The following is a 44,107-nucleotide window of genomic DNA, read 5'->3' on the forward strand; positions in this document are numbered from 1 at the left end:
TTTACTTTAATTGGTATAACTTCCTTTTAAAATGGTCCCGAATGAAACTGAAGTACTGCAGTTTTAGGCTGGTGAAGTACTTTGATACAATGGAATGATTAACTCATTTATGTTGATTGTTTTCGTTGGCAACCGCTGCTTAAGGCGTACCGCCATACTCGATTGCGTTTGGCAACTGCGTCCTCGGTTTGATGCTCCTAGCTATGCCGGGCGATTAGAAAGCTTTGAATGGTGGCATTGGGATGATGAAACACTAGCAGAAATATTGCCACCATTCCAAAAAGATTGCGGTGAGTTTTTGGCTTACTTTGAGCAAGTCTAACCCCAATATATTTTAAGTCTGAAACTAAAAAAGCAGCCTAAGTGGCTGCTTTTTCGTTTAATAACTTTATAGCGGTTTAGCTGGCAAGCCGTTTAGTTCGCTAACTGATTAATTAGAAAGCTTAGCCTCGACTTGCCCAAGTGCGCGTTGGTACATAAACCAAGCACATGTACCGGCAAGCAAATTACCCACCATGGCACCCCAGAACAGGCCTTCAATACCAGCAAGCTGCGAACCAATCCACAAGCAAGGCAAGAAGAAGGCGAACAGGCGCAGTGCTGATATCGTTAAGGCAGTATAAGACTTACCAAGCGCATTCGAGATAGAAACCATCAGCATACAGATACCCAACGGCCCTAAACTGATAGGAACGATAAGTAAGTGGTAGTTCAAAATGGTCGAGACTTCGTCTTCGCTGGTCATGAGATTTGCCAACCCGCCAGAGAACATCCAAGTTACCAGTGCGATCACCAATTGGAATCCTAATACAAACATCACGGCAATCTTCACAAGACTACGTATGTTCCCTAGGTTCTTTTCTCCCAACATTCGGCCAATCATAGGTGGCATCGACATAGTCAGAGCAAGCACTGCAACAATCGAAAAGAACTCAAAACGTGAACCTAGCGCCCAAGCTGCAACGGCTGCTGTGCCGTAGCCTGCAAGCAGTTTGGTGGCGAGCATCGAAGAGACTGGTGGCAGTAGCTGACTGATCATCGCAGGCCCCATGATGTTTCCTATAGAACGAATACTCTTGCCGATATCAAGATCGTGCCAGTCGAATGTCATCCAATGCTTCTTAGTTACCTTAGGAGCAACGATAAAGATACCCGCACCGAACGCCAAGATGGTCGCAATCGCGGCTCCGTTGATGCCCATGTCGAGCGTGAATATGAAAATCGGGTCCAATATCAAGTTGATGATGCTGGTCGCGATCATCATCGAACCGGGCAGCATGGTATTACCATTGGCACGACACACACTGTAGAAAAAGTAGAGCAGTGCGCCTGTCCAAGAGCTTACCAGCCAATAGATCCAGTAATAATCAATGATCGGCAGTACCGTCGGTGGTGCATCGAGGAGTTGTAAAATAGGACCACGCAACAGATAGATGATGACCGAGAACAGCGCGACACTCACACTGCCCATCGCAACGACTAATCCGCCGAGCTGTTTGGCATAGCGTATCTCGTTAGCCCCAATAGCTCTCGCGATCACAGCCGTTGTCGCGATGCCTAGTCCGACTTGAATCCCGATAATGATCATCTGAATTGGTAGCGTGAAGCCTTGAACCGCGAGCGGCAGTACGCCTAACTGGCCAATAAAAGCACTGTCTACAAGTTGGAAGCTCATCAGGGAGAGCACCCCAAACAGCATTGGCCATGTCATTGTATAGAGTTGTCGGCCAAGAGAAGGCGAGGGAGTTGCGGTCGTAGAATTCATAACACTCTTATCAGTCTTGAAGGTAGGTTTGTCGTAGTGACAATCCATTCAATGAAGAATTGCGTAAAGGATAACGTAACGTTAGCTCGATACCAATAAATGTCATTAAATCTATCGATATTACCTTTGCACAGTTTCATCGGTATGTGAGCATTGTGCAATGCAACTTTATGCGTTCGCTTATTGAAATTTAAGGTGTCGTATCTTGTTTCTGAGTTTTATATTAGCGGATTGGGTCTAAAGGTTTTCCATTCGACTATTTCTAATGTTTCGCTTTATCCCGATAACTTGGTGGCGTGACTCCAACCCAACCTTTGAATGCACGATTGAAATTACTCAAGTCGCTGTAACCCACTTGCCAACTGATGTCTTGAACAGAAAGGTTGGTCTCTTCAAGTAGCTGTTTTGCTTTAGCTTCCCGAACTTGTTCTTTGGCTTGTTTAAAGAGAATGTTTTTGCTCTTCAGGTTTCTCTGCAGCGTTCGTTTTGTCATGCCGAGCATGGTCGCAAACCACTCAATATTGAACCAAGGTAGAGTCGCATAGGTGTCTATTAATATCTCGACAGCGTGATGCCAATCTTGGGTACTATTTCGTTCTGAAATGGCACGATAATCATCGGGCAGCGGAATCGAGAACGCACCGTATTGCTCTTCAAACTGAATATCAGAATCAAAGAAATGCTTGGGTAATTTACGTGCGCTGTTGTTCTTAGAGACCAACTTGGCGTGTGATGGTTGCCAGCGACTGTCAATGAACTTACGGCATAGGCTAATCACGGTCAGGGCACGAAACCATTCTGCTTGTTCAAAACCTGAGGTCGATGGGTGATAGCAACTTCGATGACACAGCCACCACAATCCATCGCTTTTTTCCGTCCATATGGTGACGTGATTACTTAAGGTCGATATTTCAGTAATCAAGCAGCGTACCGCTTGCTCGAGAGAAGTGCATTGTTCAATTTTTCGGTCTAGCTCAGGTGACAATTGCTCTAGAGAGGCCTTACGTCCAACCTCAATCCCTATCGAATAGCCAAACTTACGCTCAAGGCCATGAATGAAGCGAATCACGTCTTGTGTAGGAAGCCATTGATTGGATTGTGTCAGTTCAATGGGTAGACCGCACGCAACGGCGACGGTGCGCCAATCCAGTCTATGTTTGTCACAATACTGAATATATGGAGCAATGTTACTGGTCGAAGTGAGCAGTATGCTGGTGGTGTTCGATGATGCTTTCATTGTTTTGTGCCTACCATTAAATGTCATCAAGTGACCTAATTAAGTGTAGCGCATCTCCCTATACTTTTCCTAACCCAAACAGGAGAACAATTATGAAACTTAAACACAATGCCGTTCTAGTATCGTTAGCGACCGCATCATCATTTGCTCTTGCAGCAAACCCAGTTGAAGAAGCTCTGAAAGTTGAAGGTGCTCAAGTTACCTTGACCGTGAAAGAGGCGAGCACAGCATTTACCCCAAGTTTTACTGACTCAGCTCGTGAGTTATTCAATAACTTTCATTGGCAGATGGGCGGCGACCACAGCGTTTACTACAACATGCACATGAGTGAGTTTCTACCAACGGCACTGGCGGCTCCAAACGAAGAGTACAAGCCTTTAGTCAAAAATATCGACCCACGACTCGCTGCACTGAAAGTTGATACTGAAAGCAAAGGTCAGTTGACAATGGATGAGTACTTGGCGGATGAACAGTTCCGTACCCAAGGCTTTATGTTGATTCACAAAGGGGAGATCGTTTACGAAGCTTACCCAGGTATGAAGCCGACAGATACGCACGTTTGGGCATCTACAGCAAAAACGACGGTTGGCACAGTGATCGCAATGTTAGTGGAAGAGGGCAAAGTCGACCCTGAAAAAGAGATCGCTGAGTATGTTTCTGAATTGAAAGGAACGAACTGGGATGGCATCACAGTACACCAAGTTCTGAACATGTCGACCGCGCTAGACAATGAAGAGACATTAGAGTCTATCTTGAACCCAGACTCTGATGTGGTGCGTTTCTTTGCGGCATCGTTTAACTCACCTCGTGCAAAAACGGGTGAAATGGAAACTTGGATGGAAGTGGCTCAAGGTGCACAGAAACTGGAAGGTGAAAAAGCCGGTGACCATTTCCGTTACGCATCTATCAACACCATGGTGCTGACTAAGTTAGTTGAAAACGTTGAGAACAAAACTTGGACTCAAGTATTCGAAGATCGTGTTTGGTCAAAAGTGCACGCACGTCAACCAATGCAATTCAACTTGACGCCAGATGGCATGGCGATCGCGGTTGGCTTGGTTTCATCAACGGTAGAAGACATGGCTCGCTGGGGAACACTATTTACACCTAGCTGGAAAGCGGTGGCTGATGAGCCAGTGGTGTCACAAGCTGTGATTGATCGTATCCGCAACGGCGGTGATCCAAAAGCATTCGTAGGTACTAGCAAAGAGAGCAGTTCACTGCACGCATACAACGAAAAAGCAGACTACAACGCATACCAATTTGATTTCATTTTCAATGACGGTGCAATGTCGAAAAGTGGCAACCTAGGCCAATTTATTTACATCGATCCTGCACGTGACTTTGTGGGTGTGATGTTCTCAACCAACCCATACCACTCAGGTTTTGGTGAGAATAAAGGCCCTGCACTAATGCGTTCGGCAGCAAAACTACTTGCTGACAAGTAATCTATTTATTACCTAACAGGATGTTCCAGGCTTCAAGGAGGAAGCAAACGACTTTCGAGAGAGATAATGAAAAAGTTTGCTCTATTAATCCCGTTGAGTTTAGGTCTAGCCCTTCCTGCACATGCCGATTCAGATTCCGAACGTGTTATCGATCCTGCTGATGTCACTAAAGTTTATACTCAAGCTGCATTGATGCTGAATGGTAGTTCAGATATCCAATTTCAAGGGCAAGTTTCTGGCGGTTTAGAAAACGGTCAGCAGTTTGCCCTACTGGCCGAAGGGACGTTTGTCGATGAAAGCAACACAGCGCTTCGCGATCCAGACAAATTCGGTACAGAGTACAGCAACTCTAGAATTCAGTACTTCCACGTCTTTGAAACAGGGACGAAAGCTACGCCTAAAGTGGGTCTTTCATTAGATTATATTAATACGCGCAACAGTATTAAAAATGACTTATTGTCGGTTGGCGGTGTTGTTGCGATTAATCCAGCTTATACCGGTGGATTCCTGGTATTTCCAAGAGCAGGACTGATGACTGGTAGTATGGAGATCCCTGGCGTCACTTCATCTAAAGATGATTTAACGGGATACTCGCTTGGTTTGATTACCGCGAAGCATCTCGGTGACTCTGGCGCTTATGTGTCTTTGGTTCCTGAGTGGCAAGATCTTTCTGGTGATGATATCGACATGCAAAACTTCTCATTTAAAACATCGTTAAATGTGCCGATGAACACTGCAAGAACTTGGTGGTTGAATACGCGCTATGACATTACCAAAGCGGATGTTGATGTGAAAGGTGTGCCAATGCCGAATGGTTGGCAAACCGAGGCTTGGGTTGGTGTGAGATACTACTTCTAGCGCTCTAGCCAGCTAATTTGCAAAGAACCTAGAAAAGCCAGTCAACGTGACTGGCTTTTGTCGTTAAGGTACCGCGTGAAGCGTTACTTATTTACTTATTTATTAACAACGTTACCTAGCTTCAACCACGTATCGATAACCGTATCTGGGTTTAGTGAAACAGAGCTGATGCCTTGCTCCATTAACCACTCTGCTAGGTCGTCATGGTCAGATGGGCCTTGGCCACAAATACCCACGTATTTACCCGCTTTGGTTGCTGCATCGATCGCCATTTTCAGCATTGCTTTCACGGCTGGGTTACGCTCATCGAAGAGGTGTGCCACATCGCCTGAATCTCGGTCTAGGCCAAGCGTCAGCTGTGTCATGTCGTTTGAACCGATAGAGAAGCCATCGAAGTACTTCAAGAACTCATCAGCCAAAATTGCGTTCGATGGTAGCTCACACATCATGATGACTTTCAGACCTTGGTCGCCACGGCGTAGGTCGAACTTAGCCAGAATGTCGATAACCGATGCTGCTTCGCTTGGCGTGCGAACGAATGGAATCATGATTTCAACGTTCTTAAGACCCATCTCGTTACGAACACGTTTGATCGCTTGAGTTTCTAGCTCGAAACAGTCTTCGAATACTGGTGAGATGTAACGAGATGCACCACGGAAGCCCAGCATTGGGTTCTCTTCATGTGGTTCAAATGTTTTGCCGCCTACAAGGTTGCTGTACTCATTCGACTTAAAGTCAGACATACGTACGATCACACGCTTAGGCCAGAATGCAGAAGCGATGGTCGCGATGCCCTCTGTTAATTTGCTTACGTAGAAATCGATAGGATCTTTGTAGCCACGAATACGTTCGTTGATTTCCGCTTTTAGCTCATCCGTTTGTGCATCGAAGTTAAGCAGCGCTTTAGGGTGAATACCGATCATCTTGTTGATGATGAATTCTAGACGAGCAAGGCCAACACCTTCGTTCGGGATTTGTGCAAAGTCGAAGGCACGATCTGGGTTACCCACGTTCATCATTACTTTGGTTGGTAGCATTGGTAGCTCATCAACCTCAGAACGTTTGATTTCAAAATCGAGTTCGCCGTTGTAAACGTAGCCTGTTTCGCCTTCTGAACATGACACTGTCACGGTATCGCCATCGTTTAGGCTGCTTGTTGCTGTACCACAACCAACAATCGCTGGGATACCAAGCTCGCGAGCAATGATCGCAGCGTGACAAGTACGGCCACCACGGTTAGTCACAATCGCAGACGCTTTCTTCATCACAGGTTCCCAGTCTGGGTCTGTCATGTCAGTTACCAGCACGTCGCCTTCTTGAACCAGTGACATTTGGTCTAGAGAATCAACCAAGCGAACAGGGCCAGAGCCGATACGCTGACCGATAGCGCGGCCTTCAACCAAGACATCCGCCTTATTGTTTAGCTCGTAACGCTCGATAACGTTTTGATCGCTTTGAGAACATACGGTTTCTGGGCGAGCCTGAACGATGTAAAGCTTGCCGTCGATGCCATCTTTCGCCCACTCAATGTCCATTGGACGTTGGTAGTGCTTCTCGATGATCATCGCTTGTTTTGCTAGCTCTTTGATCTCTTCATCGTTGAGTGAGAACTCGTTACGCTCTTGAGTGTCGGTGTCGATGATATCGACTTGCTTGCCGATTTCTTGATTGGTCGAGTAGATCATCTTGATCAACTTAGAACCAAACGTCTTTTTAACGATTGGGTAGTGACCCGCTTCTAACATTGGCTTGTGAACGTAGAACTCGTCTGGGTTCACTGCGCCCTGTACAACCATTTCACCCAAGCCCCAAGAAGAGGTGATGAATACCACTTGGTCGAAGCCAGACTCAGTATCAAGCGTGAACATCACACCTGAAGAGGCTTTGTCTGAGCGAACCATGCGCTGGATACCCGCAGACAATGAAATGCCACGGTGGTCAAAGCCTTGGTGTACACGGTAAGAGATAGCGCGGTCGTTAAACAGTGACGCGTAAACGTGCTTGGTTGCTTCGAGTACCGCGTCGATGCCTTTCACGTTAAGGAAGGTTTCTTGCTGGCCTGCGAAAGAAGCATCTGGAAGATCTTCTGCGGTTGCCGATGAACGAACCGCTACAGACAATTCTTCGTTGTCTTCAATTAGCTCACGGTAGTTCTCACGGATGTCTTGCTCTAGTGATTCTGGGAAGGGTGCATCTAGAACCCATTGTCGAATCGTTGCACCTGTCTTACGCAGGGCGTCAACGTCTTCAACATCAAGTTCATCAAGTCGTTGGTGAATGCGCTCATCAAGACCTTTGTAATCAAGAAAGTCGTTAAACGCATAAGAGGTGGTAGCAAAACCATTAGGTACAGAAACACCAGCATTGGACAGGTTAGAAACCATCTCGCCCAGTGAGGCGTTCTTACCGCCGACTTTGTCGACATCTTCCATGGATAGGCCATTGAACCATAGGGTATTATTTTGCATTTATTTCTCCAGAAACATAGCAAGCATTGTAGGGATTTAAAGGCAAACGATTACGTATCAGTTTAAAAAATGTAAATTATTTTTTAAAGCTGTGGGGGACGTAATAGTCAGCAGGGTTTCGTTATATATATTATGGTTCCCATCCTACTCAAAATAATTTTAAACATTAAATAAAAAATGCAAATTGATATCCAAAGTCGTGATGTATTCTATGTTTCTGATGGAACGGCCATAACATGTGAGACTTTAGGGCATGTTGTTCTAGGTCAATTCCCTTTTAAAGCCAATGAAAAAACCTTTCCGTTTGTGGAAAGTGAGGACAAACTTTCTGATTTATTAAAAGAGATTGAAATTTCGTATCGTGATACCGGATTAGAACCGCTAGTGTTCTTTTCGATTGTGATACCTGATATCAAAACCAAATTGCTAGAAGCGCCCGCGCACTGTTATGACGTGTTAGAGAGCATCGTGCAGAAAGTACAGGATGACATTCAGATGGCGCCTGTTCCTAAGTTGCAGCGCTCACGCAGTGTAAACAAGGACTCGGTGAAGTATTTCGACCGTATTGCTGCGATTGAGTACACGCTCGCGCATGATGATGGCATCACGCTAAAAGGGCTGGAAGAAGCCGACATCATCTTGTTGGGTGTTTCTCGAAGTGGCAAAACACCAACAAGTTTGTATATGGCGATGCAGTTTGGCTTACGCGTAGCAAACTACCCATTTATCCACGATGACTTGGCACGCTTAAAGCTGTTGCCAGAGTTTGAGATTTACCGACATAAGCTGTTTGGTTTGACCATTGATGCAGAAAGGCTCACTGAAATTCGTGAGAACCGCTTAGCAGGCAGCGAATACGCCAGTGACTCACAATGTTTGTATGAATTGCAAACGGTAGAGGCGATGTTCCGTCGAGAAGCGATACCTTACATCAACACCTCTTCACTATCGGTTGAAGAAATTTCGACACGAATCTTGGAGCGAACAGGTTTGAGAAGGCGTCTGCTGTAAGACAAAGCCTTAGAGAAATAGAATGGCCAGATAAAAGAAAATCGAAGCTCGCAGTTTACACCTGAGAGCTTCGATTTTTTGTTTGTGCTCGTTGTAGTCGCTTGCGAGTCAGAGCTTGTTTTCTTAATCAGAGCTTGCTTTCTTAATCGAGATAGCTTTCTAGCGAAGTAAAGACAGCTTTAGCGTTTCGCTTTTCTTTTCTAACCAGCGTTCAAGTGCTGGTGGCCATGTGATGTTTGGTTCTACGCAAAAGCCACGAAGCATCGAGAAATACACCGCTTGATCGATTAGAGGCAGTGATGACTCACCATTCTCTAGATCCAGTAAGAGTTCGGCATCTTTCAGTAATGGGTTAATCAGTTGAACGAACTGAGGCGTCTTTTCTAACAGTTCTTCAAAGTTAAAACCTTCGGTCTCTTTACTGGCACGCCAAGCTTCTTTGGCTCCAGCAGAGCGATATTCAGCCAAGTCGAGGTTCCACCAACGTGGGCGTCCAATCTGTTGAGTAAGAGGGAATGCGCGAGTTTGGAACACAGTCACTTGCTCAGATGGCACACGCTGCTCATCGCTTGATTTCAAGTCCATGAAGTACGCGATGATATCTAGGCTCTCTGCCATGATAGAGCCATCGTCTTTTTGTAAGACGGGTACCATCTTTTTACCGATCAGATCGATAAGGGTTTGGGCATCATCATAATCGACAGAAACAAGCTCAATGTTCAAGCCTAGCGATTGAGCAATGTAGGAGACTCTTGCACAGAAAGGGCAGTGATCGTAAATGTAAAGCTTCATAGCTTCCCTCATTCGGGTCTTTCTTAGTATAAGATGATGCTAATGTACCAGAAACTTTCGCAGACAATAAGCCTTTGTTAACAAGAACTATTCACTGCGATTAAGTGCACGGGAATATCAAGAGAACGATGAGAATAAGCACCTAGTGTAGAAACTCGTTGCCTAATTCTATTGTCAGTTGAGTGCGGTTTTATTGTAACGAGTAAGCTAATGAGAAAGCTAGTGGGTAAATGACGGGCATAAAAAAGGCTCTGGCTGCTTACTCTAATGCAGAAGAGTGAAGTCAGCCAAAGCCTCAATTTTGTTACCTTTAGTAGAGTGACTACTAAAAGGGCAGAGTGGTTAAACTATGCTTTTTTAAGATCTTGCGCTGGGTAAGTAAGCGTCATTGCGCCTTCTACCGTTGTAACGTGAACGTAGCCGCCACCAGCACTTAGGCCAGTTACTACCATTTCACCTAGTTCAACACCTTTTGTTGCTACAACGCGATCATCAACTGAAAACACTTTACACACCTTCAATAAATTAAATAAATACGATAGATATCGAACGCGGATTTAAACAGATGGGACCTCAATCAACTAATCCGGTTATTTGTCGTAAAGATTAAATTCAGTTATGTATAAATAATTATGTATTAAAAATCAGTTTGTTAACTTACGCTGTGACGTTATTTATCCGCTGGATACACTACACCAACTTGTTGGCGCATCTCTGTAATTAACTTCGCAACCGTTAAAGCGCGCAGTTGGGCCTGCGCTTGTGTTGCGTTGTCGCCAGCAATGCAGCTAGCAAAGGCCTGCGCTTCGTAACTCATGGAGTTTTCGCTTTGCGCTTGAGTAAGGTTTTCTACCGTGCCATCGCGGTAGCGGATCTTAACGTCAGTACATTCAGCGATGTGATCGATGATGATCGCCCCTAATTCACCTTGGATCTCGCTTGGCGCATAAGAGTCGCTGACTTTGGAGTGCGCAAGGGTCACATCAAACTCAGGGTATTGGAAGATCGCACAGCCATGAGCATCGACACCTGAATCAAGTAGCTTTGCAGAAGCCTGTGCGTTTTCAGGTTTGCCAAATAGCGCGACTGTCGCGGCAACACAGTAAAAGCCAATATCGACCAATGAGCCGTTAGAAAAAGCTGGGTTGAAGGTATTTGGGTTCTCGCCGTTTAGGTATTTTTGGTAGCGCGATGAATACTGGCAGTAGTTGATGTGTGCTTTATGTACCTTGCCAATCTTTTCTAACCCAAGTTGAATTTGCTTAAAGTTCGGTAAGAATTGAGATTTATACGCCTCAAACAGCACCACACCGTTTTTCTCAGCGACTTCGAACATGCGTGTTGCTTCATCAATATTTGATGCAACCGGCTTTTCACAGATAACATGCTTGCCGTGTTCCATCATGAAGATAGATTGCTCGCAATGCAGTGAGTTAGGGGAAGCGATGTACACGGCTTCTACAGTGTTGTCATTGGCCAATGCGTCGAGTGAGTCATACGTGGTTTCAACGTCAAATTCTTGGGCGAACTGTGCCGCGCTGTCTAGATTTCGAGAGTAAACCGCAGCAAGTTGCATCGATTGAGATTCGTGCGCAGCTTGAACAAACTTTTGTGTAATCCAATTGGTTCCAATTACAGCAAACTTAATCATATAGGTATCCAGTCGTTAGTCGTCGTTAGTATATTGATTCTGCAGAGATAGTAGCACTCAACGGCTGGCAATGTGCCTGAGATTTACGGAACAATTTCCCTAAACATAGTGCCTAATATTAATGTTCAGCCTTCACAGAGCGTCTGAGTTGACCAGTGTAACGGTGCACAACTAAGCCATTTTTGCTAAGGTGTTATTGAATTCAAACAAGGTGATGATATGCAAATCCGGACGGCCAAGGTAACTGATATTAACGCGATCTTAGCGCTCTCTGAGCAGATAAACCGTCAACATCATCTTGGTGCGCCTATGGTATTTGCACCAGCGTCACAAGGCTTGGCCGACAGTGAAGAGTATTGGTTAGGTTTGATGCTTGACCCACTTGGCGCTTTCTTGGTTGCAGTAGACGACAAGCAAGTCGTTGGCTTTTTAGCGGGTAAGGTAACGCAGAACAAAGGCGTCAGTTTTATTCAGCCGCACAAGGTGGCAGGGTCAATACGATTGTGGTGAACGATCAGGTTCAGAGCAAAGGTGCTGGTCGAGCGTTAATGAAGTCTTTTAATCAATGGGCGCAGGCGAGAGGAGCGATAGAACTTAGGTTGGAGGTAATGGAGTTTAACCAACAAGCTCAGGGTTTCTATGAGTCGTTAGGAATGGAAACTCAGTCACGAACCATGTCCATGCGTTTTGAGGAGATCTAAAGGTGCGTCTGTTTCTGCCTTTATCACTGTGTTTACTGTTTGTGGCTTCGAACGCGAATGCTGAGCAAGTCGTGGTCGAGAAAATAGTCTCTGACGCGACCGCTATCGAAACCATCGTATTCGAGTCTGCACCGGCTCATTCTCAACGTGTCTCAACGTCTTCATCTAACTCAACCTCTTCCACGAGCTCAACCTCTTCCACGAGCTCAAACTCTTCCACGAGCTCAAACTCCGAGCATGTGATTATTGTGGATGATGTTCTTAACAGTAGCCCTGATGAAAAGGTAGCTCAGCTTTCTCAAGGGTCATCAAAACGTCCACCTCAAAGTTCCTCTCGACAGTTTTACAACGTACCGGATAGCGCATCTGAGATAGATTCGCTGTCGCAAGTGGTTACGTTAGTTAAAGTCGATAAATCGAAACGTAGGATGTATCTGCTAAAAGGTGAAGAGGTGATTCAGGAGTTTCGTATTGCGCTAGGCAAACAACCGAAAGGGCATAAACGCTTTGAAGGGGACAACCGAACGCCGGAAGGGGAATACCAGCTCGATTATGTGATGGAAGAGTCGGACTTTTATCGCTCAGTACATATTAACTATCCGCAACCTTCGGATATGCAATGGGCAGAGCAAAATGATGTAGATCCTGGAGGAAACATCAAAATCCATGGCATCAAAAACGGCGAGCGTCGTTCGCCGAGCTTTATTCAAAGTTTTGATTGGACGGATGGCTGTATCGCGTTAACCAATCAAGATATGGATGAGTTTCTCCAACTTGTAAAAATGGGTACCCCTATCCATATCGAATGGTAGTCATTGGTACCCAGTTTTCTTAATCACTTTCCGCAGTCAATTAGCGCAATCAATTCGCGAAACCAATTCGTAAAAGCAACGTCCAAAATTAAACGCTAAAGCCGTTACAGTAAGACTCGACCTGCACTGAATATTGCAATCACAATCAGCAATGCAATGGTGACTGGCTTAAACTTCGCTCCACCAAATCTTTCGAACAGTTTAGAACCCACATAACCGCCAAACATGCTGCTTGGTAGAAGCGCGAGAGTCAGCCAAACTACATCGCGGTCGACTAACCCAGCGATAGATGCCGAAACAAACGCAGTGGAATCAGCCAATACAAAGAAGGCTATCAGGCCTGCTCTGGCAATGTGCGGAGCAACTGGGCTTGCCAATGCATGAGTGCCAATTGGAGGCCCTGACATCGAAGCCGCGCCGTTCATTACACCTGCAAGGCTGCCTAGAATATAGGGAGCAAATCTAGGCTCGCTTTTGTATTGGGAGCCTTTATAGATCATAAGCGCAGACGCAAAAATGAAGGCACTGATGATCAAGATGATCGTGTCTTGGCTAACGGATTTGAGCAACAGCAAGCCGACGGGCGTGAAGGCCAAACAAGGGATAAATACCTTTGAAACCCATCGCCAATTTACGTGATGTTTAACCTTAGGCAGCAATTGGATATTACCTAACAGGTCGATCAGCATGAATACAGGAACCAGTTCAATAACAGGTACGAATAACGCACTCAATGGCAATGACACTAAGGTGAAACCAAAACCTGAGAAGCCACGAACAATAGCGGCGAAAATGAAGATTGCACCCAAAATTGGGAAGGTTGGACTAAAAATGAGATCCATAAATTAAGTAACCAATGAAGCTGTCTAAATAGAGCGAGCTAATGAAACCAAGTGAGTAGCGGAATGTACTCCTACTCACTTGTGTTTGCTACCTAATTTTAAGGTTTCCCGAGAGTTAATTTTAAAGTATCTCGGGGTTGTTTTTGCAGTATTCGCTTGGTCAATCTATAGAGGTGAATTGATTCGGAAAGTCAGTAAATACAGCATCTACTTTTGAGATGAATTTGAAGTGAGACGGATCGTTTACTGTGTAGCACCAAGTTTGAATGTTTGCTTCACTCAGTGTATCAAGATCGCTCTGATTCACATGCTCGTAGTTCATGTGACAGCTGAACGCTTTAACCTCGTCAATCAACATCAAGTCGGCTTGAGTCAGTTGCTCGGTGATCAGACCTACGCGGTATCTCGGCAGGTGACGAGCCATTTCAGGAACGACTTGATGGCTGAAACTTGAAAGCAGCACTCTGTCGGTGTCTAGATTTGAACGAATCAACTCGGTATGCAGCAAATCAACGACATGAGGCGCTTGATGTCGACTGTCGACTTTGATCTCTAAGTTCACGCTGAGATCATGCTGTTCAGCAAGCGCGAGCAACTCTTCCAACGTCAATATTCTTTCACCAGCGAACTGCTCAGACTTCCAACTGCCAAAATCGAGCTGACGCAGTTCTGCAAGGGTGTGTTCGTCGACACGACCCTTGCCATCGCTGCAGCGCTCAAGGGTGTGGTCGTGACAAACCACAAGTTGATCATCCTGAGTTGGCTGAATATCTACTTCAATCCATTTCAAGCCGAGTTTAGCGGCTTGTTCAATGCTTGCTTTGGTATTTTCTGGGTGAGTACCTGCTACACCCCGATGACCTACGATGATAGACGACATAATTAATCCTTCTTAAAGACGCACCGTAAAAACGCATTAAATATCAGTGTACTCGATTAAGCGAGAGCCGTCGTTATGCTTGTCGTCTCTTCGCGTGACTCTTGTGAAGTAAAGTTATTCGGCTGAATACGCTTCCCACGACTGTCAAAAATATGCAGGTTGGATTTATTAATGCTTACTCCGAGCGGCAGTACTTGGCATAGTGTCGTTTCTGGCGTGACGGCGATAAAGGGTTGGTCGTTCACCAGGCCATGAACCAATTGATTCGGCCCCAATGGCTCAACCACACTGATACGCAGTTCGAGAGGCAAGGTGTTCATTTTTAATTCGGAACAAACCTCAGAGTGTTCAGGGCGAATGCCAAGCGTGATAGTCGCGTTCTTAACGTGCGCGTACTCTGGCAGGTACATTTGTTGATCACCGATTTCAAGATAGCCATCATCGAGCGTGGCAGTTAGGAAGTTCATCGCGGGGCTGCCAATAAAGCTTGCCACAAAGGTACTGGCAGGCTGGTGGTAAACTTCTCTTGGTGTGCCGACTTGTTCTATCTGACCTTTGTTGAGAACCACGATTCTATCTGCCAGTGTCATGGCTTCGACTTGGTCATGAGTCACGTAAATACTGGTTACGCCTAGCTCGCGCTGCAGCTTTTTGATTTCTAATCTCATGTGAGCGCGCAATGAGGCATCTAGGTTAGACAAAGGCTCATCAAACAGGAACAGTTGAGGGTCGCGTACAATCGCTCGTCCCATAGCAACACGTTGACGTTGACCACCAGAAAGTTTGGCTGGCTTGCGGTCTAGGTATTCTTCGATCTTCAGCGTTTTGGCGACTTTCTCAATTTTATCTTCAATAAGGTGCTGACTGACACCTCGGTTTTTTAAGCCATAAGCGAGGTTCTTATACACCGTCATGTGAGGGTAGAGCGCGTAATTCTGGAAGACCATCGCGATATCACGCAGGGCAGGTTTCTCTGTATCAACCCGACGACCACCCAAGTGTATCTCACCGCCAGAGATGCTTTCTAAACCCGCAATGGAACGCAAAATAGAAGACTTGCCACAACCAGAAGGACCCACCAACACAAGGAACTCACCCTCATCGATATCAAGAGAGACTCCTTTGACGGCTTGATGGCCGTTTTCATACGTCTTGACCAAGTTTTTGATACCCAACATGGTGGGAGCTTTACGCGTACGATCGTGAGTGGCTTGGTTGTGCGCTAGCGTCTGCTTTAGGTTTGGCATCGAGGTGTCCTCTGTATTTTTGTGGATAGCTTGGTGAGAAGGCTGGTGAGATGTCTTGTACTCATTGAGAGATTGAATGCGGTTATTGTTCATTTGAGTTGTGTCGTTATTATTTTTCACTTTCTACTAGCCCTTTTACAAACCAACGCTGAAATACAACCACCACTAAAACGGGTGGCAACATGGCTAAAATCACCATGGCGAAAGCATAGTCATAGCGCGGTAAACTGGTTTCATTGATGTTGTTGAGTACTTGTTTTATGCCCATCACGATGGTGTTGTAGCCTTCATCGGTAGTCATCATGATCGGCCATAAGTATTGGTTCCAACCCACCACAAACATAATGATGAAAATCGCTGAGATCATGGTTTTAGAAAGAGGCAGCAAGATATCGACAAAGAATCGAAATGGCCCCGCGTTATCTAACTGTGCGGCTTCTAACAATTCATCGGGGATGGTTTTGAAGAATTGCCTAAAAAAGAACGTCGCGGTGGCTGATGCGATCAAAGGTAGAATCAATCCTGTGTAGCTATTAAGAAGCCCAAGCCCTGCGACAACTTCATAGGAAGGGATAATACGAACCTCTAATGGCAGTAGCAGCGTCACGAATATCAACCAGAACCAAGCTGTAGCATAAGGCAGTCGAAAGTAGACCAAAGCATACGCCGCCATCATCGAAATGATGATCTTACCGATCGCAAAACCTAGCCCCATGATCATTGAGTTGGCGATCATTTTACTGGCGGTGACTTCGCCACTGAAGCCCATACTCTTGTTCCAAGCTTCGCTATAAATAGCCGTAAAGTTATCGCCCGGTAGCCATTGCAGGCCTTCGCTGACAATGGTGTTCGGGTTATGCGTCGAGCTGGCAAAGATTAGCCAGATAGGGACCAACATAAACAGCATCCCAGCAATTAAAATTAGGTGGTCAGAGACCTTATTACTTTTCATAAATAACTCCTGTCGCGTTAAAATCCAGCTGTGATGGGCTAGTAATGGACACGCTTTTCTACAACGCGAAACTGGATGAATGTAAGAGTGAGGACCAGCAATAACAGCACAACAGATTGTGCGGAGCTGCCGCCTAAATCTGCGCCAACAAAACCATCTCGATACACTTTGTAGACTAACGAAGTTGTACCGCCACCCGGGCCGCCATTGGTCATGGTGTCGATTACGCCAAAGGTTTCAAAGAACGAGTAGGTGAGGTTGATGACCAGTAGGAAAAATCCGGTTGGCGCGAGTAGCGGAAAAGTAATGGTCCAGAAACGTTTCGAGTCGCTGACACAATCGAGCATCGCCGCTTCTTTTACTGCGTAAGAGATCGATTGAAGCCCAGCCAGAAAGTAGATGAAATTCACCGAAACCTGTTTCCAAACCGAAACCAAAATCAGAGCAAACGTGGCATCCAAAGGGTCGGTCTGGAAGCTAAAGTCCCAACCTATAACCGCAAATATCTCGGCAAACACGCCAATATGTGGGTTAAACAAGAAAGCACCGATTACGCCTGCAATCGCAGGGGCAACCGCGTAAACCCAAGTGAGAGTGACCTTGTAAGCGCCTTGTCCGTGAATGATGTTGTCGGCTTTAACCGCGAGCAGTAGCGCTAAGGCAAGCGATAAGAAAGAGACCACAATCGCGAACATTAAGGTGAAGCCAATCGAGTTCAGATATTCGCTCGATTCGAACAGCATTTGATAGTTTTCGAACCACACGAAGATGGAAGAGGTGCCCCAAGGGTCTTCTAGCATGAAGGACAGGTAAACTGCCTTTGCTGCTGGGTAGATAAAGAAAACTGCAATGATGAGTATCTGAGGCGCCAAAAATAGGTAAGGCAGCGGAGAGTGAAAGAATTGCTGACGTCGTTCCACAGGGTAATCCCCAAAAATTAGTGACTGTTATCACTGTTAGTTACGGTGAGCACTAGCGCTATAGCAAAGGAATGCATCCAGTTGAGTTGTAGTTTTTGGAGCAAGAAATGGCGTTAGTGAAGAATCTCCTCACTCCTTGCCATTACGTTTTTAATGACGCAGTGACAAGTGGTGAGGAGCAATGAACGGCTTTGGTTTGTTAAGCCTTTAGCTCAGTAATCTGCTTTGGTTAAAAAGCCAAATTAGTTCATCGTACGAGCGAAGCGTTTCAGCAGTTTGCTGCTCTCATCTTCGACTTTATCTAGGCTATTCTCGACGCTAGAGCGGTCAGCGAAGATATTGTCGAACTCACGATGCATCACTTCACGAATTTGAGGGTAGTAACCTAAGCGGTAGCCCTTAGTCCATTCGCCCGATTTTAGGCTTAGCTGCTTAACGCCCACTTCTGCATCTGGTTGTTCGTTGTAGTAGCCAGACTCTTTCGCTAGCTCATAGGCAGCCGTTGTTACAGGTACATAACCAGTGGTTTTGTGCCAGTAGACTTGAGTTTCAGGCTTAGTCAGGTAATCAAAGAACGCTGCGACACCTTTGTCTTGTTGTTGGTCATGGCCATTGAGTGCAAACAGAGCTGCGCCGCCAATGAAGGTTAAGCCTGCGTCTGGGTTAACCGATTTCCAGTATGGAAGGTATGTGGTGCCGAGTTCGAAAGGTACGCGGTTACGTAAGCCACCGAATGAGCCTGAAGAACCCATCCACATCGCCACTTCTTGGCGCTCGAAAGGGGTTTGGTTTGCATCCCAGTCGCTGCCGTAATACTTGTAGTAACCTAGATCTGACCACTCTTTCATCTTGCTAACGTGCATCATCATGTCTTTGGTGTTGAACATGATCTTAGTGGACAAGCCATCGTAGCCGTTGTTTTGATCTGCGACTGGCAGGTTGTGGCGAGACTTAAAGTTCTCGAACATGATCCACGGCGTCAGAGATTGAGAAAACGCGATGTGTCCTTCAGCCTTCAGTTTCTTAGCGACCACTTCTAGTTCTTCATAAGTTTTAGGCGCGTCTGCACCCACTTCCGCGAGAAGATCTTTGTTGTAGTAAAGAACCGGTGTCGAACTGTTGAAAGGCATACCAACCATCTTGCCTTGGTTGTCGGCATAGAAGTTACGAACGCCCGCTAGGTAGTCGTTTGAATTAAAGTTGTAACCCGACTCAACCAGAATATCCTGTACCGGTTTCGCGACGTCTTTCGCGTTCATGATGGTTGCTGCGCCTGCATCGAAGACTTGCAGAATATTGGGTGCTTCACCTGCTCGGTATGCCGCGATACCGGCTGTTAAGGTCTCTGTGTATGAACCTTTGTAGATTGGCGTGATCTCGTAATCATCTTGTGACGCATTAAAGTCGGTCGCAATTTTGTTTACTGTTTCTCCAAGCTGGCCGCCCATTGCGTGCCACCAAGTGACTTGAGTCGTTGCGAACGCTGGCATTGCCGCTGTCGCAGAAAGAACGCCTGCCAAAATTAGCTTATTCATCTTCGTTTCCTTTTGGATGAAATCGATGTCGAGGTATTGGATTAGAGTGTTAACGAGACGGTAGGGGTGTCGTTTGAAGCTATCTTGAACAGGGCGTATTTCACTTAAGTGGCTAAACCGTTTCACTGATATGAAAGATTCATTTCGATTTCATTTAAGAGAAAAGTTATTGATGGTTTTAATATTTATTGCGTGCGGTTTTTAAGAGGTATGTTGTTCAATACTCGCTCAATATTTTTTCCATAAAAAAGCCTCTCGAAGGAGAGGCTTTGAATAAGCTAGAGCTTGTTATAATCGGCTTTGTTCTAGTGTGCGATATCGAGTTGGTTGTCTTTCACGCCGTTAATACGGAACCAACCTGCAATACTGAATCGCTCTGTGTTTGTCGGCAGTACCTCGTGTGGGAACTGTTCAGATAAGAACACAAATAAGCGGCCTGACTTTGGTGGAATGGTCGCGATGTGGTTGTCTTTTAGGTCGTAAACCACAAGTTCACCAGCGTCTTCTTCTGTCCACTCATCATTCATATAGAACACAGTGGTCAGGCGGCGGTTTTCATTGCCCTTGAAACAGTCTAAGTGCTTCTGGTAGAAGTCGCCTTTTTCGTATTTAGCAAAGTGCGCTTCGTACTCGAACAGACCCAAAAAGAACGCTTGGTTTGCCGCTAAACGAATTTGTTCCATTTTGTCTAGGAACAGAGATGCTGGCTGACCCATATCGCGACGCACCCATTGAATCTTGTCACTACGAATGGTCGACTCTCGCGTTACTTCATCGTTACGGCCAATCCTAGCCTTTTTCCAGTTCTCTGGAATGCAATCCCTCAATGCCACCACTTCTTCATGAGTTAAGAAGTCATCCCAAACAAAGTAGCCTTGGGTAGAAAGAGCATCGATTAGTTGGTTCATGTATAGCACTCAGACAATAAATTAGAGGCGCATATATAGTCCTAATAACTTAGGTCAACAAATCACGTATTTTGTCGTCACGATAAAAGAGCGGAAGAGCATGGTACTTTGATGTGATTTTATAGTTAACAAATTTGTTACAAATAAATGTGAGTTTGCTATGGTGTAGGTCTGACCAGTTGAATTATCACAAGGAGCGGTTTTGCAGCTGCATACCATCAAAGGCTATATCCAAGACATGTATCTCGTAGAGTACCCAGATAGGTTGCTGTTACTTGATGGTGCGTGCCGTGCGGATATTCCTCATCTTAGGGCTTTCATTGAAGATGAGCTTGGCCGTGAATTTAGCGACCTACATACTGTGGTTGTTACACACATGCATCCGGACCACGCAGGGGCAGCGCATACGCTCAGAAAGCTGACTAATTGTCATTTGGTGGCAGCAAACAGAGACAAAGATTGGTATCACGGCATCGATGGCATTTTGATGCACCTGACCGACTTAGCGCTTGCTAGGTGGATGGCGAACCGCTTAGGCAAGCCTAAAGCAAACCTATGGTATTCAAGAAAGTTAAAGCCGGACTACAAGCTGTCTGATGGGGATAGTATTCCAGGGTTTGATGATTGGTTGGTTCTTGAAACACCGGGCCATACCGACCGTGATCTCTCGGTCTATTGCCCATCACACAGCGTGGCTTATGTTGCCGATTTAATGGTCGAGGTTAAGAAGAAGCTGATTCCGCCGTTTCCTATCTTTCACCCTAATAAGTATCGAGCGTCTGTATCGCGCATTTATGACATGCAGCTCGATACCTTGCTGGTGGCGCATGGTGGGCAAGTCGATTTCAGTCAGAAGGCTTTTGAACACCTGTTGATGAGTGCCCCAAGAAGGCCTGTTACACATTGGCGAGTGACGAAAATCAAAACCAAGAAATTACTTTTATCGATTGGGCGATTTGGTTTTCAATCTCATGGTAAATCGAAGAAATAGATCAGAAGCTTGAATGCAAAGTCGTGTATTCAGAGCTGAAAGTAGAAATAGAAAAATAGATAGCAATAAGGCCAGTCATGAGACTGGCCTTATATCGTTGTGAGTAGCTTTAGTTATAACCTGTGAAGCGGTTACGATGACTCGGATTAGTGAGTCAGCAGGAATTCACCCGCAGGGTCAACAATCACTTTGTCACTCATGCCTTGACGTCCAAGCAACATCATGTAAGTCATGTCTTGACGGTTGCTTAGCGTGATATCGATCGGCCATTCCTGACCACCGATTCTTAGCATGGTTTCAATCACGCAACGGTGTTCAACTTCGCCGTTAGATGATTTAATTTTCTTACTTGTTTTCAGTTTCGCCTTGCAGCGCACCGTCTCTTCTAGGTGATAAACGTCTGGGTGAAGGTCGAACTCTACGAATTTCTCACCATTTGATTTAACACATAGTAGATTGTCTACGTGTAGAGAAGAGGTTTTAGCCCCTGTATCAACACGTGTATGTAGTCCAGTTATCCCTAACTCTGGTAAGCAAAGTGCTTCGGTATTCCCTATGATCATTTTATTGTTCATTTTCTTTCCAATCATGAGTTAACGGTATTCAATCAGCCCTTGCCACGAGTACGGTTAGCGTTTGGCTTTGCATTTTTTTCGATGAACTCGAAAATCATGTCTGCTACATCTTTACCCGTTGCTTTCTCGATGCCTTCTAGGCCTGGAGAAGAGTTTACTTCCATTACTACTGGGCCGTTCTTAGATTGTAGGATATCTACACCACATAGGTTTAATCCCATGATTTTCGCTGCATTGATTGCTGTTGCGCGCTCTTCTTTGGTTAGTTTAACCAGCTGAGCAGTGCCGCCACGGTGCAGGTTAGAGCGGAATTCACCTTCACCAGCTTGACGCTTCATTGCAGCAATTACTTTGTTGCCAACAACAAAACAACGGATGTCTGCGCCATTTGCTTCTTCAATGAACTCTTGAACCAAGATGTTCGCTTTTAGGCCCATGAACGCTTCGATAACGCTTTCTGCTGCTTTGTTTGTTTCTGCTAGTACAACGCCGATACCTTGAGTGCCTTCAAGAAGCTTGATCACAAGTGGCGCGCCGCCTACGTTTTTGATCAGGTCTTGAATCTTGTCTGGGCGGCTAGCGAAACCTGTTTTTGGTAAGCCAATACCTTTACGAGACAACAGTTGTAGTGAGCGCAGTTTGTCGCGAGAGCGACTGATTGCTACTGACTCATTGATACAAAAAGTGCCCATCATTTCGAATTGGCGAACAACCGCAGTTCCGTAAAAGGTAATGGAAGCGCCAATACGTGGAATAACAGCATCGTATTGAGGTAGCTCTTCACCCATGTAGCGAATCTTCGGATTGTTACTCGCGATATCTATATCACAGTGCAACGTGTCGATAACATCGACCTGATGACCACGTGCTTCTCCAGCCTGCTTTAGACGAGCGGTAGAGTATAGATTTTCGTTGCGAGAAAGAATTGCGATACGCATGGCGTTTCCTTAGTTAATACCTGATTGGTAACTGCAAATAAATTAGTTGTTAGCTGAGCTTTCAGTTTTTTCTGAGGCTCCTTGCTTGCTTCGGGGCGAACCTTAAGGCTTTTCGTTCAACTAAGAAAACGAATTAAATTTGTCGAGTCGACAACGGAAATTTATCGATTGTGTGAGCTATTGGTACAGCAGGCTTGAGAGGGGAATTGGAATGGAAAAGCGAGTTGAGACCTAACTCATATTGGGGGTAGGAGCATATTAGGTTGTACCCAACTCGCGTTTACTCGGTGCTAAAAAGTGTACTAATAACGCCAGTTACATAGATCTATAAGTGTTCGTAGTGCTTCTCTTTCGAGCTTACTGCAGGTGCTTTTTAGCTTGTTAAGATAGTATTTTCTCATGGTCATTACTCTCTCTGGTTAGGCTTTATTTACAACCTATGGTTTGTTGCTGACCCGTTCATTATGGATAATTAAGAGGAACTAAAAAACAGATGTTATTTTTATTGGTTGTTCCTGTTTTGGTCGCATTACACTACTTTTTGATGAATGTGTTTTATAATGGGCTTAATTAGGAAGAGCTATCTTTAAAAGGTTCATTATTTGTCTGATCTAAACATGATGCGTTACTACACGCGGCTAGAGTCGTTCGAGCCAAACATTTCTCATTCAGTCACCCTAGCCGAAGTAGCGGATATGCTGTTTACAAGCTTGCGTCACGCTCGAACCTTACTTGGTAAGATGCATCAAGCTGAATGGGTGGTGTGGGAGCCAAAAGTTGGCAGGAATCAACGCTCTAACTTAACACTGCGTTTTAGCAATTCAGAGTTGGCGCAGCATGTTGCAAGTAAACTGATAGAGCAGGGCAAGTACGAAAAAGCACTTTCCATATTGGATAATGACCGCGCTGTGTTTGGTTCTTTACTGCAAGAAACTTCCGGCGCGACCATGCGTGAAGGGCTGCTGCACGTTCAATTAACCTATAAGCGTAAGTTTGAGGATTTGTTTCCGCACCATATACACCGCAGTAGCGAACGATTTTTGATAAGACAGGTTTTTAGCTGCCTAGTGACGTGTAATGGTAAAGGTGAGTTAAAGCCTGAATTAGCTCACCATTGGGAATATGACACAGAGCAACTGGTTTGGACTTTCTATCTGCGCCCCGGTCTGACTTTTCATGATGGGCAACCTGTGGATGCTAAGCAATTAGTTTCGATGTTTTCTGCGTTGCAAACCTTACCTTTCTATCAGACAGAGCTAGCCCATGTCGCTTCAGTTTACAGTGAGCAGCCATTGAGGATCAGCTTTCAACTCACCAAAGCAGATACCGGCTTTGCTGGTTTACTTGCTGGCGTTAAATATTCGATTCAACCTGCAGCGCAAGTCACCCGTGAACCGTCGCCATTAAGTACCGTGTCCCATGCTGTTATTGGAACCGGCCCATTTAAAGTGGTTGATGCCAACAACGAACGAATCAAGCTCGCCGCATTTGAGCATTATTATGGTTGTCGCTCGTTAACCGATGAGGTGACTATCTGGCAGTTTGAGGAATCAATGACGGGCACTGCTCGTTTCGATGACAGCCAAATGCACGTATCGCCTTATGGAAATTCTTCTTGTTTCCATCAATTAGGGAAAAGCGATGCGGAACTTGTTTCAGCAGACACAGACGGCCTTCGTAGCCGAGTCGAGGATGGATGCTTGTTTATCCTGTTCAATCAGAACTCAGCGGCTAACCCACTAAATAATGAGCAGCGCAAATACCTTTCACAACTGACCAACCCACAAGCGATTTTGTCACAGTTGGAACATAACAAGGGTCTGTTTAGTGTCTCTTTAGCTCAAAATATACTGCCAAGTTGGCAGAAATTGTATCGAACGCCTTCGAAAGAGGCACAACTGCCGGAAAAGATGAGTATTGCGGTTTACGACTATTATGCGTTGTATCGATGTGCGATTTGCGTATCTGACATACTCAAACGATATGGTGTGGAAGTTGAGGTGAACACCTACAGTTTTCGAGAATTGGCTCAGTTATCTCAGAGTGGCGAGTTAAAGGAGGACTTGGTGCTGTGTAACTTGAACCTCGATGACAATGCTCCGTCTTCGCTGTTCTCGTGGATGATGAACGACCCTGTTTTGCACTCTGCTTTGGGAGAGATGAACAGCGATTGGCTCAAGCAGCGCTTGGATAGTCATAAAGCATCCGTGGAACTGCCTAATTACTTGGCAGAGCTAGAACCCATCGCGTCTACTCTGATCTCAGATTATTGGTTAGTGCCTATGTTCCACCACTTACAGACCGTTCGTTTCCAAGGGATTCTGAAAAACGTGGCCATCACAAACTGGGGATGGCCAGACTTCAAGAATGTATGGTCTGCTGATTAACCTTTCTTACTAACTAAATAACTAAGTTAGCTCGTTTTCAAAGTCGGTTTTTCCAAAATCGACTTTGACACGCTTACGTCTAGATAAATTAAAAGTTACACTCTGTGGTTTACTTTTTGGTTTTGGTATATAAACTAGTCAGTGTAGTTTTTGAGTTGGGTCTTTCCCAACGGTTGAAGAGATACCAATGAAAAAATATCTATTACCGATTTTAGGAGTACTTGCCGTGGTCGCTATCGTAAGCACAGGTTCACAATCAAATGACAATCTAGATAAGCTTCCAAAGAAGTTTGCTAACAGTGAGTTAGAGTACAAATCGGGCATGTCTGATATTTTTTCAATCTTGAAAGCGTATGTAACCGTGGAAAGAAATGAGCCAGTGCCACGTGCTGCATTGCCTTTGATTCCGATGACAGCCGAGCAATTGATCGAAGAGACAGAAGACGTTGCGTACCGCTTAGGTCACTCAAGTGTGATGATGAAGCTAGATGGCAAGCTAGTGATGACTGACCCTGTGTTCAGTGATCGAGCATCACCAGTGCAATGGATGGGGCCAAAGCGCTTTCACCCAACCCCAATCTCACTGCAAGATCTACCTGACATCGATGTGGTAGTGATCAGCCATGATCACTACGACCATTTAGACAAAGGTGCCGTGAAGGTATTAGCCGACAAAGTAGGGACGTTCTTAGTGCCATTAAGAGTGGGCGCACTGTTGGAAAAGTGGGGCGTGGATAAAGAGAAGATCATCGAATTGAACTGGTGGGAATCGGCAACGGCCTCAGACATTGAGTTCACGTTGACACCGACACAGCATTTCTCTGGTCGTGGCTTGCTTGATCGTGACCAAACACTGTGGGGCAGTTGGGTTATTAACGCTTCAGACAAGAAAGTCTTCTTTAGCGGTGATTCTGGTTACTTCAATGGCTTTAAAGAGATTGGCGACCGTTTTGGGCCGTTTGATTTAACCATGGTTGAAACGGGTGCGTATAACTCACTTTGGGCGGATATTCATATGTTCCCAGAACAGAGTGTTCAGGCACACATTGATCTGCGAGGTAAGGTGATGATACCAATCCACAACAGTACCTTCGACCTTTCTATGCATGATTGGCAAGACCCAATGGAACAAGCACTGGCGATAAGCAAAGAGCGAGATGTACAAATGGTAAGCCCGGTGATGGGTGAACGTTTGGTGATCTCAGAGCCTGTACCTGTTCAGGCATGGTGGAAACTAGCATCGAATTAGAGCTGTCGTCCAAATAGACATAGCTAAACCACTAAGCTGTACAACCCAACTTATACACGAAACGCCACCGATCTTACGATTCGGTGGCGTATTTTAGTTTTATTTTTAAGATCAGCTTTCTAAGTTCTGCGCCATTTTCTTCGCAATTTTTCTGAATTGTTCTAACTCGTCTTCGGCCATGCCTTTGGTCATTCTCTTCAGCATGTCTCGATCGATATCCGAGACCTTACTCATGATCTCTTGACCCTTATCAGTCAGAACCAATAACTGGCTGCGCTTGTCTTCCGGGTTCGGAGACTTCTTCACAAGTTCCTGATTGATCAAGGCATTAATGAGCCGAGTGACCTGTGCTTTATCACGATCTAGGAAGTGTGCGATATCGATAGCGGTACATGGAGACTTCTTAGTAATGATCTTCATGACACGAATGTTCATAGGTGCGATCTCTGAGTCTAAGCTCTCAATCTGTTCGCTCATTTGACGTTTCAAAGAGTGCACTAGACGAAAGATTGATTCTAGCGATGTGTTATCAGACATAAACGATCCTTAGAAATATAGTTGACATTATCAACTACTGTATTTATAGTTGACATTATCAACTTAATTGTTCGTAAATTCAAGACAGGAAATAGATATGACGATTCAAGCAACTCTAACGCCAACTCTTCCTGAGCAAAAAGGCACACCGGTTTTATACAAAGTTTTGGTCATGATGAGCTTAATGCTGACGATTGGCGGCAGTTTAACGGCTGTGATGACTTACATGAATGTCGGATTCGGCGAGGAATTTATTGGCAACTGGCTTTCTTCGTTAGCCCTTGTTGTCGTGATCATGATGCCAATGGGCACGGTGATGATGGCTTTAGTCACCAAAGCCGTTGCTAGAGTGTTCACAACTTATAGCGAGAAAGTTCGCAACCTGATCGTGGGACTGATCATGGCTTTTATCATGGAGTCCATCATGGCATTTGTAACAGCTGCAAATAATATTGGATTTTCGGATACATCGGCGTTTACCAGTGGATGGTTTAATGGATTTATTGCCGCGCTTCCTGTTGGCCTTACGATCATGGTCGTAATGTCGATGACGGTTAAACCTAAGCTTGAACGATTCATGAAGAGCTAGCCAAAACATTTCACAGCATTGTAGGAGATCCACATGACAGCATTTACAGGTAAACACAATAACTACCGCATCACTATTGAAGAAGTGAGCGTTAAAGAAGACCGTGAACTTCAAACCATGCAGTTTGAAATTGAAGACAGAGAAAACATGTTCGCGATTGTTGAGAAGATCAAACAAGACAGCGGCTTAGACGAGCAATCTGCAGCGCGACTCGGGGTGAGCATCCGCTTACTTGGCCCAATGATGATGCAAGATAGAAAGCACCCTCTGTTTGTTGATTTCATGCCTCACTTCAGAAACTTCATGCAGAATCTGAAGAAGACATTGAAAGGGCAGTAAAGCCTAATCATCAGTAATACATCGAAAAGCCAGTAACCAACTTACTGGCTTTATTTACATTTAAATCAAAATAGTTTCAGTTGTTTGCGTCTAGAATATGCGAAAATTGAGGACTAAATTTTCGGTGTTGCACCGTTGTTTAATTGTCTATTCAAGCTTCAAGAAATCCGATATTATACTGGTCATAAAACTAAAGGTGGTATTATATGACAAATGTATTTAAGCAAGCAGCTGAAGAATTGCTAAGTCGCCGCGTTGCGGGAACTAAAGCACCAAGATTGGACGAACAGTACCGTCCCAATAACTTGGAAGATGCGCTAAAGATCCAATCATCAATGATCGATCTTAAGAGCGACAAGGTCGGTGGTTGGAAGTGTTTGCTTCCTTTGGCTGAAGACAAGTTCATTGTTGCGCCTATCTTTTCGGGTAGTGTTCAACAAGGCGAGGTTTGCGAACTGTTTGCTGACAACGACGTAGTACGTGTTGAGCCTGAAATTGCATTTACTCTTGCTAAGAGCTTGCCTGCAAGCCAAGAAGGCTACAGCGAAGAGCAAATCAACGACGCGATCGGTTCTTGCCACATGGCACTTGAGTTGATGCAGTCTCGTTTTGCTGATGACAGCGGTGCTGAGTTCTACGAAAAGCTTGCTGATGGCCTAGTGAACCAAGGTCTGTTCATTGGCCCTGAGATTGATCGCGAAAAAGCGTTCACTTCTGCAGAGATCAACATTGAAGTGACTCAAGGCGAGCAAGTTCAAGCATTCGACGGTAAGCACCCGAATACACTGCCACCAAGCCCAATTTACTGGTTGATTAACTACATGACGCGTCGTGGTGTTGATTTCCAAGCGGGTGAAGCCATTATCACGGGCTCTTACTGCGGTATCGTGGAAATGGAATTCGATAAACCAACGACCTTCCACTACGAAGGCATTGGTGAATACCAAGTAACGTTCAAGCAGAAACGCTAACTTCTAGCGGCGCACTATCTGTTATCGAAAGGCTGTTTACTGATGAGTAAATAGCCTTTTTTATTACGTGATGCTCAATAGGGTTCTTATTACTTTGCATTAAATTAGGCGTTTAGACGTCTAGACGTTGACAAGTTCTAAGTGTGACATTAGTCTGCTCACCTTCCTGTTCTATTGTGTTGTCGTTCCATGTCCAATTCAAAAAATTCTAACGCGGTAATTGCCCCTTCTGCAGTGGCGCTTATCCCTCTGATCGTTTTCCTTGCGCTGTTTATTGGCGTGGGTACATACCTGTCGCTACAAGGCGTCGATTTTGCTTTCTATCAACTTCCAGCTCCGATTGCGGCTCTGCCTGCTGTGATGTTAGCGTTGCTATTGAGCAAAGATAAATTGAACCGTGCGATTGAGCAGTTCTTAGGTGGCGTGGGTCACAAAGACATTATCGCAATGTGTATGATCTACCTATTGGCGGGTGCTTTTGCTGCTGTGGCTAAAGCTTCTGGTGGCGTGGACGCGACGGTAAACCTTGGTCTATCGGCTATCCCAACGAGCATGATCCTACCGGGCATCTTCCTTATTTCGGCGTTCATTGCGACAGCAATGGGCACCTCTATGGGTACTATCGCTGCGGTTGCTCCTGTTGCACTAGGCATTGCTGACTCAGCTGGTATGAGTATTCCTCTAACCGCTGGCGTAGTGCTAAGTGGCGCTATGTTTGGTGACAACCTTTCTATCATCTCAGATACCACGATTGCCGCGACTCGCTCGCAAGGCTGTGAGATGAGAGACAAGTTTAAAGAGAACATCCGTATAGCACTTCCTGCTGCACTTATCGCGATTGTTATCTTTGCTTTCAACAGCACAGCAACTCAAGTTCCTGAAACAGGCCCAATTGAATGGCTGAAAGTCCTTCCGTACATCACTATCCTAATCCTTGCGGTATCGGGCATGAATGTGTTCGTTGTGTTGACGATTGGTATCTTGCTAGCGGGTGGAGTGAGCCTAGGTTCTATTGAGAACTACGGTATGACGGATTACGCTCAAGACATTTACGCAGGCTTTGGCAACATGCAAGAGATCTTCTTACTGTCGATGCTGATTGGTGGTTTGAGCGAGCTGATGCGTCGCCAAGGTGGATTAGCGTTTCTGACTAATTTAGTGAGCGGTTTGATTCGTGCATTTGGTTCTTCTCACTCTAAGCAAGCGAATGGCCGTGCGAGTGAGCTAGGCATTGCAGGCTTAGTATCAATGGTGAACCTATGTACGGCAAACAACACGGTCGCAATCATTGTGTCTGGTAGTGTTGCTCGCCAATTAGCTGAAGAGAACGATGTGTCTCCACGCCGCTCTGCAAGCTTATTGGATATCTTCTCGTGTGTGATTCAAGGCGTACTGCCTTACGGTGCTCAGGTGTTGCTATTGGGCTCTGTGTTTAACCTATCGCCGCTAGAGATCGTGTCTAACTCTTACTACTGTTTCGCGCTTGCTATCGTGGCTGTGGTCGCTGTGTTTATTAAACACCCAGCGCGTAAAGTGGCTCAAGCATAGTAGTCATTGTCCAAACTGAGTGATCACTGGCTCTAATAAGAAGGCTCCTTAATAGGAGCTTTTTTGTGCATGAAACTCATGGTTTGAAAATTCAATGTACGTCTTCAAATACAAGAAAACCGCCTAAGTAGACGGTTTCTAATTTCGTTATAGTGGTTTTCAAGTTTATTGTAGTGTGAATGACAATTAGGCTTGAGAGCTTTAATTCAGCTTCGTCGTCACGAACTCTTTGTTTCTAACCATTAACCACATCAGGCCGCCTAGCGTACCGATGGATAATTGAATAAAGCCTAGGTTTTCAATCAGTGACTCTGGGCGTATTGAAACTAATACCATACCAAGCGAACCACAAATCATGCTGAAGAACTGAATCAGTGCGACGGCAGAGCCCGTGTCATGATCTTGTTGATTCAACATTAAGTTGGTGCCCGGTACTCGCATGATGATCGCCATTAATGTTGCTGGAGCAGCGATGAACATAAAGAACCAAGGGGACAGGTCGCCAATGGTTAGGGTGAAGATGCCCGCAAGCGCCAATAAAGCAAAACATCCTGAGATGACCTTTTGAACCGGCATTCGGTAGGACAACTTCATGTAAATTGTTGGACCAAATGAGGCGCATAATGCATTGAATGCGAACGCGTAGCTAAACTGTTGTTCGGTCAATCCAAAGTGATCGATGTAGATATAAGAACCCGCCGCAAGAAAGCCCATCAACGCCATCGGTATGATAGAGAAAATGACCAGTAGCTTGAGGAACGAGCTGTTTTTCATGACCACGCCCATTCTTCCCCATGAGCGGAACATAGAACCTTGGTATTTGCTTTCGAGTGTTTCTCGATAGCAGCAAGCTAAAACTGACGCAAATGCACCAAAAATGGCGAGGGTGACGAACATCATTCGCCAAGACGCAATTTTCAGTAGAAAGGCACCAAATACAGGCGCAACCATTGGCGCGATGATCACCAGTGACATGATAGTCGCCATGATCTTTTCACGTTCTCGGCCATCATAAAGATCTTTGACAATGGCGGTAGCGATAACGGTGATAGCACTACCAGCAAAGGCTTGGAATACACGAGCACCAATTAACTGTTCGATGCTATTGGTCATCGCGCACAATATGCTCGCGACCATATAACCCGCTAATCCAATTAATAGGATCGGCTTACGACCGAATTTCTCGCTGAGCGGCCCCCAAAATAAAAGACCAATAGCGTAAGTAACGAAGTAGCTGCTCAGGGTTAGGTTGACCATTGATCGGTCAGTATTAAACACGTCGACCATCTGCGGAAGCGCAGGTAGGTAAAGGTCGATGGTCAATGGAGGGAAAGCACTTATTATGACGAGAAAAAATAGCATACCGGTCTTTCCCAGTACTGGTTGTGGTCTCTTCAAGGTGGCTCTCCGTTGTCCAAAATAGGTTTTTAATTGGTGTGATAGTATCTTTAGGTTTTGTATGATTAGTTATCTCAAAGCTCTAAAATCAGCAAGGATTTGTGACCTCTAAATGTTTAACATCGAGTTGAAAGGTTCAAGCCAGCAAGTACCTATGCTGGCTTGAGGGTATACTTAGAACTTAAATTTAGCAATCTGAGTGGAGAGGACAGTAGTTTGCGTCAAGATATCATTGGATACGTTTGCCAAATCGTCATTCACGTTAACTAGTTCTTTTGCACTACTATCAAGAGACTGCATGTCATTTGCGACTTTTGAACTAACGTTTGACTGCTCTTCGCAGGCGGATGCAACAGAATCTACCATGCCATTGATGGACGTTACGGAAGAGATAATGCTCGATAGTGCTTGCTGTATTTCATCTGCGCTGGTTTTTGTTTGCTCCACTAAAGCTTTCGAGCTCTGTGTTGCAACAAATGACTCGTTTGCTTCTTTTTGTAGGCGTTCAATAATAGATTCAATTTCATTGGTTGAATCATGGGTTTTAGACGCTAATGAGCGCACTTCATCCGCAACAACCGCAAAACCACGGCCAGACTCACCGGCCCGTGCCGCTTCAATAGCTGCATTCAATGCCAATAAATTAGTTTGTTCCGCAATCGCTTTGATGACTACAATCACTCGACCTATATCATCACTGCTTACTTTTAGTGAATTCGCACATTCCGCTGCACTTTCCAGACTTACGACCAAGTCATCAATATTACGTTCATTGATATCGATTGTGTGACCACTTTGCTGACAAAGCTCGAGTGCATCATTTGATTGATACAGCGTATTTTCCGTATGAACAGCAATTTCTTTGGTTGCTAAATCAAATTGCTCAATGCTGTGCAAACTTTCTTGAGTTAACAAAGATTGTCGTTGGCTTTGTTGGTTCATTTCATCACGTAGTTGCGATATACCGTGGCCACTCTTATCCAACATTTTGGTCGTGTTCGATGTTTCGAGAATGATAGATTGAATAGTAGCAACGAATTGGTTGAATGCTTTCGCAAGTGATGTGACTTCATCATTGCCTACTTCCGCAACACGTGAAGTGAGGTCTCCTCCACCAGAAGCAATTTCATTCATTGAATCAGCCATGTTTTTGATGGGCCTGACGACTTTTCTATCGAGGACTATGGAAATCAGAATCAGGCTAGCAATAAATATGCAAAGCAAAATACTAATCGCAAGTTGCATAGAGTTCATTAAATTAGCATTCGTCACATCATGGTTAAAACCAACATTAACTTTACCGATAGGCAATGAATCCCATGAAATAGCCATCGATGAGGATTCATCAATGTCACGTGGATTAACACTACCTAATATGTTGTTATTTTGATCGAGCACTTGAATGTTTGCGATTACGTCATTATTTGAATACGCTTCAATGATATTAAGTATCAGTGTCTTATCGTATGCATAAACAGGTTCTTGCAATATCACACTTAATTCAGAGGTTATACGCTGGATTTCTTGTGAAGATTTATCAGTAACGTTTGATTGGTTAATCATAAATTGGATTGGCAAAGCGATAGCAGCAACAATAAGCATCACTGCAGCGATCAGTAAAACCATTTTTTTTGTTATTTGGTTCATAAAAATGTACTCAGTTGGCAAGCGGATCAAAGAAATATTTTTCTGGGATAGAGCGGGTGTCTTCGGTCAGATATGGATTTTCAAGATCGATAATAGTTCGCTCTGAAAGGTTGGCCCGTGAGAGCGCCATTCTTACTTCGGAGTCTTCGAAAAAGAGTTTCTCATAGGTGCCATCAGCGAAAATTTCTTCAACCACTTCTGTGATGTGTTGCTGAAGTTCTGTGTTTTCTTTTTGGACAAAGAGCATATATGGCATGCGATAGCGGAGCATGACATGACTATCAACAGCTAAAGGTAGTTCTGGGTATGATTGCATTTCTGCAAATGGTTCCATGACACCACGAGCAAACAAGTGGCACCGATTACCAGCAAGCATCATCTCAAAAATATTTGGATATTTAAGCGATTTAGCGGTTTTTATACCATTGGCATCAAGAATGAATGTGTCTGGCCATGTTTTCCCTGAACAAACTTTAAAGCGCGTGAAATCCGCTTTAGATCTTACGTTTGCGAGTAATTGTTTATCTTTTTCATGAATTAATCCGATTCGCATACCAAGCATTCCTCGATATATAGGGAACAATATTGGAGCAAAGCGTTTTTCCATGTCGAGACTGGTCGCTGACCAATAAAGGTCAATCTCTCCCGACTCTAAATCCGCCATAACTCTTGATTGAGCAGGTTCCCCTGTTGCTTGATAGACAAACTCGATTTCATCGAATCGGCTCGAGCGATTAACAATTTCTTGAACCAAAGTAAGGTGCAGTTTTTTGTCATTCGGTTTACCTGGCAATCTTAAAGGTTCAGCGTAAGTTATTTGGCAAGTACTAAAAATAAGTATCAAAAAAGTAAAAATGGAGCGAAACATTCTTGGTTCTATAGGCGTGTGATTAAGTGGCGGTAATATCGGTTACCGTGTGCTATTTTGATACGAAATTAACGCCACATTGTGACTTTTCTCTCGTTTTGTATGGGTAATTTAATGCAAGGTCGGATCTGAAATATAAGCATGTAAATATAGGTTTCCAGCCCAATCAGGGTAGCTTGTAATCGCCAGCGACACATTGTAATGATTATCGACTTGGCTTGTTATCTTTTCTTTGGGCGTTTTTCGACTAAACCGTTACGCTCTAAACCACGTCGAACGCTGCTGCATAGTTTACCAAAGCGGCGCAGTTCTTCGAAGTTAGGGCCTTGGCCAATGGAAATACTGTGCTCCCAATACATTAACTCGCTGTCGACCATCTCAAGTAGTTTCTTAGAGCAACCCGAGCAATTTCCTTTTGGACCACAGATAAACGTCTCTGACTCGTAAAGTGGGAGTTCGTTTTTAACTTCTTCAATTAAGTTAAGCATTGCCGAGTTTAAGTCTGGCTTTTTGGATGTAATTGGCTTCAAGCTTGGTGCTTGAGTTGCAATTAATGGGGAAGTCAGTTTGTTAGGTTGTAAATTCAAAGCAGCTGATGACATATCAAAGGCCTCAAGGAGAGAAGAAGGTGGGCATGCTACTCTTCACAACAAAGTGAATCTTGATGTAGTGCAATAAGCGTGGATATATACCCAAAAGAGGTAGGAGCCACAAGCGGTTGTGACTCCTTATCAAAGCTCGGTACTAATGAGAGATTTTAGAATTCGGCGTCGAACTGGAATTCCATCCACTCTTTGGTGACTGGGTGGTGCAGCGCAAGTCTTTCTGCGTGTAAGTGCAATCGGTCGGCTTTATTGCCATACAAGCCGTCACCGACGATAGGCATGTTAAGGCCTTCTTGGTGTGAACAGTGAACACGCAACTGGTGTGTACGCCCTGTTTTAGGATGCAGGTAAACCTTAGTGGTTTGCCCGTTTCGCTCAATCACTTCCCATTTGGTTTCTGCTGGCTTGCCGTGTTCGAAGCAGACAATTTGACGAGGGCGGTCATACAAATCACCACGCAATGGCAGTCGAACATAGCCTTCATTTTCTGTTAGAACGCCTTCAATCATTGCCACGTAACGCTTTTCGACTTCACGAGTAATGAACTGCTTCTGTAAGCTCTTGTTCGCACGTCGTGTGAGAGCGAAGATTAGAATGCCAGAGGTCGCCATGTCTAAGCGATGAATCACAAATGGGCCTTCAACATCGGGATGCATTTCTTGAACACGTGTGTAGGCGGAATCTTTGATGGTTTTACCCGGCACGGATAGAAAACCTGCTGGCTTGTGTACTACCACGATGTGCTCATCTTGGAACAGAATATCCAGCTCTTTGCCTTCTGCTGGGTTCTCTAGCAATGGGTTTGGATCGACTTCTAGGCCTTTCATCATATGGCCTAAAATCGGCACACATTTACTCTGACAAGAAGCGTAGTATTTCTTGTGCTTGCGGATTTCCGACTTTGGAGAGCGGCCCCACCAAAATTCAGCCAATGCCAGTGGCGTGTAACCATGTAAGTACGCGTATTGCAGCAATTTAGGCGCAGCGCATTCACCAGAGCCAGCTGGTGGTATCTTGTTTGGCGTGTTTTCAAAGATTTGGTTAAGGTCTTCAACGTTTCCTTCCGCATTTTGGAAAGCGTATTGTGAAAACAACTTGTGTTGAAGCTGATGAGAAATGTGTGCTCTTTGCTCTTTTAGCTCAGCCAGTTGAGTGTTGAAAACATCCACTTTAGCCTGCAACACTTGCAGGGTCTGTTCCCAGTTAAGTTTTAGGTACTTCTGCTGGTTCTTGTCGGCAACACTGGCTTTGTTTAGCTCATTATTTAGCTGTTCGAAAGCTTGCTCATCAAGGTTTTCTTTACCTTGTTCACGTTGTTCTTTACGCGTTTTTCGGCCTTCAATAATCAATAGACGTTGAGCTTCAATCTCTTGCTCGGCTTGCGCTTTTTGCTGTGCCAGTTGCTCGCACAATTCAAGGTATTCAGTATTTGCTTGCAGCGCTTTAAACTCAGCGTTGACAGCCATCATGTCGGCTGTGTCTTGATGGAAAAAGCTGTCGCTGCTGAGCATGTCGAACACGGGCGGTACAAAGTGAGGCAGTAGGTTTTGGTCGGCGATTTTCCCTGAAAAAGCAGAGAAGTACCCCAATTCACCTTCAGGGCTTTTCACCAATAACACACCAAACATTTTGCCGCGACCAGCGTCAGTATCAAGTCCGAAGTCATGCTGCCAGTCGGTTTGAGTTTCTAGATATTGTTGAAGCTGATGAGAAGCGATTTCACACAGTGGGTGCGGTTCGTAGTAGAACGGGAATGTGAAACGCTCAGGCAACGAATATGACTCGATCGGCTGTTGAAAACGAGTGAAGCAATGCTCAGGTGTGTGGCTGTTTTCTGAGTCGTGCGTTGGTTTTGATGAGTGCATAGTCGTATTAATACTTATATCGTGGTGATAAATGGTTGTGAGTCTACTGTGTATGTTTAGAGACGTTAAACACAGTACAAGGCGGCGATTCTACTCTTTATCGAAAAGCGCCTCAAATAAGAAATAGTTCTATAATTGGATAGCCAAGCGACGAGCCTATGAGTTATGGCTTGAACGCCATTAATTGATGAGTGACTTCTCGTTTTTAATCATAGAAGACAATTTAACAAACCAAGGGTGGTAGCCTTGCCGCCCTCTTATGAAAACTAAGGTAACGTTATGATTCCACTCAATACTTCGATTGTATCTGGTGTCGCTATTTCAGAGATCGACGGACAAATGAAAATGCTATTAATGAAGCGTGTTAAAGGTGAGTTTTGGTGCCATGTTGCAGGCTCGATTGAAGCGGGAGAAACAGGCTGGCAGGCTATCGTGCGCGAGTTTGAAGAAGAGACCCAAATTAAAGTGGAAGCTTTGTATAACGCGCAGTTTCTGGAGCAGTTTTATGAGGCGCACGTGAATGTAATTCAGCTAATCCCTGTCTTCGCAGTGCTATGCTCGCCCAACCAAGCGATTGAACTGAATGACGAACATACCGAATACCGTTGGTGCAATTTAGAAGAGGCAAAAGCGTTAGCGCCGTTCCCTAACCAACATGCCGTCTACGATCATATCTGGTCGTATTTTGTCGATAAGCCAGTCAATCCGCTTTACCGAGTGAAATTGAACTAATACTGGCTGTTTAAGATCTAGGACTTACCAAGGTAAGGGGCTAAAAAGGCGCTCACTTGCGCTTGGCATAACCCCACATCCACCTTCACGCCGTGCGATTCAAGGATCGCAACTCCACGACCATTATTACGAGGGTCTGGGTCTAGCATCGCCACCACTACGTGTTTTACACCTGCTTTAACCAATGTATTGGCGCAAGCGGGTGTTCTGCCGACAAATGAACATGGCTCTAAAGTTACGTAAGCGGTAACCCCTTCCATTGTTCCGTCCGTTTTGTCGTTATAGCTATTGAGCGCTTCGACCTCGGCGTGGTTTCCGCCGACTTTTTGCGTGTATCCAACAGATACCACCTTATCGTTCCTCACCAAAACGCAGCCTACTGGCGGGTTTGGTTGGCAATCAGGTAAGGCTTGGCGCGAAGCTTCGAGTGCTTGCAGCATGTATTGTTGGTTCATGGTCGTTACTCAGTATGACGAGGGCGCAGCAGTTGGTGAAGTGCGCGTTTGATTTGAGAAGTGGGGCATGTTCGATCTGATTGGGATTTTAGTCAATGGTTTTAGCATTTGAACTCTACCGCTAGTTAACTGTGACTAATCGTTAACCTAGGCCACTGGGTTAGCCAACCTTTGGATTGCACTCTTTGATCAAAGATATCTCGGTTACGCTTTGAATTGGGTGTGATTTGCAAATCAAACAAACTCTCTAAACCAAAAGATGAAATACACTCGACGTCTCCATTGAGGCTTTGCTTTACGGCGACGGCGGTTTCTTTCTCTGGCCAGTAACTCATCGCATCCAATGAGCCTTGGTAAGGTTCATCCCCATTTCTGGTGTGCATGCAGGCTTGATTGCGAACTTGCCAATTCAGTTCGGGTAACCGCTGTTTAAGCAGAGCCTCGTATCTAAGGTCCGATTCGTAGGAGGTATCAATGGGATCAAAGTAGATCACATCAATATCATTGAATGGAGTCGGGGAGGCATAACCATGCTGGTGATCCCAAACGAGGTTTCTCACAAAGCCCGCAGCGACATAACACTGCGGCAAATCCAACTGAGCGACACAGTCTAAAACCTTCATTCGTAAGGGATCTTGTTTGATCAACGTGACGATGCGTTTGGCTAGCGGATGTATCATTATGATGTCGGAACATCAGTGACTTGGTAATGACGTGTCACGTTCTGGGAGATTTCACCCCATTCAGAGGCTTTTACTCGCTGTTGGTGCATTTCGAATGCTTCTCGGCTAGTGAATTCTTCATACACTTCAAAGCGATTAGGTTGAAGCGTGCTTTGACTGACTCGAAACACAATACAACCAGGTTCTTCTAGTGTCAGTTCTTTGTGCACAACCAAGGCATGTGTCACTGCTTCTAGGTCGTTGTCTGGCACTAGAATATGCCCTTGCAGAATTACTTTACTCATAATTACGTCCATTTAATTACGTCTATTTAATTTGGTCCATTACGGCTTTTTTCTATCAAAAGCTCTATCCGTTACAAACATAATCCCATTTTGATGTTGTAACGTATAGGCTAATGTGGCGATTATTAGTTCACATTGAATGTATTTTTTAGTTACACCGTAACTTTAAAGGTGATGTAATCAACAAATGATAAGACACTGGAACTAAATCAGCGTTGGTCCGGTCTATTAAATTAGTATCATTGAACTGTATTGATACTGAAATGAATTTGTCATCTGAGAGAACTAACCTTAACTTTGAACAGCGGCTCATAGGATTGAATTGAGCTATAGTTGATATCTAGGTCATACTTTGATGTAAATGGTACTAAAAACTCTATATATTTTGTGATTTGTATCATTGAACTGGGCATCAAACACCGTTAGATTCGAATGGTTGGCAATAAAAATAGCTCATGAAGAGCAGTTAAAGAAAAGGAAATATCCCTTATGAAAAAAATGAGAAGAGCACAGCTTCATCGCGTTCGTATCCAATACTGGAAAGACACGTCAAAAGAAGCATCAAAGAAATAAGCTTTAATCGTAGAGCTTTAAAAGCTGAAAAGCTTAATCAAATGTAAAACGCAACAAACTGATTTCATTAGCACTCTCAAGGACCTTCATCTGGTCGGCGACTAACGAAATCATCCCCAAAGAGCTGGCAGGCATTAACAACAATGCAATTCAATGTCAGCTCATTAATACCTCCTCTAAGTTTATCTTCGTTTGTTAAACCTGTTACCCCAAACTAAAGCTTGTTCCTTGTTATCGCATCCCTGTACTCGTTAACGTCTTGATAATAAAAAAGCTCCCGATTTCTCAGAAGCTTTGATTTAGATTTTGATATCTGATGTGACTGCCCGATAAAGGCTCGTGCTTAGGATAGACTCTAACGTTGGAACAGCGTCTTTAAGCTCACATCGTCCGTTCTATTTAGCTTTAGGCTCAGTAGATAGCCACCAACACCGATCAGTGCGTAAATACCTAAAGATAAAATCGGCGCTTCTGCAATCGCACTTAATGGGTTGCTTGCTATGAGTACATTCATTGGTAATGACGCGATGAGAGATAGGAAGTCATTGATGCCATAGAACCCAAACACTGCGACAGAGAGGAACTTAATCGCATAGCTTGAGATGAAAATGACAAGCAATGGAGAGTTTACCAGCTGCGAAATCGCTAGAGTGACGGTTGCCAGTGGCAATAAAACCAGTGCAACTAACATCATTCGTCCAAAAAACACGACCCAGTTGCTCAGCACATAAAACAGAGATTGTTGTTCAACCAATAGCGCCAGTTGTTGTTCACTTGAGACGTTCAATATCCAGAATAGAAAATCTGCGAACAGTACTAACAATGCACAGATAGCCGGAATCACCACTAAACCGAAGCCGAGTTTCACACCGTGAGTCATTGCGTTAGATACCGGCATACTTCTCCAAAACATCGAACTGCCTTCTTGGCGCTCTTTACGCAGCGTTTTAGGGATGTAAAGCGTTGATAGGATCAGTGAAATAAGGCCCGCGCCAAAGTAGATCACTGAGTTGAGGTCTTGTGCGAACTCTCTGTGGATGTCGCTCACGTCACCGTTCACTTGCATTTCGAAGAAAAAATCATGCTGCGCTGCGCCATTGAAGAACAGACTAACGAACAGTAAGAAACCACATAACGCGACAAACAGAGGCAATCGAGTGTTAATTTTGTGCTCGATGAGTTCTTTTTCTAGCATGTAAAAACTTGGATGCATTATGCCTTCTCCGTCTGTGTTGCAAGGAATAGATCTGCGAGACCAACGTTATAGATGTTACCCAGTGATTCAACCTGCGCTTTGTATTGACCTTCCAATAACCACTTAGTGGTGCCCAGGCCTGATTGCGAGGTCAGTGGGTTGAGTTTCTGAATCTCGCTTGAATGGTTGTTTGCGACTTCAATAATGAAATAGTCGCTCTCGATGTCTTCCATGCTTTTTTGCAGTACACAATGACCTTGCTTCAAAATCAGTACATCCGTTAAGAGGTGTTCAATTTCTGAAACCTCATGGCTTGCAATGATCATGGCGCGTTCACCGTCGTGGAACCATTCTAGTAGGTGGCGATAAAAAGTATCGCGGTACAGCAAATCTAAGCCCAGTGTCGGCTCATCTAAGATCAACACTTGAGTGTCAGTCGCGATGATGATCGCAAGGTGAAGTTGTACTTTCATCCCTTTAGAAAGCTGCTTGATAGTAGAAGACAACTTAATGTTGGTGCTGCTTAATGTCTGTTCTGCTTTTTGCTTGTTGAAGCTAGGGTGCACACCTTGTGTGTATCGAAGCAGTTGTTTAACCGTCATCCACTCTGGTAACACGTTAACATCTGAGATGTACGACAAGTGCTGCATGAGCTCTGCGTGCTGGTGGATAGGGTGGTAGCCGTTTACTTCAATCTCACCTTGATAGTTGTGTCCACCAAGCAGTGATTTGATCAGAGTCGATTTACCTGCGCCATTGTGGCCCAGCAGACCAAGTACTTGCCCTGGCTTTAACTCAAAGCTGATGTTTTCGACACCCACTTGATTTGAATAGGTTTTGGTTACGTTTTTCACGGAAAGTAAAGTACTCATGACTTGTCCTTTATATGTTGTGCTAGCTGTTTCACGAGTTCTTCGACACTCATATCAATGATGCCTAGCGTCTCAGCGATGGCTGGGATCTGTGTGTTGATGAATGATTGGTGTGCAGACTCTTTCAATTTTTGAAGTGCCCCTTCGGCCACATACATGCCTTGGCCGCGTTTTTTCTCTACCAAGTCTTCATCCACCAGTAACTGATAGCTTTTCATGACAGTAAGGTGGTTGATCTTGAGATCGGCAGCAACCGCACGCACAGAGGGTAATGCTTGTTGCTCTAACCAAACACCTTGAAGAATTTGGTCACTGATCTTTGAGGCAAGCTGCCTAAAAATCGGTTGGTCGTCTTTCCATTCGGTCATAATTAAAACTGCATGGTGATATACATGTGTATAACACTAACCTTTTTATTCGAATTGGCAAGGGTTTTATGAAAATGGATCGGATATTTTTATAGTTGGATAAAGCATGTTTGGCGGGGAGGGTACTTGAAGCCCACATCCTTGTGGGCTTCAAGCAGCTGTATGAGCGATGATTATTTGAATAGGGAATGGTTGCTGATCAAGATTTCTATTAGGCTGGGCCTATTGCTCCTTTGAGTCATTAGGCCGGCTATATAGGTAACCTTGATGTAAGTTGTAGCCTAACTGACACAAGATATATTGCTGCCTACGCGTCTCGACACCTTCATAAATCATTGTGATATTTGATAGGCGTCCAATCTCCGAGATATTGAGCAATACACCCTGATGATGCTCTCCTGACTCGATATCCTTAACAAAGCAACGATCCAGTTTTAGATAGGCCGGAGAGATAACATTGATGATTTCGATGTTGTTATTGCCCGTACCAAAGTCATCCAGAGCGATAGTGATACCAAGCTTTTTGATATCCTTAATGTTATCGATAACCTCACACCCATAGCCAATGTTCGAATATTCAGTAATCTCTACGACAAACTCATTCGCTTCCATCGCGGCTAAATGCTCTCTGAGCCTTGCGAAGTTCGACCCTACCAAAGCACTCGGACACACGTTGACACCATAGATCTCATGGCTGTTGTTTAACTTCGCTTTTCTGACTGTCTCGATGAGTAAAATAGTATGAAAGGTGAGTAAATTGGTGCGTCTCATGGTGTTGATGAAGCTTAAAACGCCAACGTTACGCACACGAGATAACAACTCGTAGTAGAGAACGCAGTTGTCTTCGGTGTTGATGATCGGCTCTTCTTCAAAGGAGATGTGTTTCCAACGAAACAGGTAGATCACGAAACCCAGAATATAGGAGCGATAAAGCAGGGTGGCGAGTATCAGAGAAAGCGCAATCCATAGTGCAACAATGTCGTCACTGTAGAAGGTGATGGTTGCACCCGTTGGTAGGGAGGTTTGATAGATAGATTTACTCTCTTCGCCAAGGTTTAAGATGTGGTAACCATTCTTCTGGATGGAAATCGAATCGACTAATAGAGGCAATAGTGAGTTCTTGTATCGAGCTTCGATAGATCGTTTAGATATTCGAGCAACCATCTCAATGTCGTGCTCGGTATCCATGAAGCGTGAATAGGCAAAGTCAGCACTATCGTAGAAGTCGTCTAATTGATTGAGCTCTATCATCTTAGAACGTGTTTTAGAGATATAGCAGGAGTCATAAGGTGTGGTCATGACGACAGAATCAAGGTTGAGCGAGTGCACAGCCCCGTGGCTATCGCAACCGTAGTCCATGACTTCTGCGGCAATGTGTTTGGTGTTCTCACTGTATTCATTCGCAATCTTCGTCGTATAAAGGATTTGGGAAAAGTAGACAACGAATAGGAAAAAGGAAGAGATGGTGAACACGGCTATCAGAGCCTTAATCAGCTCTCGATGATAGGTGTTGAACATCAGTTTCAACATCTCGAACTGGCTGGGCTTGAACTGGTTGATGTCGTACTTAGGTGCGATACGGTTGGTTGAGCTTTTATCGAGATCGATAAAGTAACCTACCTTATAAAGGTTAGAGATAAGTTCGCTATTATTATCTACCTTCGCTTTCTTACATAAGCTTCGATATTTCTTTCTTATAGAAGCAATAATATTTTTTAACGTGTATAAGCTAAACTCTTCGTCAAAGTGTAATTTAAAAGATTCTTCAACATCTCGTGCAGATTGAGGGTTTGATATTGACGAGTGTTCAATAAGGTATTTGAAAACAAAACTCTCTTTACTATTAAGAGTTTCCTCTGATATCTTATTACTGTCTCTTTTTATGTATATTTTTTCTTCATTGTAGATTAGTTGCAAGCTCTCATTATTGTTATTTATATTGAAAGAACAGTGCATAGCTTAACTCCTAAGCGATAGTTATTATATTTGTGTGATGGATATGTGATGGCTGGGATTTTCATTCAACACAAGAGTTCGATCTAAATAATATAACCAAAATGTCACCATTTTATCTCAAGATGTTGATACTAATCGCAGAATTTGGGCTTTAATGAAAGGTTATGGAGATGTTCACCCAAAAGTTGAATTTACAAATGAAAGCCAATGATTTACAAGGGGTAAGGGGGATTTATCCATTTGTTTTGGTATTTATCCATTTCACAGCTTCTACGCGGTAGGTTTAGCGACTGGATTTAGAGGTTTCTAATGTAGCTTCTGATGGTATTCATTCGGTTTATCGATGTGTGAGATTTATCAGAATTTTTCATGATAAAATTAAATTATGTCATTTTATGTGATATTAATATAATTTATGTGGCGTATTGTTTTGGTGATTTAATTAAAGTAATCAA

41 protein-coding genes and 1 pseudogene are annotated in these 44,107 nt (G+C 44.4%); 14 read left to right on the top strand and 28 right to left on the bottom strand.

Annotation, left to right across the window (positions count from 1 at the left end; translation table 11 throughout):
• Nucleotides 1-94 precede the first annotated feature (94 nt).
• Nucleotides 95-322 carry a phosphonate metabolism protein gene (locus AB4512_RS20015; protein ID WP_372126755.1) on the top strand — a complete coding sequence of 76 codons (228 nt, stop codon included), beginning with the start codon at nucleotides 95-97 and terminating at the stop codon, nucleotides 320-322.
• Nucleotides 323-430: 108 nt separating this feature from the next.
• Here AB4512_RS20015 and AB4512_RS20020 read toward each other — a convergent pair whose 3' ends face one another.
• Nucleotides 431-1,765: an MATE family efflux transporter gene (locus tag AB4512_RS20020; protein WP_372175443.1), complete on the bottom strand. Its 1,335-nt coding sequence runs from the start codon at nucleotides 1,763-1,765 to the stop codon at nucleotides 431-433.
• Between the two features lie 262 nt (nucleotides 1,766-2,027).
• Nucleotides 2,028-3,002 (bottom strand): AraC family transcriptional regulator, encoded by a 975-nt coding sequence (locus AB4512_RS20025; protein ID WP_017071579.1) that lies wholly within the window; start codon nucleotides 3,000-3,002, stop codon nucleotides 2,028-2,030.
• A 92-nt stretch (nucleotides 3,003-3,094) separates the two neighbouring features.
• Between AB4512_RS20025 and AB4512_RS20030 the strand changes: the two genes are divergently transcribed.
• Both AB4512_RS20030 and AB4512_RS20035 read left to right on the top strand, forming a co-directional pair.
• Nucleotides 3,095-4,450, top strand: coding sequence for a serine hydrolase domain-containing protein (locus AB4512_RS20030; RefSeq protein ID WP_372170296.1), 1,356 nt, complete (start codon nucleotides 3,095-3,097; stop codon nucleotides 4,448-4,450).
• A gap of 66 nt (nucleotides 4,451-4,516) precedes the next feature.
• Nucleotides 4,517-5,308 carry a hypothetical protein gene (locus AB4512_RS20035; protein ID WP_017060557.1) on the top strand — a complete coding sequence of 264 codons (792 nt, stop codon included), beginning with the start codon at nucleotides 4,517-4,519 and terminating at the stop codon, nucleotides 5,306-5,308.
• Nucleotides 5,309-5,403: 95 nt separating this feature from the next.
• Here AB4512_RS20035 and ppsA read toward each other — a convergent pair whose 3' ends face one another.
• Complete coding sequence (gene ppsA / locus AB4512_RS20040) at nucleotides 5,404-7,776, bottom strand: phosphoenolpyruvate synthase (protein WP_372175444.1); 2,373 nt, start codon at nucleotides 7,774-7,776, stop codon at nucleotides 5,404-5,406.
• A gap of 177 nt (nucleotides 7,777-7,953) precedes the next feature.
• On the opposite strand from ppsA, the gene AB4512_RS20045 reads away from it, so the two are divergent.
• Nucleotides 7,954-8,787: a pyruvate, water dikinase regulatory protein gene (locus AB4512_RS20045; protein WP_017060559.1), complete on the top strand. Its 834-nt coding sequence runs from the start codon at nucleotides 7,954-7,956 to the stop codon at nucleotides 8,785-8,787.
• A gap of 159 nt (nucleotides 8,788-8,946) precedes the next feature.
• On the opposite strand, the gene grxB is transcribed toward AB4512_RS20045, so the two are convergent.
• From grxB to AB4512_RS20060, 3 genes are all read right to left on the bottom strand, one after another.
• On the bottom strand, nucleotides 8,947-9,579 hold the full coding sequence (gene grxB, locus AB4512_RS20050; protein WP_372175445.1) for a glutaredoxin 2: 633 nt from the start codon (nucleotides 9,577-9,579) through the stop codon (nucleotides 8,947-8,949).
• 347 nt (nucleotides 9,580-9,926) lie between these two features.
• The gene (locus tag AB4512_RS20055) at nucleotides 9,927-10,085 is read right to left on the bottom strand and encodes a hypothetical protein (protein ID WP_004733064.1); all 159 of its coding nucleotides are present in this window, start codon (nucleotides 10,083-10,085) and stop codon (nucleotides 9,927-9,929) included.
• Nucleotides 10,086-10,249: 164 nt separating this feature from the next.
• Entirely contained in the window at nucleotides 10,250-11,230 is a 981-nt protein-coding gene (locus AB4512_RS20060; protein WP_372054445.1) for a Gfo/Idh/MocA family protein, read from the bottom strand.
• Between the two features lie 219 nt (nucleotides 11,231-11,449).
• Here AB4512_RS20060 and AB4512_RS20065 point away from each other — a divergent pair.
• Nucleotides 11,450-11,931: pseudogene (locus AB4512_RS20065) on the top strand (N-acetyltransferase family protein).
• A gap of 2 nt (nucleotides 11,932-11,933) precedes the next feature.
• On the top strand, nucleotides 11,934-12,743 hold the full coding sequence (locus AB4512_RS20070; protein WP_372175447.1) for a murein L,D-transpeptidase family protein: 810 nt from the start codon (nucleotides 11,934-11,936) through the stop codon (nucleotides 12,741-12,743).
• Nucleotides 12,744-12,847: 104 nt separating this feature from the next.
• Here AB4512_RS20070 and AB4512_RS20075 read toward each other — a convergent pair whose 3' ends face one another.
• The 7 genes from AB4512_RS20075 to AB4512_RS20105 form a co-directional block, all read right to left on the bottom strand.
• Entirely contained in the window at nucleotides 12,848-13,585 is a 738-nt protein-coding gene (locus tag AB4512_RS20075; protein ID WP_372175448.1) for a sulfite exporter TauE/SafE family protein, read from the bottom strand.
• Between the two features lie 160 nt (nucleotides 13,586-13,745).
• Nucleotides 13,746-14,465: a glycerophosphodiester phosphodiesterase family protein gene (locus AB4512_RS20080; protein ID WP_372175449.1), complete on the bottom strand. Its 720-nt coding sequence runs from the start codon at nucleotides 14,463-14,465 to the stop codon at nucleotides 13,746-13,748.
• 56 nt (nucleotides 14,466-14,521) lie between these two features.
• The gene (locus tag AB4512_RS20085; protein ID WP_372175450.1) at nucleotides 14,522-15,832 is read right to left on the bottom strand and encodes a sn-glycerol-3-phosphate import ATP-binding protein UgpC; all 1,311 of its coding nucleotides are present in this window, start codon (nucleotides 15,830-15,832) and stop codon (nucleotides 14,522-14,524) included.
• Entirely contained in the window at nucleotides 15,822-16,664 is an 843-nt protein-coding gene (gene ugpE / locus AB4512_RS20090; protein WP_372175451.1) for a sn-glycerol-3-phosphate ABC transporter permease UgpE, read from the bottom strand. The genes AB4512_RS20085 and ugpE overlap by 11 nt, the downstream gene beginning before the upstream one ends.
• Before the next feature lie 38 nt (nucleotides 16,665-16,702).
• On the bottom strand, nucleotides 16,703-17,584 hold the full coding sequence (locus AB4512_RS20095) for an ABC transporter permease subunit (RefSeq protein WP_017060567.1): 882 nt from the start codon (nucleotides 17,582-17,584) through the stop codon (nucleotides 16,703-16,705).
• A gap of 242 nt (nucleotides 17,585-17,826) precedes the next feature.
• Nucleotides 17,827-19,119 carry an extracellular solute-binding protein gene (locus tag AB4512_RS20100; protein WP_017064900.1) on the bottom strand — a complete coding sequence of 431 codons (1,293 nt, stop codon included), beginning with the start codon at nucleotides 19,117-19,119 and terminating at the stop codon, nucleotides 17,827-17,829.
• Nucleotides 19,120-19,424: 305 nt separating this feature from the next.
• Nucleotides 19,425-20,027, bottom strand: a complete 603-nt coding sequence (locus tag AB4512_RS20105; protein ID WP_050711798.1) for a 2OG-Fe(II) oxygenase — start codon at nucleotides 20,025-20,027, stop codon at nucleotides 19,425-19,427.
• Nucleotides 20,028-20,229: 202 nt separating this feature from the next.
• On the opposite strand from AB4512_RS20105, the gene AB4512_RS20110 reads away from it, so the two are divergent.
• Nucleotides 20,230-21,018, top strand: a complete 789-nt coding sequence (locus AB4512_RS20110) for an MBL fold metallo-hydrolase (protein WP_017067276.1) — start codon at nucleotides 20,230-20,232, stop codon at nucleotides 21,016-21,018.
• A gap of 146 nt (nucleotides 21,019-21,164) precedes the next feature.
• On the opposite strand, the gene AB4512_RS20115 is transcribed toward AB4512_RS20110, so the two are convergent.
• Together AB4512_RS20115 and rimK are read right to left on the bottom strand one after the other, a co-directional pair.
• Nucleotides 21,165-21,593, bottom strand: a complete 429-nt coding sequence (locus AB4512_RS20115; protein WP_017069208.1) for a RimK/LysX family protein — start codon at nucleotides 21,591-21,593, stop codon at nucleotides 21,165-21,167.
• Between the two features lie 32 nt (nucleotides 21,594-21,625).
• Nucleotides 21,626-22,531, bottom strand: a complete 906-nt coding sequence (gene rimK, locus AB4512_RS20120; RefSeq protein WP_004740040.1) for a 30S ribosomal protein S6--L-glutamate ligase — start codon at nucleotides 22,529-22,531, stop codon at nucleotides 21,626-21,628.
• A gap of 602 nt (nucleotides 22,532-23,133) precedes the next feature.
• Between rimK and AB4512_RS20125 the strand changes: the two genes are divergently transcribed.
• Entirely contained in the window at nucleotides 23,134-24,918 is a 1,785-nt protein-coding gene (locus AB4512_RS20125; RefSeq protein WP_372175452.1) for an SgrR family transcriptional regulator, read from the top strand.
• A 187-nt stretch (nucleotides 24,919-25,105) separates the two neighbouring features.
• The gene (locus tag AB4512_RS20130) at nucleotides 25,106-26,167 is read left to right on the top strand and encodes an MBL fold metallo-hydrolase (protein ID WP_372175454.1); all 1,062 of its coding nucleotides are present in this window, start codon (nucleotides 25,106-25,108) and stop codon (nucleotides 26,165-26,167) included.
• A 111-nt stretch (nucleotides 26,168-26,278) separates the two neighbouring features.
• On the opposite strand, the gene AB4512_RS20135 is transcribed toward AB4512_RS20130, so the two are convergent.
• The gene (locus AB4512_RS20135) at nucleotides 26,279-26,704 is read right to left on the bottom strand and encodes a MarR family winged helix-turn-helix transcriptional regulator (RefSeq protein WP_017060573.1); all 426 of its coding nucleotides are present in this window, start codon (nucleotides 26,702-26,704) and stop codon (nucleotides 26,279-26,281) included.
• 97 nt (nucleotides 26,705-26,801) lie between these two features.
• Here AB4512_RS20135 and AB4512_RS20140 point away from each other — a divergent pair, with 97 nt between their 5' ends.
• The 4 genes from AB4512_RS20140 (at nucleotide 26,802) to AB4512_RS20155 (ending at nucleotide 30,151) form a co-directional block, all read left to right on the top strand.
• Nucleotides 26,802-27,293, top strand: a complete 492-nt coding sequence (locus AB4512_RS20140) for a DUF2798 domain-containing protein (RefSeq protein ID WP_372175456.1) — start codon at nucleotides 26,802-26,804, stop codon at nucleotides 27,291-27,293.
• A 33-nt stretch (nucleotides 27,294-27,326) separates the two neighbouring features.
• Nucleotides 27,327-27,632, top strand: coding sequence for a DUF3861 domain-containing protein (locus AB4512_RS20145; protein WP_102575782.1), 306 nt, complete (start codon nucleotides 27,327-27,329; stop codon nucleotides 27,630-27,632).
• 206 nt (nucleotides 27,633-27,838) lie between these two features.
• Nucleotides 27,839-28,603 (top strand): hydratase, encoded by a 765-nt coding sequence (locus AB4512_RS20150; RefSeq protein ID WP_372175458.1) that lies wholly within the window; start codon nucleotides 27,839-27,841, stop codon nucleotides 28,601-28,603.
• Between the two features lie 189 nt (nucleotides 28,604-28,792).
• A complete protein-coding gene (locus AB4512_RS20155; RefSeq protein ID WP_059019067.1) occupies nucleotides 28,793-30,151 on the top strand; it encodes a Na+/H+ antiporter NhaC family protein in 1,359 nt (452 codons plus the stop codon).
• Nucleotides 30,152-30,352: 201 nt separating this feature from the next.
• Here the strand turns inward: AB4512_RS20155 and AB4512_RS20160 are convergent, their stop codons facing one another.
• From AB4512_RS20160 to AB4512_RS20180, 5 genes are all read right to left on the bottom strand, one after another.
• Complete coding sequence (locus tag AB4512_RS20160; protein WP_136973847.1) at nucleotides 30,353-31,513, bottom strand: multidrug effflux MFS transporter; 1,161 nt, start codon at nucleotides 31,511-31,513, stop codon at nucleotides 30,353-30,355.
• Between the two features lie 210 nt (nucleotides 31,514-31,723).
• Nucleotides 31,724-33,217 carry a methyl-accepting chemotaxis protein gene (locus AB4512_RS20165; protein WP_372125942.1) on the bottom strand — a complete coding sequence of 498 codons (1,494 nt, stop codon included), beginning with the start codon at nucleotides 33,215-33,217 and terminating at the stop codon, nucleotides 31,724-31,726.
• Nucleotides 33,207-34,064: an ABC transporter substrate-binding protein gene (locus tag AB4512_RS20170; RefSeq protein WP_017066686.1), complete on the bottom strand. Its 858-nt coding sequence runs from the start codon at nucleotides 34,062-34,064 to the stop codon at nucleotides 33,207-33,209. The genes AB4512_RS20165 and AB4512_RS20170 overlap by 11 nt, the downstream gene beginning before the upstream one ends.
• Nucleotides 34,065-34,285: 221 nt before the next feature.
• Nucleotides 34,286-34,666 (bottom strand): hypothetical protein, encoded by a 381-nt coding sequence (locus tag AB4512_RS20175; protein ID WP_017060579.1) that lies wholly within the window; start codon nucleotides 34,664-34,666, stop codon nucleotides 34,286-34,288.
• Between the two features lie 155 nt (nucleotides 34,667-34,821).
• Entirely contained in the window at nucleotides 34,822-36,534 is a 1,713-nt protein-coding gene (locus tag AB4512_RS20180; protein WP_017060580.1) for an RluA family pseudouridine synthase, read from the bottom strand.
• A gap of 279 nt (nucleotides 36,535-36,813) precedes the next feature.
• On the opposite strand from AB4512_RS20180, the gene AB4512_RS20185 reads away from it, so the two are divergent.
• Nucleotides 36,814-37,266, top strand: a complete 453-nt coding sequence (locus AB4512_RS20185; protein ID WP_050633200.1) for an NUDIX pyrophosphatase — start codon at nucleotides 36,814-36,816, stop codon at nucleotides 37,264-37,266.
• A 17-nt stretch (nucleotides 37,267-37,283) separates the two neighbouring features.
• Here the strand turns inward: AB4512_RS20185 and AB4512_RS20190 are convergent, their stop codons facing one another.
• The 7 genes from AB4512_RS20190 to AB4512_RS20220 form a co-directional block, all read right to left on the bottom strand.
• A complete protein-coding gene (locus tag AB4512_RS20190) occupies nucleotides 37,284-37,721 on the bottom strand; it encodes a bifunctional diaminohydroxyphosphoribosylaminopyrimidine deaminase/5-amino-6-(5-phosphoribosylamino)uracil reductase RibD (RefSeq protein ID WP_372175461.1) in 438 nt (145 codons plus the stop codon).
• 125 nt (nucleotides 37,722-37,846) lie between these two features.
• Nucleotides 37,847-38,401 carry a nucleotidyltransferase family protein gene (locus AB4512_RS20195; RefSeq protein ID WP_372175463.1) on the bottom strand — a complete coding sequence of 185 codons (555 nt, stop codon included), beginning with the start codon at nucleotides 38,399-38,401 and terminating at the stop codon, nucleotides 37,847-37,849.
• On the bottom strand, nucleotides 38,401-38,688 hold the full coding sequence (locus tag AB4512_RS20200) for a putative quinol monooxygenase (RefSeq protein ID WP_017060584.1): 288 nt from the start codon (nucleotides 38,686-38,688) through the stop codon (nucleotides 38,401-38,403). Before AB4512_RS20200 ends, AB4512_RS20195 begins: the two co-directional genes overlap by 1 nt.
• A 928-nt stretch (nucleotides 38,689-39,616) precedes the next feature.
• Nucleotides 39,617-40,474 (bottom strand): hypothetical protein, encoded by an 858-nt coding sequence (locus AB4512_RS20205; RefSeq protein WP_372175465.1) that lies wholly within the window; start codon nucleotides 40,472-40,474, stop codon nucleotides 39,617-39,619.
• Nucleotides 40,474-41,328: an ABC transporter ATP-binding protein gene (locus AB4512_RS20210; RefSeq protein WP_017072200.1), complete on the bottom strand. Its 855-nt coding sequence runs from the start codon at nucleotides 41,326-41,328 to the stop codon at nucleotides 40,474-40,476. The genes AB4512_RS20205 and AB4512_RS20210 overlap by 1 nt, the downstream gene beginning before the upstream one ends.
• Nucleotides 41,325-41,696: a GntR family transcriptional regulator gene (locus tag AB4512_RS20215; RefSeq protein ID WP_017079597.1), complete on the bottom strand. Its 372-nt coding sequence runs from the start codon at nucleotides 41,694-41,696 to the stop codon at nucleotides 41,325-41,327. The genes AB4512_RS20210 and AB4512_RS20215 overlap by 4 nt, the downstream gene beginning before the upstream one ends.
• Nucleotides 41,697-41,918: 222 nt before the next feature.
• The gene (locus AB4512_RS20220) at nucleotides 41,919-43,652 is read right to left on the bottom strand and encodes an EAL domain-containing protein (protein ID WP_372175467.1); all 1,734 of its coding nucleotides are present in this window, start codon (nucleotides 43,650-43,652) and stop codon (nucleotides 41,919-41,921) included.
• Nucleotides 43,653-44,107: the final 455 nt, after the last annotated feature.

The organism is Vibrio sp. 10N.222.52.B7 (assembly GCF_041474275.1).
In the GTDB taxonomy this organism is placed as follows: Bacteria; Pseudomonadota; Gammaproteobacteria; order Enterobacterales; family Vibrionaceae; genus Vibrio; species Vibrio crassostreae_C.

What these genes read in the sequence shown, in the direction of transcription:
- AB4512_RS20015 (WP_372126755.1), top strand. Translation starts at nt 95, where the DNA reads ATGATTAACTCATTTATGTTGATTGTTTTCGTTGGCAACCGCTGCTTA.
- AB4512_RS20020 (WP_372175443.1), bottom strand. Translation starts at nt 1,765, where the DNA reads ATGAATTCTACGACCGCAACTCCCTCGCCTTCTCTTGGCCGACAACTC.
- AB4512_RS20025 (WP_017071579.1), bottom strand. Translation starts at nt 3,002, where the DNA reads ATGAAAGCATCATCGAACACCACCAGCATACTGCTCACTTCGACCAGT.
- AB4512_RS20030 (WP_372170296.1), top strand. Translation starts at nt 3,095, where the DNA reads ATGAAACTTAAACACAATGCCGTTCTAGTATCGTTAGCGACCGCATCA.
- AB4512_RS20035 (WP_017060557.1), top strand. Translation starts at nt 4,517, where the DNA reads ATGAAAAAGTTTGCTCTATTAATCCCGTTGAGTTTAGGTCTAGCCCTT.
- ppsA (WP_372175444.1), bottom strand. Translation starts at nt 7,776, where the DNA reads ATGCAAAATAATACCCTATGGTTCAATGGCCTATCCATGGAAGATGTC.
- AB4512_RS20045 (WP_017060559.1), top strand. Translation starts at nt 7,954, where the DNA reads ATGCAAATTGATATCCAAAGTCGTGATGTATTCTATGTTTCTGATGGA.
- grxB (WP_372175445.1), bottom strand. Translation starts at nt 9,579, where the DNA reads ATGAAGCTTTACATTTACGATCACTGCCCTTTCTGTGCAAGAGTCTCC.
- AB4512_RS20060 (WP_372054445.1), bottom strand. Translation starts at nt 11,230, where the DNA reads ATGATTAAGTTTGCTGTAATTGGAACCAATTGGATTACACAAAAGTTT.
- AB4512_RS20075 (WP_372175448.1), bottom strand. Translation starts at nt 13,585, where the DNA reads ATGGATCTCATTTTTAGTCCAACCTTCCCAATTTTGGGTGCAATCTTC.
- AB4512_RS20080 (WP_372175449.1), bottom strand. Translation starts at nt 14,465, where the DNA reads ATGTCGTCTATCATCGTAGGTCATCGGGGTGTAGCAGGTACTCACCCA.
- ugpE (WP_372175451.1), bottom strand. Translation starts at nt 16,664, where the DNA reads ATGAAAAGTAATAAGGTCTCTGACCACCTAATTTTAATTGCTGGGATG.
- AB4512_RS20100 (WP_017064900.1), bottom strand. Translation starts at nt 19,119, where the DNA reads ATGAATAAGCTAATTTTGGCAGGCGTTCTTTCTGCGACAGCGGCAATG.
- AB4512_RS20105 (WP_050711798.1), bottom strand. Translation starts at nt 20,027, where the DNA reads ATGAACCAACTAATCGATGCTCTTTCTACCCAAGGCTACTTTGTTTGG.
- AB4512_RS20115 (WP_017069208.1), bottom strand. Translation starts at nt 21,593, where the DNA reads ATGAACAATAAAATGATCATAGGGAATACCGAAGCACTTTGCTTACCA.
- rimK (WP_004740040.1), bottom strand. Translation starts at nt 22,531, where the DNA reads ATGCGTATCGCAATTCTTTCTCGCAACGAAAATCTATACTCTACCGCT.
- AB4512_RS20130 (WP_372175454.1), top strand. Translation starts at nt 25,106, where the DNA reads ATGAAAAAATATCTATTACCGATTTTAGGAGTACTTGCCGTGGTCGCT.
- AB4512_RS20135 (WP_017060573.1), bottom strand. Translation starts at nt 26,704, where the DNA reads ATGTCTGATAACACATCGCTAGAATCAATCTTTCGTCTAGTGCACTCT.
- AB4512_RS20140 (WP_372175456.1), top strand. Translation starts at nt 26,802, where the DNA reads ATGACGATTCAAGCAACTCTAACGCCAACTCTTCCTGAGCAAAAAGGC.
- AB4512_RS20145 (WP_102575782.1), top strand. Translation starts at nt 27,327, where the DNA reads ATGACAGCATTTACAGGTAAACACAATAACTACCGCATCACTATTGAA.
- AB4512_RS20150 (WP_372175458.1), top strand. Translation starts at nt 27,839, where the DNA reads ATGACAAATGTATTTAAGCAAGCAGCTGAAGAATTGCTAAGTCGCCGC.
- AB4512_RS20155 (WP_059019067.1), top strand. Translation starts at nt 28,793, where the DNA reads ATGTCCAATTCAAAAAATTCTAACGCGGTAATTGCCCCTTCTGCAGTG.
- AB4512_RS20160 (WP_136973847.1), bottom strand. Translation starts at nt 31,513, where the DNA reads ATGCTATTTTTTCTCGTCATAATAAGTGCTTTCCCTCCATTGACCATC.
- AB4512_RS20170 (WP_017066686.1), bottom strand. Translation starts at nt 34,064, where the DNA reads ATGTTTCGCTCCATTTTTACTTTTTTGATACTTATTTTTAGTACTTGC.
- AB4512_RS20175 (WP_017060579.1), bottom strand. Translation starts at nt 34,666, where the DNA reads ATGTCATCAGCTGCTTTGAATTTACAACCTAACAAACTGACTTCCCCA.
- AB4512_RS20180 (WP_017060580.1), bottom strand. Translation starts at nt 36,534, where the DNA reads ATGCACTCATCAAAACCAACGCACGACTCAGAAAACAGCCACACACCT.
- AB4512_RS20185 (WP_050633200.1), top strand. Translation starts at nt 36,814, where the DNA reads ATGATTCCACTCAATACTTCGATTGTATCTGGTGTCGCTATTTCAGAG.
- AB4512_RS20190 (WP_372175461.1), bottom strand. Translation starts at nt 37,721, where the DNA reads ATGAACCAACAATACATGCTGCAAGCACTCGAAGCTTCGCGCCAAGCC.
- AB4512_RS20195 (WP_372175463.1), bottom strand. Translation starts at nt 38,401, where the DNA reads ATGATACATCCGCTAGCCAAACGCATCGTCACGTTGATCAAACAAGAT.
- AB4512_RS20200 (WP_017060584.1), bottom strand. Translation starts at nt 38,688, where the DNA reads ATGAGTAAAGTAATTCTGCAAGGGCATATTCTAGTGCCAGACAACGAC.
- AB4512_RS20205 (WP_372175465.1), bottom strand. Translation starts at nt 40,474, where the DNA reads ATGCATCCAAGTTTTTACATGCTAGAAAAAGAACTCATCGAGCACAAA.
- AB4512_RS20210 (WP_017072200.1), bottom strand. Translation starts at nt 41,328, where the DNA reads ATGAGTACTTTACTTTCCGTGAAAAACGTAACCAAAACCTATTCAAAT.
- AB4512_RS20215 (WP_017079597.1), bottom strand. Translation starts at nt 41,696, where the DNA reads ATGACCGAATGGAAAGACGACCAACCGATTTTTAGGCAGCTTGCCTCA.
- AB4512_RS20220 (WP_372175467.1), bottom strand. Translation starts at nt 43,652, where the DNA reads ATGCACTGTTCTTTCAATATAAATAACAATAATGAGAGCTTGCAACTA.